The following is a 57,299-nucleotide window of genomic DNA, read 5'->3' on the forward strand; positions in this document are numbered from 1 at the left end:
TGCCAGGTATCAGCAATGATTCATACCAGCCTCCTAACCCGCTAGAGAACCTGATTGCTGCAATCAAATACTACGAGGAAACCACGCCCCCGCTACAACGTCGTATAGCGCAAGAGATACTGAAGATCAGCGAAGAGAACCACCAAGCAGGCATCGACTACATCAGCGATGCACAAGGGTTAGCACTCATCGAACGCGCACGACAGGCAGAGGCAGAAGCATGATACAGCAAGCCAATAAAGGTGAGTACATCATCCACCCTAGTATCAAAGACACCGCAGTCCTTGATGCAATCAATGCCCACGAGATAGCACATGCTACACAAGATGGGTATGCACAAGGCGGGCTATCAAGGTAGGCGACCCTATGCCAGCACGCACGTCAAACAAACACTGGCGCAAGTCACGCCACCAAGCAATCAAACAGGCAATACAAGAAGATAACTTCACCTGCCACTACTGCAACACATGGCTAAGGCAAGAACCAGGCTACCCCAACAGTGTCGAATACGACCACGTAACAGCATGGTCAAAAGTAGGCGACAACACAGACAAAGTCCTATCATGCCGAACCTGCAACCGATCCAAAGGAAACAGGACAGCACCAAAAGCCTACACAGTAGCAAAAATCAAACCACTCAAAGTCTCCCGACAATGGTAAACCCACACACAGCCATATAAGGGACTAAAAACCATCCAAGGCACAAACCACGACACAAGCAAAAACAAACGCCTTAGAACAACCCTGGGGAGCATACCCTGGGTGCATAACTGAACGGTTGCCTCCACCAGGTCTAGTTATCCCCCCCCTGAGGTTTAAATAATTTGAGCCGTATTTGTTTTGCCTAGTCAAACGCATATTTTAGTTTTTGGGGGTTCCTATGGGGTTCGTTGCTGGTCTTGGTGAGCGTGGGCAGGAGATTTGGGAATCTTTGGAGTCTAATGACCCAGTGCGTAACGCGCTTGCTTTGGAGCTGGCTAGAACTGCTGATCGTCTTGATGAGCTTGACAATATTATCCAGGGCAAGGGTGTCTTGGAGTTGATGCAGTTCCGTGTTGATGATTTGAAGCTCAACGATGAGGTTGAGACTGTCGTGATTAATTTGAAGTTTCAGAGTGTTTTATCTGAGGCGAGGCAACAGCAGGTTGCTATGACTCAGATTGTGCAGAAGTTGGCTGCTGGTGGGGAAGATGCGAGGCGTTCGCCTGGTTCTTTGCCGGAGAATGTCACCCCGCTGGCGCTGTTGCAGGAAAAGATGAGTAAGAGAGCTTAGGTGGTGGTTCGGTGCAGGGTAATCAGACTCCGCGTTTTAATACTGCGCCGGTTCCTGCTGGGTATTCGACTGAGGATGCTGATCTTGCTATCGAGTTCCTTCGCGGTCTTGAATATTTCCCTGATGAATGGCAGGAGACCGTTGTGCGGGCTTGGTTGCGTCGTGATCGTGAGGGCGCTTGGTGTGCTAATACATGGGGTGTGAGTGCTGCTCGTCAGAATGGCAAGAATGGCACTTTGGAAATCGTGGAAGTTTATCTTATGGTTGCGCTGGGGTTGAAGATTCTTCATACTGCCCAGTTGTTGCCTACTGCTAAGAAGTCTTTTAAGCGGTTGCTTAATTTTTTTGGGCAGAAGGTTGATGACCCTAATGCGCGGTTTCCTGAGTTGAACGCGATGGTCACTGAAGTTCGCCGCACGAATGGCCAGGAAGCCATTGTGTTGAATAATGGTGGTCTTATTGAGGTGTCGGCGCGTTCTGCCGCTGCTGGTCGTGGTGCTTCTTATGATGTTCTCGTTGTTGATGAGGCTCAGGAGTACGAGACGGAGCAGCAGGAGGCTCTAGAGCCAACTATTTCTGCTTCTCCATCTGGCGACCCTGTGACTATTTATTTGGGCACTCCTCCTGCTGAGGTGGGGGAGCGTGGCGCTCCATTTATGCGTATTCGTAATGCTGCGGTTACTGGTCAGGATAAGCATTCAGCTTGGGTTGAGTTTTCTGCTTCTGGTGACGTGGACAAGATGAGTGAGTCTGAGCTTACTGTTTTTGTGGCAGATCGTAAGAATTGGGCAGATGCTAATCCTGCTCTTGGTGGGCGTTTGAAGCTGAGGACGGTTGAGACTGAGCATTCGCGTTGGTCGGCTCGTTCTTTTGCTCGTGAGCGTTTGAACATGTTTCCTTCCCCTAAAGGAAACGTGACTGCGGCGTTTGATTTTGGGGCGTGGGAGTCTCGTGCTGTTGCTGATGCGCCTGATGGTGACCCGTTGTGTTTTGCGTTGGATATGAATCCTGAGCGTACGCGGGTTTCTATCGCGGTGTGTGTTGGTGACCCTGATGGGGTTAGGCATGTGGAGTTGGCGGCTGATTCTGCGTTTAGTGAGCAGGGTGTTTCTGCTCTTGTGGATTGGTTGTGGGAGCGTTGTAAGCGTCGTGTGCCTGTTGTGGTGGATGCTTTTTCTGGTGCTCGTGCGTTGCTGGAGGTTCCTTTGCGTAATCGTGGTGTGCAGGTGCATGTTCTTTCTTCTGCTGAGCTTGTTCAGGCTTATTCGATGATGAAGTTCGCTGTTGAGGTTGAGGGGAATATTTCGCATTTTGATCAGGAGCAGTTGAATCTTTCTGTTGAGGGCGCGGTGCGTGTTCCTTTGTCTCGTCATTCGTCTGAGTTTAAGGTGGGGCGTTCGTCGTCTGATGTTCAGCTTGCGCCTGTGTTGGCGGTGATGGGTGCTTTTTATGGTGGTTCTAAGTTTGGTCGGAGGCGGCGTTCTGGTGAGCGTCGTTCTCGTGGCGCGATTGTTGGGTAGAGGGGGTGCAGGGTGCAGAAATTGTCTGGCGATGAGTTGAAGATTTTTGAGGTTTTGAAGTCTCGTGTTCAGTCTCATCTTGGTGGTAATCGTCTGATTCGTGATTATCACAGTTCTAAGACGCGGCTCAATGAGATTGGGTTTTCGATTCCGCCTCACATGCGTGATTTTGAGACTTCTATCGGGTGGGCTGAGAAAGCTGTCTCTGTTCCTGCCGCTCGTGTCCGTGGGGACGGGTTCACCGCTGTTGATGGTGGGCGATTCCTTGATGGAGTGAGTAATCTTCTGGGTGAGGATGATTTCAGGGCTAAAGAAAGCTACGCCATTGAGTCGGCTATGCAGTATGGTTGCTCGTTTGTTTTTGTGACTCCTGCCCGGCGTGGGCCACAGTTGAATATTATTGTGCGTTCTGCTGAGGAGGCTTCTGCTGAGGTTGATCCGCGTACTGGTCTTGTGACTGCCGCGTTGGAGATGGTGAATGCGGATAAGTATTTCTTGTATCTTCCGGGTAAGTGTCTTGCGGTTGTGAATGATAAGGGGTCTTGGCGGGCTTCTGCTGAGTTTGTCCTTCCTTTTGATGAGTACGATACTGTGCCGTGTACGGTGTTTACGTGGCGGCCTGATTTGAATAATCCTTTTGGTCGTTCTCGGATTACTCGTCCGCTTCGTGGTTTGACTGATGTTGCGGTGCGTACTCTTTTGCGCCAGGAGACGACAGCTGAGTATTTTAGTGCTCCGCAGCGTGCTCTTTTAGGCGCGGATGAGATGCACTTTACGGATGGTAATGGTAATCGGGTTTCGCCTCTTGCTGCTATGACTGGTGGCGTGTGGGGTTTGCCTGATGTGTTTGATGAGGATGAGGGTAAGCTGGTTCGTCCTGAGCTGGTGCAGTTGTCTCAGGCTTCGATGACTCCTCATTCAGAGATGCTCCGTTCGATTGCTTGTATGGTTTCGTCTGAGACTACTATCCCGCTGGGTTATCTTGGTGTGGTTCATGATAATCCTTCGTCTGCTGAGGCTATTCTTGCTTCGGAGTCGGATATGGTGGCGATGGTTGAGTCGCAGTTGCCGAATATTGGGCGTGCTCGTTCTGATTTGTTGCGTAATATTGTGGCGGTTGCTTATGGTGGGCAGACTAGGGAGCAGGTGGCTTCTCTTGGTTCTGTTCGTGCTCATTTCCGTGATCCTGGGACTCCTACTGTGGCGGCTCGTGCTGATGCTGCGTTGAAGTTTCGGACTGCGTTTCCTGATGGTGATCCTCGTGTTGCTATGGAGATTGCTGGTTTGACGGCTCATCAGATTGACCGGAATCTTGCGTATGCGCGTAAGGTTTCGGCTTCTAGCGCGGTTGATTCGCTTATTGCTGGTCGTGCTCCCGTTTCTACTGTTGATTCAGTGGGGGGGGGGGCAGACGAATTGAAGAAGAAGTTTGATGCTTTAGGTGTGGCTATTCGTGCTGGCGTGAAACCGGAGGTGGCGGCGGCTAAGGTTGGTTTGTCTGGCCTTGCCTTTGTTGATGGTCGTCCTATCACTTTGAAATATGAGGGTGAGTAGGGATGTCTGACCCGGTGATTGATGCTTACCGTGCCAGGCAGGTAGCTCTTGATGAGAGTATCCGTTCCGCGTTGGTGAGGTATTTTGCTACGCAGGATTTCTCTGACCCTGAGCGTGTACGTGATGAGCTTCTTGTTTTTATTCCTAGCTTGGTTGATAGGTTCGGCCCGGTGTCTGCTGAGCTTGCGGTTGAGTATTACGAGGAAGCGCGGGCGGCGGCTGGTGCAGCGGGTAAGTTTGTTCCTGCCCCGGTTGATGCGCGTCTTTCTGACGAGCACATGGAGCAGTCTGTTCGTCGTCTTGCTGGCGGGTTGTGGTCTGATAACCCAGAGGGTATGGCTACGCTGGTTGGGTCTAAAGTGACTCGTTGGGTTCGGGCTTATGGGCGGCGCACAGTGGAGCATAATGTTCACCGTGAGGGGGCTGGGTTTGCCCGTGTCCCAAAGGGGAGTAAGACATGCTCTTTCTGTCTGATGCTTGCGTCCCGTGGTGTCTCGTATAAGAGCCGTGGTTCTGCTGGTGCTTCTCGTAAGTACCACGATGATTGTGACTGCGAGGTCGTGCGGGTTGAGCCGGGCGGTTCTTATCCTGCTGGATATTTACCAGATGATTTTCACTCTATGTATCGTGAGGCCGTGGAGGATTCAGGGAGTAATAAGTTGAAAGATATTGCTGCGTCGTTCCGTAGGCTTCACCCTGACGCTGTGACTGATGGTGTGACCGTCAAATAGTTTTCCCCCGCATCCGGTATGTGGGGTTCATTTATATTCGCCTCGTGTGGCGATCAAACCTAAAGGAGTCGGTAGATGTCTACTGAAAACGAAAACAAAGAAACCGTTGTTGAGGAAGAAGCGAAAGTTGAGTCCCCGGTGGACGAAACCGTAACTGATTCTGCCGGTGAGGTTTCTTCTCAGGAAGATGAAGAGCTAGGTGAGGGCGGTTTGAACGCCCTGAAAGCGGAGCGTAAAGAAAACGCTGACCTGCGTAAGACCGTGAAAGCTCTCAAAAGTGACTATTCGGCGTTGGCGGATAAGAACACTGAACTTCTTGAACAGCTAACCGAATTGCAGTCGGCGCGTGAAGCCGCTGAGAAGCGGGCGCTGGTTTCGGAGGCTGCTAGTCGGCATAAGCTCCCGGATGAGCTGCGCCGGTTCGTTGTTGGTGATACTGCTGATGAGATTGAAGAGTCCGCTGAGGTTCTTGGTAAGCATCTTTCTTCGCGTAACCCGTTGGGTCATGATTTCCTGCCGGGGGATCGTGATGATTCGGATGTGAAGATTGTTGCTGGCCGTGAGCGGGCTAATCGTGAATTTAAAAAATACTTGTAGAAAGGGTTGAGTTATGAACTTGACTGTTGAATACGCGGGTTATGGTCGCCAGAACGCTTGGCTTGGCTCCGCGCATGGTACTGATGCTACTCAGACCATTACCCTTGACCTGACTTCTGGTTTCAAGGCGGCTGACCACTTTGAAAATGGGATCGTGAAGTCTGGGCTTCCGCTCACTAAGCTTTCATCTGGTAAGTATGGTTTGCTCACTGGTGATGGTGAGCTTGCTGGTTTCTTGTACCAGCCTGTGAAGGCTCCTGCTGACCTTGCTAATGGTGTTGGTGCGGCGCTTCTTGAACATGGTCGTGTAAAGACCGCCAACCTACCTGTTACCGTGTCAGAGGCTTCTCAGAAGTCTGCTACCGGTCGAATCATCTTTGCGTAAGGGCGTGACACATGGAATTCAATAACTCCGATTTCGGTACTGCACGTGAGCTAACTGATTATGCTCGCACTATTCTGGAGAATGTTCGTAGCGCGCAGGACGCGGCTGGTCAGTTCACTTTGGCGAATGTTCTTCCTGACAACACTGTTGATGACATTGATTACGAAACCATTGTTGGTGGTAATCAGCTTGGTACTACTGCTGAGTACCGTGCTTACGATGCTGAGTCTCCCATTATGGAAGATGAGGGTCAGATCGTGATGCGTGGCCAGCTACCTCCCATCTCAATTAAGATTCCCAGCGGCGAGTACAAGCAGTTGAAGCAGCGTGACCAGGTTGTTGCCGGTCAGATGGATGACGCGGCGAAGCTCGCTAAGGCTATTGTGAATCGTGCTGAGTTCGCTCGTGCGCAGGTTCTCGAAGAGGGAAAGATTACTCTTCGTGAGAATGGCCTTTTCCTTGACGTTGATTACGGGCGTAAGGCTGAGCATACTCAGACTGCGGCTAATCTTTGGTCTACTGCTGAGGCTGACCCGTTCGCTGACCTTGTGAACTGGATGAACGTTTACAGTCAGACCAACGGCGTTTACGCTGGTGAGGTTCTGGTGTCGCAGAAGGTTCTGAACACTCTGCTGGCGAATGAGAAGTTCGCTACCGCTGTGTACGGTGCTAATGCTGGCCGCTCCTACGTTGCTATCGCGGATATGCAGTCTTACCTTGCGGCGCACGGTCTGCCGAATATTCGCGTGTATGGTGCTAACGCGCCTGTTGCGGGTAACCTGCGTAAGCCTTTCCTATCGGAGAACAAGATTACTTTTGTTCCTGGTGATAACGGTTTCGTCGGTCAGACTCTTTGGGGTACTACTGCTGAGGCTCGCCAGCCTAAGTACAACATTGATCGTACTGAACAGCCTGGCATCGTGGTTGGCTCTTACATCAAGGAAGATCCTTTGACTCTTTGGACAAAGGCTTCTGCGATTATGCTTCCGGTTGTTTCTAACCCGAATGCTACTTTCACTGCGACTGTTCTTTAGTCTCTGATTCTTCCCGTTTCACAGTCACCGCGATGGTGGCTGTTTTTGTTTAAGGAGTTGTTATGGCGGTTCTTGTCGCTAATACTACTGTGCGCGGTGAAGATGGGTTCCCTGTGGTTCTCACTGCTGGTTCTGAGGTTCCTTCGTGGGCTGGTGGGCTTGTTGGTGAGCATTTGCTTTCTGAACCTGTGAAGAAGCCAGTGACACGTGCAACTAAGGTTCCTGAGCCTGATAAGTCTGAGAGTGAACCTGATTTCACTCAGCCAGCTAAACGTGGTCGCCGTAAGTAAGGAGGTGTGGGCGTGATTCCTTTTTCTAGTGTGGAGAGTTTTCGCGCTCACGCACCTGAGATAGCCGCAGATGATTCGTTGGTGGAGCAGAGAATCTTTGAGGCTTCGGTCATGGTTCACGCTTCTTACCCCGATTTGCAGGGGCGGATTGATGCCGGTAACTATTCGGCGGATATTGCTGAGCTTGTGGTGAATCGTATGGTGCGCCGGTCTTTGGAATCTTCGGATGTGCCCTCTGGTATTGATTCTTTGCAGTCTACGGCTGGCCCGTTTGCGCAGACGGTTAGTTTCGCTTCTTCCCGCGATGGGAACGTGTTTTTGTCGTCTCAGGATAAGGCTCTTTTGCGTGGGCCTCGGCGTTCGGGGCGTGCTTTCACTGTGTTCCCTGCTGGGGGTGCGGTGTGAGTTTTCCTGAGCTGTTTGGGGCTTCTGTGCCTGTGACTGTTCGCCGTCGTGTTGATGGTGTGAAAGACCGTCATGGTAACGCCACGGTTTCCTGGGTTGATGAGGTGATCCATGTGTTTGGTGTAGCGCCTCGTCAACGTACTGAGAATGATGTGTTGGGGCGTGATTTTTCTACTCTTTCAGGGTGGGAGATTTACGCCCCTAAAGGCACTCAGATTAGCGCCTATGACCGTGTGGTTTTACCGGAGGGTGTGTGTGAGGTTGTTGGCGAGCCAGCTCGCTGGGACTTCACACCACCTTTGGGTAATCCTGTTGCGGGTGTGGTGTTCACTGTCCAGTTAGCTAAGGGGTGACAGTTTGGAGCTGAAACTAAACCGTAAGGGCGTAGGCGAAATTCTGCGTTCTCCTGAGCTTCGGAAGGTAGCTCTTGACCGGGCGCAAAAGATTGCTAACGCTTCCGGCGAGGGGTATGCCGCGACTTCGAGGATTGGCTCGAAACGTGCCCGTGCCTCTGTGTTCACTGAATCAAGAGAAGCACGCCTGGATAACGCGAAACGGCAAACAATCCTTAGAAATGTGGGAGCCGGTAGATGACAGAGATTCTAGTTCCGCGCGATGTGGAAGCTGATGTGCTGGGCGCGCTGTCACGATACGGGGTAGATGCTTCTACTATCGTTCCCGCTGATGCTGGGGCTGGTACGGTGCGTGTATCTCGTACTGGTGGGGATTTGGTGGCGAGTAACCAACGTGACCTTGCAGAGATGCTAGTTGAGGTGTGGGAGCAAGATTCTGTCTCTGCCTTCGATTCCGCTATCCGCATCTATGGTGCTCTTACTGATTGCGGCCTAAAAGGTCTCATCCTTCCTGGTGTGGCTGTCCATTCGATGGATATTGTGCCGCCGCGCTCTCTTGATGACCCGAATCGTCCTGACCTTTACCGGGTGACGATTCCTTTCACTTTTATTACTGATTTGACGACTTTGGAGGTCGAAAATGTCTAACACCAAGACGGGTATCGTTTATCACCCCGTTATTGCTGGCGTGACTCGTGAATACGAGAACGCAGATCACTTGAAAGCTTTCAAGGAGCAGGGCTGGCTTGAATCAGCCCCTAAGTCTGAGGTCGCTGCTGAGCCTGTTGTCCGCCAGGTTGACCCTGTGAAGTCGGAGACTTCTAAGAAGTAACTACTAAGTAGCCCCCACAAGCCCGTGCCGTTTTCTGGTGCGGGCTTCGCTATTTAAAAAAGATTTGGAGTCCATAAATATGGCTACTGTTACTAATAACACCGTCATTGGTGCACCTAGCTCAACCGGCGGATTGCGTGTTGGTGAAACTTCTGTCGCTCTTCCTACTGGCACTAAGGCGGCTATTGACCCTGCACTGAAGCTTGTAGGTCTTGTATCTGAGGATGGTCTGGAAGAGTCGCCTGAGCGCTCAACCGATGATATTCGCGCATGGGGCGGCGACATTGCCCGTACCGTGCAGTCCGAGTACGGTTTGAAGGTTACCTTCACCCTGATTTCCCGCACTGAGGTCACCTTGAAGGAGGTATTCGGGCAGGACAACGTAACTACTACCGTTGACCCTGACGATCCGGGTACCTCACTTCGTACGATTGTGAAGAACGAGAAGCAGCTTCCTTTCCGTGCTTGGGTTGCGGACATTATGGACGGCGACCGTCGCCTCCGCCTGGTGTACCCTAACGCTCAGATCACTGAGATTGGTTCAACCCAGTTCGTTCACTCTGACCTCATCAAGTACGAACTGACTCTTACTTGCTACAAGGATTCCTCCGGTAACAACGGCTACGAATACGAGTCCGTAAAGACTGCGTAGTCCCCCTTTTTCTTCCCTGGCGCGGTTTCATCCGTGGGGGCTTGCCGCGCCAGGGCTTCTTACTTTCTAGCCCCCATACTGATTCTTTTATCGAAAGGTTGCCCCCACTATGGCTACTTCCAAGAAAACCCATAAAGACCACCTCCCTGCTGATGGCGAGAACCTGGTTATCGAAACCGCTGCTGGGGATGTGAGTATCCCTCGTTTCAAGCCGAAGGCTGGTCTGATTCGCAAGAACCGCCATTTGTCTGAAATGGATTTGATGTTCACCATGTTAGAGCACTTCGCGGACGATGAAGCTCTTTCAGTGATTGATGAGCTTGGCCCGGAAGATTTGGCTGATTTCTTCAAGCAGTGGCAGGAACTTTCAGGCGCTAACCTGGGGGAATAATCACTCTAGTGGACATCATGGATAAGCATGGTGATTCACTAGAGTTCTGCCTGATTGAGCGCGGGTTGCGGCTACGTGATGTTGGTTCGGTTGAGTTCACTTGGCATGACCTGGCTGTAATTGTGAAAACCCTCGGCAACGGTTGGGGTAATGAACTGGCGGTGGCTTTGCACGGTGAGCGTGCCCGCTGGTCTGTGCAGGATCATATGTTTACCCGCATCATGAACACGGTTCAGTGGCTTGCGTGGACTAAGTCTAAGGGCGCTCAGAAGAACGGTAAACCTCCTGAGCCGGTTTATTTGCCGGGGTGTGAGCCTGAGAATGACTCGGATAAGCATTATGGTGTGGCGGCTTCTACTGAGGAAGTTATTGAGTTCCTTGGGGATGACGCTAGGGAGCTTTTCGGGTTGTGATGTGTTGGGGCTGTACAAGTTTTTGTGCAGCCCCTTTTCTATTTAAGGAGTGTGCAAGTGGCTATAGAAATCGCCGCTGCGTATTTACCTATTGTTCCTACCTTCCGCGGTATTAAGGGGGAGCTGGAAAAAGGTTTACTCCCGGTTGCTTCGCGGGTTGGTGTTTCTGCTGGTAAGAACATCAGTGATGGTGTTTCTAAAGGTATCGCTAAACCTGACCTTAGTAGGCTTGAAAATGAGGTTGTTCAGGCTCAGAAGCGCCTAGAGGATATTTCCGCTAAGTCAGCTTCATCTCAGGAAGCTTCTGCCCGTAAGGTTGAAGCGGCACAGCAACAGGTAGCTAAGGCGATGCGTGATTCTGAGCTTGCCGCTCAGAAGCTTGCGACGGCTGAGTCAGAAGCAGCTCGTTTGCAGGAGTCCGGTTCTGTTTCTGCAGGGAAGATGGAACGCGCGCAGCTTGCTATCCTAACTGCCCGTAATCGTCTTGCCGATCAGAACGCTTCTATGGTGAACGCTGAAAAGCGTCTTGCTGATGTGCAGTCTGCTCATGCGGATAGCGTGAAGCGTGGTAACGCTGAGTACATGGCTCAGGAGTCCGTGCTTAGAGGTGCCCGTGATGAGCTGGAAAAAACGCGCAACTCTATCAGTGAGATGGAGACCGCGGCGGAGCAGTCTTCTGGTGGTATTAAGGGAGCTTTTCAGCGGGCTTTTAGTGGTATCCGTGGGGGTGCTTCTAAAGCTGCTGATGATATTGATTCGGAGATGGGTGGCGCTGGTGAAAAAGGCGCATCTGGCATGGTCTCCGCTTTTGATGGTGCTTTCAAGAAGCTACCTGGATTATTCGCCGCTGTTGGTCTTGGCGCTACAATTTCGGCTTCTTTCACTGAGGCTATGGATCAGACGAACCTCAAAGGCAAGATAGCAGCTCAGCTAGACCTTGACCCGGCAACTGCTAAGAAAGCTGGTTCTGCCGCTTCACAGCTTTTCACTCAGGGCTATGGCGAGTCCATGGGTGACGTTTACGAGGCTACTAGCGCCGCGTTGAGTTCTATCAAAGGACTTTCTAGCCAGTCTGAGGGCGACATCGGGCGTATCACTGGGTACGCTATGAACCTTTCTGATGCGTTCGGTATTGACGTGGCTGATGCTGTTGGCTCTGTCGGCGTGATGATTAATAACGGTCTTGTCCCTGATGCGGATAAGGGTTTTGACCTCATGACGGGGGCTATGCAGAAAGTCCCTGCCGCTTTCCGCGGCGAAATGACCGATGCTATCACCGAGTATTCTAAACACTTCGCTGGCCTTGGTATCAGTGGTGAAGACGCCGTTGGGATGCTTGTCAAAGCGTCCGAAAACGGATCAATCGGTATCGACAAAATGGGCGACGCGGTCAAGGAATTCCAGATTCGCTCGACTGACATGTCTAAGTCAACTACTGGTGCTTATGAGGCTATTGGTCTTGATGCTGAGGAGATGACCGGAAAACTGCTTGCCGGTGGTGATACCGCGGAGGAAGCTTTCGGGCAGATTATTGGCGGCTTGATGGGCATGGATGACCCGACTGCTCAGTCCCAGGCGGCTCTAGCTCTGTTTGGTACTCAGATTGAGGATTTGGGTGTCGATAAGATACCGGAGTTTCTGGGGACTCTTGACCCTGCTGGGGATAAGTTTGATTCTCTTGATGGTGCCGCTTCGAAGATGGGGGATACCCTGCATGATACGGCGGCGAATAAGGTTGAGGCTTTTAAGCGGTCTATAGGTCAGGGGTTTGTTGATGTAGCTGCTAAGGCTATTGACCTGTTTGACGGTATCAAGGGCGCAGTTGCGCCTATTGGTGATTTCCTACGGGACACTGTCGATAAGTGGGGCCCATTCGCGGCTGGTTTGACTATTGCCTCGGCTGGTGCTGGTTTGTGGGCGGCTTCGTCGTCTATCGCTGCTGGTGCTACTGGTTTGTGGGCTGGCGCGATGACTTTGTTGCGTGGCGCGTTTACTTTCTTGACTGGCCCTATCGGTCTGACTATCACTATTGTTGGCGCTCTGATTGGTGCGGTTATCTATGCGTACCAGAATTTTGAGTGGTTCCGTAATGGTGTGAACTTCGTCTGGGACTGGATTAAGCAGGTCATTGCTGGGTTCGTTGATTGGTGGACTCAAGTCGCCTGGCCCGCGATTATGACCGGCTTGCAGTGGCTCGGAGACAAATTCGTCTGGCTGTACCAGAATGTGGTTCAGCCGGTGTGGGGTTTCATCACCGCTGTTATCTCTGGGTTCGTCACATGGCTGACTACTGTTGCCATCCCGTGGGTTTCTGGTGCGCTGCAGACCCTTGGTGGCTGGTTCTCGTGGTTGAATGACACGATTATTCAGCCGGTCTGGTACGCGATTCGTGTGGCTATAGCGGCTGCTGTAGCGGTCATTATGACGATTTTCCAGGGACTCTGGTGGGTCATATCGAATACTCTGGGGCCGATTTTCCTCTGGCTGTGGAACTCGATTATTAGCCCGGTTTTCACGTGGATAGCGGAGAAAATCGGCGGATTCGGAAGCTGGTTTAGCACAGTCGCTCTCCCGCTGATAACAGGCTCTCTGGATATTCTGAAAATCGCCTTCCAATGGCTGTGGGAAAAAGTCTCAGCTGTCTTCACCTGGATTTGGAATAAGGGGTACGCATTCGGGCAGTGGCTCGCAGTCACCCTGACTCCTTATATTCAGGCTTCACTAGATATATTGAAGCTTGCTTTTCATTGGCTTTGGGACAAAGTGAGCGCGGTATTCACGTGGAGCTGGAACAAAATCCAGGCTTTCGCGAACTGGTTTAATCAGACGATTCTTCCTTATATTCGTGCTGGCCTGGATGTTCTAAAGCAAGCCTTCCACTGGTTGTGGGAGAAAGTTTCGGCTGTATTCTCCTGGATTGGCGATAAGATAGCGCGAACTTGGGCTTGGATTCGTGACGCGATATTCAACCCGCTGATTTCTTTCTTGAAGCAGACTCTCGGCCCTGCTTGGCAGTGGCTTTCAGATAAAGTCGGTCAGGTCTGGGACTGGATTAGCGATAAGATTCGCCGTACTTGGAATTGGACTCGTGATAATGTCCTTTCGCCGTTGATGCGGTTTGTTGAGGATGATGTTGTTGGTGCGTTTACGCGCGCTAAGGATGGCATTGGCCGGGTCTGGGACAAAATTAAAGACAAGGTGAAAGAGCCTGTCCAGTTTGTCGTAGACACCGTTATCAATGGCGGGTTCATTAAGAACTACAACAAGGTAGCTGAAAAGTTCAAGGTAGATAAACTACCTGAGGTTCACCTTCCTAGCGGTTTCGCTACTGGTGGTATTATTCCCGGCTATGCTCGTGGCGGTATTCTGCCCGGCTACCAGTCGAAGAAAAAGGACGAGCTTCTTACCCCTATGCGTAAGGGTGAGGGTGTGCTTGTCCCTGAGGCTGTTCGTGCCTTGGGTGCTGATTTCATTCATGGTGTGAACGGTGCCGCCAACTCAGGCGGTGTCCGTGCGGCTGAGGAATGGAAGAAGAAGCACGGTGTAGCTTCTGGTGATGGACATGACCACGGTGCACCTGCTGGTGCGTATGGTTGGGCTGGTTCGTCTTTCCGTACCTCTGGGTCTATGCCTCCTTCTGGTGGTTCGGGTATTTGGGGTTCTTTCCAGGCTGCGGCTTCACGCGCCGGGGCTATGAACTTCCCAGATAAGTCTTTTCTGGGTGCTTCTACGAAGCGCGCGGCGCAGGCTTGGATGGGGCGTTCGGCGCTGAACGTGAACACTGATGGTAAAGGCCCGTCGGTGACTGTTGGTACTGGTAATGCTGGACCTTGGGGTTTCAATCAGGGTTCCTCGGTTCAGGTGAATCCTTCCGCGCCGTCGAATATGATCTTGTCGATTCTGATGCACGAGTTTGGGCACGCGCTTTCGCTTGACCACACGAATAATGGTGCGTCGGTTATGCATCCTGCTATTGCTGGTGTGAAGTCGCCTTCAGGTTCTGATTATGCTGCTCTGCGTAGCGCGTGGGGTAAGCCTGGTGAGGGTGTGAAGACCTACGACGTGAACGGCGGGGAATCAGGGTTCAATCTGAGGGACGTTCTGCAACCTATTTGGGATGCAACCGTCGGAAAGATGGTCAATGCGTCTATGGACGGTTTGGCAAAGATGTTCCCTGGTAACCATTTCGTGGGTATCGGTACTAACGCGGTGAAGCAACTGGTTCAGTCTGGTTTTGATTTCATCGTGGGTAATGGTGAAGGTGCTGATGACGGTGGTTCTTCTGGCGGTGATTGGACAGGCACGGTTAAGGACGCTTTGAAACGTACTGGTCTGCCTGTACGCGACGATTACGTGAATGCGTGGAAACGTCAGATTCAATCAGAGTCTGGTGGTAACCCGAAAGCAGTTCAGGGCGGATATACGGATATTAACTCAATCACTGGTGACTTGGCTAAGGGTCTTGTTCAGGTGATTGGGTCTACGTTCAACGCGTATCGTGACCCGTCTCTACCTAATGACCGTTTCAACCCGTTGGCTAACCTTGTTGCCGCGATGAACTACGCGAAAGCTCGCTATGGTACGTCTGGCATGTTAGGTGCTATTGGGCGCGGTCATGGGTATGCGCTGGGTGGCATCGTAGATTTTGCGCGGAGCGGGTTCCAAGCCCCTGGTCTTTACGACGACGGCGGCATGATTTCCGGTAAGGGTCTACGCCTTATCGACCATCAGCGCTCTACCCCTGACTACGTGCTGACATCGAAACAGTGGGACGCAATGTATCAAATTGCGGAGCGATCCGCTACGGACAATGGCACTAGCCAGCAGATCAACATTACTGTGCCTGAGCGTGAGGGTATTTCACCCGATACGTTTGGTGCTCGTATTGGTGAGGGTCTTGCATGGCAACTTTCTAAGATGGGAGTCTAAGTGGTTAAGGCGATTCGCGTCGCCACTCTTTCTGGTGCGGGGCTTGACTTGTCTTTCTCTAACGTGGAGGACGAGTCTGCCTCGTACCAGGCTTACCTTACTGACCTTGCTGGTTTTTACGGTGGGGTTGGTGTGAAAGATGACGGTTCACAGCGTACGCTGGGGCATGGCTTTTTTGCTGTGCCTTCTTTGCGTACTGGCCGGGAGCTTACTTTGAGTGGGACGCTTGTTTTTGATACTGAGCAGAACAGGTTGTTGGCTGACCGTTTCCTGTCTGGGGTTTTGTGGGATGGGGAGTTTGGGACTCTCACAGTCACTACGGATGATTTGACTCTTACGTCAACTGTGAAGCTTGGCGGGGAGATTAAGCATTCTTACCTGGGCATGACGGCGTTGGAGGTGCAGATTCCTCTTACCGCGCCTGACCCTTTCTTGTATGCCCCGGCTCGTGTGGCTCAGGTGTTCCCGGCTGGTTTTGGACAGGGTCTTGTGTACCCGCTTTTTACGACAAAAAGAAATCAAGACGGCGTTCCTGTCCTTGATTGGGGTAAGTCGGCTCCTATTGCTTCTGCGCTACCGAATGAGGGTAATGCTGATGCTTTTCCGGTTATCACGGTGCGCGGTGATTTCCCCGCTGGTTTTTCCCTGACCTGGAATGGTAGGTCAATCACTTACCCGTCCACGGTGGCAGCTTCAACGCCGGTGGTTGTGGATTCTAAGACCGGCTCTGTCCTGGTGGGTGGTATGGATCAGACATACAAATTGACATCCCGTGATTGGTTCACTGTTCCGGCTGGTTCTTCTTTCCAGCCCAGGATTACGGCTCTTGCGCCGTCTAATGGTTGGGCTGATGTTTCTCTTTCTTCAACGTATATGTAAGGAGTCTTTATGGCTACAGGTTTCGGCGTTGGGCCAGACCAAAACGGTAACGGTACGACCCCAGAGGATATTCAGGCGATTATCTCGGCTGAGTACATTTGGGCTGGCATTATCACAGGGTGCGATGTCAAAGGCACATCTGGTATGAACTATCAGGTGGTTGCTGGGGCTGTGGTTATCAAGCTTGATGATTTCCACAAAATCAAAGTGCCGGTGCTGGCGCAGACTGTCCCTACCGCTGCCGCTCCTGCAACGGGGTCGCGTACGGACATTATCTATGTGAAGCAGAATTTCCCCTCTACGGATGGCAATAACGGTGTGGTGGTTGGTGTAGGCGCATCTGTGCCAGCTAACGCCGTGGAAATTGGGCGAATGGTCATCCCCGCTGGCGCAACTTCAACCCGCCAGGGCACACCTACAGGCAACCGGGTTTTCACTCGCCCGGTCGGTGCTCAGTTCGGCGTGCTCTTTTCCTCGGTGGACACTGACACGACTGTGCATAAGCCAGGGGAGCAGCTCACTCGTGGCGCTGGCTCTTTCGGCCTGTGGACTGACTCAGACGTTGAGCTGAAGCTTTCCTCGTGCGTATCCTCCGAATTTGACACTAAAGAAGAGTACGGGTCAGTTATTTACCGTATCTATGTGGATGACATTCTTCAGTATTCATGGGAGCGTCGTTTTGACCGTTTCTATGAGTCGAAGGAGTTCTCCCGGCTGGTCACGCTCAAAGCAGGACGGCATACCGTGAAGTACACGGTTGAGCATCGTTTCAATCCTTCTGGCATGTCCGGTAATTGGCGTGTGCGCTATGGTGGTGTCGATAAGTTCTCTGGTGATGATTTCCGTGTGATCCATCGAGGGGTGGCTACACAATAATGACCGCTCACGAGAATGGCTGGAAAGTTTATTCGATTCGTACGACGACGGGTGAGGTTGGTTCTGAGCTTGACCCTGTATCAGGTTCTTGGTCTATTGAGTTGAATAAGACTGAGGATTTCTCAGTCACGGTGAAGAAAGCTGATCTGCTGCGTCGTGAGCGCCTGTGGTGGTTTCCTTGGTCAGGTGGGGTACTTTTCACGTATACAGGGCAGGACGGCTTAGAGTCCCCTATTGTGGCTGGACCTATTACTGATTATGGCACTGAGACTACAGATGAGCTTTCTTTCTCGTGTGGTGGTATCCGGAAGATTCTTGAACACCGAACGGTGTGGCAGTCTCTCGCGTACAAGGGGATGACGTATGGGGATATAGCCTGGGCGCTGGTTCAGCATGGGCTTGATCGTCCAGGTGGCGCGCTTCCTGTTGTCCGTGATTTCCCGGTTGAGAGTGGCAGGTATGAGCGTACTTATGAGGACTGGAATTTAGCTAATAACGGTATAGATAAGCGTCTCACCGAACTTTCCGAGGTTATCAACGGCCCGGATATTATGTTCCGTCCCCGGTGGGTAGAGGGCACGAATAAGCGGCGTATCGAATGGGTCATGGTGCATGGGACGGCGCTTTCTACGTCTATACCGCAGAATCGTACCCCTGATTTTGATATGACTTCGGCGGCTTCTGATGTGCTTGACCCGTCTATCAAGTCATCGGGCGCTAATATCCGTCACCGTGTTTGGTGTACTGGTGCGGGTGAGGGGGAGGGCGTGGCGCGTGCTTTCGCGCAAGACCTCTCCACCATCGAAAACCAGTATTCAATGCCGTTCCTTGAAGATGTCATGTCCGACTCTGACCAGGCTAAAGAGGACGTACTTAAGGTGAAAGCTGAAGGCGCGTTACGTGCCCAGTCTCAGATGGTTGACCAGCTCACTTTCAAGTATCACGGGCTTTCAACAAAGAATCCGCTGGGATCTTTCTACGTGGGTGACACTGCGAACGTGACGATGCGGGGCTGGATCAATATCCCAGACGGTACGCGGCCTATGAAGCTACTGAAGATGAACGGGAGCCTGGACAATATGGTGACTCTCGATTTTCAGGAAGGAGTCTGGTAGTGGCTAAGTACAATGATTTGCGTCCTACGCGCCCGGATGATTCTTTGAAGCGTCTGATGCGTCGTGTTGATAATCCGCAGACTGTGCCGCATGGTGTGAAGGTTGCCCAACCTGATGAGCGCGTGGTTTTCTATGATTCGTCTTATGTGGCGCGAACCTGGGATGGGGACGCTATCGCGGACTTCGACACTCGTATTAGCCAGGGCAAGGCGGCTATTGATGCGGCCACTGATTCTCTAAATCAAGCAGCGCAGGATATTTCCGCAGCACGTGATCGTATAGCTCAAGTAGAAGCTGATACGACAGAGGAAGCTATCGGGTCGACGGCGGCAAGTCAAATAAATTCGCGACGACTGATTGTGGGTCGGGATGCGATTCTGACGGGCACAGTGGATATTGCGCAGCTGAATGTCACTGGTGCTATGTCTGCTGAGCTGGTGAAATCTATGTCGTCTGAAACGAAAAAGCTGGTGGTCTCAGAGGATGCTATTTTGAATCGGGCGACAGTGGTGCAATCTCTTGTGACCCCTGAGCTGGTGGCTCAGAAGGTATCTTCGGCGCTGATTACTGGTTCAACGATTCAGACTTCTGCTAACGCTAATCAGGGTGTGAAGATTGATTCTACTGGGTATAAGGCTTATGACTCTGCGGGGAATCTTGCTGTGAATCTGGACGGTAAGAATAACCGGGTGGTGGGGTCTTTCGCTACTTCTTATGATGATTCTTCGGGTGTGAAGATTACTCAGAAGTCTACGGCGGCGGCGATTGACCTTTACACCCCTAATTGGGGCGGTAACGCTTCTTATCAGGACTCTCACGCGGGTATCTGGTTTGAGGTGCCTTCGAATTTAGCTAACCGGAAGCTGAACATTATTGCCACGGACAAAAAGGACGCTACTCGTGATGACCCGGGGATGCTTCTTTACCCTGGGGTTGGTATCGGTTTTCAGGGGCGTTTTGTTGCTGATTCACCGGCGTGGAAGATGGGGCGGGTGACTTCGGCTTCTCTTGCTCCGGGCGCGTCGGCGGATTGGGATATAACTTTTCCAACTGCTTTGACTGGCGATAATCCCGCCATTTTCCCTATGGTCACAAATGGTGCTAACGCGGTGGTGTCGTATGTGGTCACTAAGCAGTCCAATTCTGGTTTTCATCTTCGTGTGAAGAACACGGACACTTTCTCCACTGGGTCAGTTTTCGTGATTTGGTTGGCTATCGGTACTGGAATTTTGAACGGGTAGGAATTTATATGGCTGAAAAAATGACGTATGAGCAGCTGGAAGCTAAAGCGGCTTTCCTAACGCAGCAAGTTCATCAGTTGCAGGATGCGCTTCTGGATTATCAGATTCGTGCGGGGGATATTTCCCTTAAAGAGCAGGGGGAGTAAATGGAATTTATGAATGTGACGGGGGCGTTTTACGCCCCTGACGGTGAACCGCTTTCGGGGTCGATGACGTTGAAACCGTCCGTGCCGGTTATTCGGGTCTCGGATGGTGTGGTGGTGCAGTCTGAGGTGTCTTTCCCTGTGGTTGAGGGGAAGCTTTCGGGTCGTGTGGTTGCCCCGTCTGATGGTGTGAACCCTTCTGCCTGGTCGTATCGGGTTGTTTTCAAGTTGAAGCGTCCCCGCAATTTTAGTGTGAGTCTGCGTGGGTTTGATTTCCCGGCTCAGGCTGGGACGGTTGATTTGAACGCGGTTGCTCCTGTTCCGTCGCCGGTGGTGGGGGATTATGTGACCCGTGGTGAGCGTGGCGCGGATGGTGTGTCCGTTGTGTCGGTTGCCGCTGATGGGTCTGACCTTGTTTTCACTATGTCTAATGGTGAAACTTTCCGTACTGTTCTGCCGGTAGTCCCTGGTAAGGATGGTGTTGTTGGTCGAGACGGTAGGGACGGCGGGGAAGTTTCGGGGCAGTTGCACCGTTTCTTCTCACCTATCACTTACTTCTGGGCTGACTGGTACAACCGGGATAGCTCTAAGTGGCTCAGGGTCACTCGTGGGATGCCTCTTGGTTTCGTTATCCTGAATATCGGTAACGGTTCTGGGGTTTCTCTTGACCCTGATTTTTTGGAGCAGTCGAAGCGTGCCCGTAACGCGGGGGCTAAGCTGCTGGGTTATGTCCGTACTGATTATGGTAGGCGTGACCGTGCGGAGATTCTTGCGGAGATCCGTAACCACCGTGATTGGTATCAGGTTGATGGTGTTTTCCTCGATGAAGGGATCAACGGCTGGGGTGAGCAGGAGTCTCTTGTCCCGGCTTTTGTTGAACTGTACCAGGATATTAAGAGCGAGTTCGGGGATGAGTTCACGGTTGTCACTAACCCCGGCTCGAACACGGTTCAGGCTCTCGTTGATGCTTCTGATGTTCAGATGTGCTTCGAGAATAGTGCTGATAAGTATCTTGATGCCACGTTCCCTGATTTCTATCAGCAGTACCCGGCGGAGCGGTTCTGGCATGTTATCCATGATGCGACTGTGGAGAACGTTCACGCGGTTTTGGAGCGGGCGACGTATCTTCGTGCCGGTCACTTGTACGTGACTGATGATAAGTTCGTGCCTTCTGGTGACCCGCAATCCCCGGCATCTAACCCTTATGACGATGTGCCCTCTCAGCCTATCCTTGACGCTCAACGGTATTGGGTGACTGGGACTGACACGTTAGATTCTGCTCTTGCTGAGATTCCAGCAGGAGCAGACGGGCGCGGTATCCTGTCCATCACTTCTGATGGCGATATTGGCACGGTTACTTATTCTGATGGGTCTCAGAGTAGTTTTGTGTTACCGCGTGGGTTGCAGGGAGAACGTGGTGAGCGTGGAGAAACTGGCGCGCAAGGTGTTCCTGGTGCTTCTAATACGCTTTCTATTGGGACTGTCACAGGTGGGTCTACTGCCTCAGCCACGGTCACTGGGTCGTCTCCTAACCAGGTGTTGAACCTTGTTCTCCCTAAGGGGGATAAGGGAGATACCGGAGCTGTTGGCCCGCAAGGTCCAGCCGGTAACGTCACGGTGTCGCAGTCGGCTTCCACGATTCAGGGTAATGGTTATCCGGAGGGTGTTGTTTCTGCCCCGGTTGGTTCGCTTTATGTTGATTTGTTGGAGACGAACGGTGCGGTGATGTGGCGTAAGAAGTCTGGTACTGGCTCGACGGGTTGGGTTGTGTTGAAAGGTGACACAGGCTGGCGCAAGGTAAGCGCGGACACGTCTGTCATTGCCCCGTCTTATGCTGATGCGGCGATGGGTGGCTCTGGTCGAGGGTCACACGCTATCCGCCGTATCGACAATCAGATTCATTGGCTTACCTACTGGTATCAGAACTCTTCTACTAGCGGGAAGTTCGCTGAGTTGCCTAAAGGCTTTTGGGGGCAGAATACGGTTCCTGGCACCAACTATTATGGCACACAAGAGGTCGCTCGTCTGGGGAACACCACCATACAACAACAGAATGGGCAACGCCTTATGGTCACTTCGATGAATATCGGTGAGCTACGTTTTTATGCTCAGTGGAATACAGATGACCCGTACCCTAATACTTTGCCTGGTTCACCGGCATAAACAACATTTCAATTCACATGCACCCCTGCAGGGTGCTTTTTCTATATCAAGGAGAAAACAATAATGGCTTCATCAAAAGCTATCATCTCAGCCGCACGCGACAACGACCTCCGCGAACGCGCCATCGCACTAGCCGCGGAGGGACGATTCGACAAAAACCCACAGTACTTTGTGGAATCAAACCTTTTCCAACTCGCATCAGCACCTATCAACGGCAACGGCGACACCGTAGCATCCATGTACGAATATGCTCAGGTGCAATACGAAACCAAAAAGAAAGAACTCGCTCAAAAACTAGCAGAGTTGGAGGAAAAACGCCCTGGTGCTGACCCTGCTTCTGTGACCGATGAGCACTTGAAGTACGCTCTTGATTATTTGACGAAGCAAAACGCAACCGGAGAGGGCGAAACGGGCATCTAATGCGCGGCAAACACTTCTTCCAAGACTGGTGGGCGCACCTGCCAGTCCCTAAAGGCGCGTCCATTTTCATGGCAACCGCCTACCTCATGTTCATAGTGCAAGGAATCGTCAATTTCGCTTCCCCCGGTGAGAATGCCTGGCTCCTTATCGACTGGCAGAGGTTCGTGGTCAACATGGTGCTGGTGGTAGGCGGCGCTATCGGTGCTTTCTCTACCTTGCGCGGTCTGTGGCTGTTCGAGCGTCCAGCGATTATCCTTGTCGGCGGAATGTACGTTGTCCACGCTCTATGGGTCATCACCGACGCAGACGATGACGGTTCTGTGTACTGGCAGGTAGCTATCCGAATGACTATCATCATTCTTCTACTGTGCAAGCGGTACATGCAGATCAGGTGGGCGCTCCTTGACCCCCACACTGCTACTCATAAAAAGGTAGGGTGATGATGCATTTTGACGAATCGTCCCCCATCGTCCAAATAATCCTCTGGCTTTTTGTTGGAGGTGGCGGTGCGAAACTTTACACCGCTTGGCGTGACTATAAGTCAGGTAAAGCTAAGAGTGAGCTAGAGAAGAATCAGCTGCTACTTTCTGAGAAGAAGGAAGCGGAGGAAGCGCGCCGGTGTGAGCTGGAATCTGCTAAGGCTGAAGCTGAGGCAGAAGGCAAACGTGCTGATGATGAGGCGCGTAAACGCCGCCTGGTTGAGGAGGCTCTTGCTGATACGCGTCGAGTGTGTATCCAGCAGCATGGTGTGGAGCCTTCTTCACTTCCCCCGTGGCCCGAATATAACCGTGACCCTTCATAGGGTCTTTTTTGTTGCCCCGGCACGGGTTTGTGCCGGGGCTTTTCTATGAATGAATTGAGGTAGTTTGTGCGCAACGACGTACTAAACACAATCCCTAACTGGGTTGAAGATTTCGAGGGTAAAACCACCGTAGATGAAACCATCTTCACGGCTGACGGCAAACCCAAAGGCACTTACAACGGCGAGTCATACGTCTTAGAGGACTGGGGTGTCATCCGCGAAGACCAGGCTTGCATACGAGATAACCAGCTAGTTCTATCTATGACAAAACGTGATAACCCTAAAGTTTTCAAGAGTGACCCCGTCCAGAAGGAACGCTGGCATAACACCGCTTGGCTGCGTACCCGTGGCAAGGTGGAGTTAGTTCAGGGAGCGGTGGAGATGGTCGCCAAGTTCCCTTGCCCCCCTGGGTTTTGGGCTGGCGGTTGGGCACGCGCCACGGTGTCTCAGGGCGAGGTTGATTTCTTTGAGTCACCTGGGCGGCTAGGGAAAAACCCTAACCCGGCGGCGCATGATTTGAATAACCGCTATACGGCTACCGTGCATTACAAGCAGGACGGCACGGACAAGGTGGGCGTGGAGTCTCCTATTACGCCAGCTAATTTGGGCGGGGACTTCCACACTTACGGGTTTATCAAGACCTCGGAGGAGGTCATTATTTATTTTGAACGTGAAGAGATTCATCGTGTGAAGCGTTCTGATAACCCCACCAAGTTTGATGCGGCGTTCCCTCCTGGTGAGCCGTTGTACCTTCTGGCTACGACTCAGGCTGGTTCTAAGTGGTTTGGTCTACCGAATGATGACACGCCGGATCATTGTGAGCTGGTGATTGACCGGGTTACTGTTTGGGATTTCGATAATCCTGTTTCTGGCCAGGGGGAGTATTCGAGTACCCCGGTTTATGGCTCGTCTTCTAGCTAATCGTTCTGCCCCGGCAACAACCTCGCCGGGGCTTCTTATCTCCCCCCTGAAAGGAGGGAATCATGCTAAATGGTATCGATGTTTCCAACTATCAAGCTGGGCTGTCTCAGGACGTTATGGCGAAAGCGGATGTGATTATCTGCAAAGCTACTGAGGGCACGGGCTACCAAGACCCGCATTTACCTGACCTTTTTACGAAGGCAGTAAGCGCCGGCAAGAAAGTTGGTGCTTATCATTTCTGGCGTCCCGGTGCTTCTGGCACTGTGCAGGCTGACTACTTTGTGGACTACCTCCAGGCTACGCAGATGTCTCCTGATTTCGCTGTCCTCGACTTTGAGGATGAATCTGACCTAGCCAATGAGGCTGGCGCGGTGGAGTTTATGCGCCGCGTCCAAGAGCGCCTAGGAATCCCGGTATGGTTTTACGTCTATGTCGCCCCGCTAAAACAGTATGGGTACTGGAAGATCCGTAAAAACTTCAAGATTTGGTTGGCTGGCTACTACCTGGGCTATAACCAAATCAACGGTTTTGTGCCGCCGATGAGTCTGGACGAGTACATTCTGTTCAACCAGATTGATTCCACGGGTATTGATTTTGCGGGCTGGCAGTTCACCCCTGTGGGTAGGTTGCCTGGCTATGCGGGTGACCTTGATTTGAACGTCTTTTTTGAGGACGCTTTCACGGGCTCTACCGCCCCGGCTGTAGGTACTGCACAGACGGTTACTTTGGAGCCGGTGACGGGTTACCCGGTGACTCAAAATTTTGGTGACGGTGCAGGTCTCACTGTGAACGGTGTCAAGACGAATGTCGGTGGCGCTCATACCGGCATAGATTTCGCTACTCCGGTTGGCACGTCTGCGGTGGCACTGGAATCTGGCACGGTGCTTTGGGCTGATTGGGGTGCGAATCTTCCTCAGACGAACTGGGCTGACCGTTGGTATCTTGGCGGCGGTGGTTTCGGTGGTCTAGCTATCGACCCCGGCATCGTCGTGGTCATTCAGCATCCAGGTTATATTTCCACCTACTCTCACCTATCAGCGACCAGCCTCAATGTAGGTGATTCAGTTATTCAGGGTCAAGAGGTCGGTAAGACCGGGGCTACTGGTTTTGTAAGCGGAGCACACCTCCACTTCGAAGTGCTTCCCACTCCCACGAATTATCAGACTGACCACACCAATTTGAACATCATTTACGGGCGTGTAGATCCGCGCCCGTATTTTGTGCAGACCGTAGAGAATCAGCGAGTCGTAGATGGTGCAGCTACTTTGAGGGTTGCTTTAGAGAAGGAGAAAAAGGAATTGTCTATTCTGACGGAAAAGTTCAAGAATTTTAAGACTGGTGGGGAGACCGACGCGGCGACTGAGCTGGGTTGGTTGCCTCAGAATTTTCAGACGGTGTTCGAGTCTATTTCGAATATCCGTAAGGAGGTTCTGAATCAGAAGATTTTGAAGCAGGGTGGTACTCAGAAGAAGGGTGAGACTACTTCACTCGCTTTGGAGGTGTCGTACATGGCGGATAATTTCGCGCGTACTCACCAGGCGCTTGACCGTATCGAGAAGCGTATCGCTCAGATTGATGCGCGGCTAAATGAAATCGAGGGTAAGTAATGGCTAAGACCATTGGTACTACTACGCTAGCTTCTACCGGCGGCGGTATGGCTGGCTTTTTTATTGCCCAGACTGTGGTAGATATTTTCCACCTGGAATTATCTGACAATGGCCTCATGGGGCTAGGTTTCCTGCTGGTGGCTATTGGTTCGCTGATTGGTGGTTACTTGTCTCCGTCGAAGCGTGAAGAGCTGGCTAAGGTGATGGCTGAGGCTAATGTTCCTACCGCTCAGGAGATCGCGCAGGAGGTCGCTGTTGTTGCTCCTACGGCTGTTGTTCCTTCTGCTGGTGAGGTTGCTCAGGCTGTTGTTGCTGCGCAGTCTGATGTTTCCCCGGCCGTTTCGCCAACCATAAACATTTCGGCTCCTGATGGAGTTTCCCCTGATGTTTTTGGGAAGCGGTTTGCTTCTTCGGTGGCTGTTGATTCTGACGTGCTTGTTCCGTAAATAAAGGTTTGCCCCTCCTGGCTTCGGCTGGGAGGGGCTTATTTTTGTGCTCAAAAGTGGTGAGTTTATGGTGAGTATTGCCTATTAGGGGTATTTATAGGTTGTTATTTCAGGGGTTTGTTGTCATCACAATGATGACCGCCATCCTTGTGGCTGCCTTGTTGGTCGTTGCTCAGGATGCCCTGGTCAACATGTTCAATAACGCCATGTCTATGGTCAGCAAATAGATTCTTCTACGGGTTTTTAGCATGTATTCACCCCTTCAGAACGACACCAAAGAACGCGGTAATGTTACCGCCGAGTTCGTGATGGTCAGCGCTTTGGTGTTGATGCTCTTTGGCGTCGTTCTGCAAATTGCTTTTGCGCTCTATGCCCGCAATATCATGCTCGATGCGGCATCTGCCGGCGCACGCTATGGAACTCTGCTGGATAGAACAGAATCCGAGGGACGAACGCGTACGGAAGAAATCATTGCTGGTGGTCTACCGGATATCTATCAAACAACTGTTTCTAGCTCGGCCGTAACGGTAAACGGGGTCGATGCCATCGAGATAAGAGTCCACGGCACGTTACCTGTGGTTGGTCCTTTCGGATTCGATCAGGGGATTGAGGTGAGCGGACATGCAATCGTCCAAAAATAGAAATAGCTGGTACCAGACGCTTCGGCACAAAATTACCTCTATAGCTAGTGTCAATAACTCAGAAGAGGGCAACGCGATGGTGGAATTTATTGGTCTAGGTTTTATGCTCATGGTGCCCACCATTTACTTTTTGCTCTCCGTTTTCGCTGTGCAATCCGGTACCATGGCCGCCCACGCCGCTGCAGATCAAGCTGCTCAGACAATATCTAACCAGCCGCTAGATCAGATGAATTCTCAGACTGCGCAACAGGCAGCACAGTTTGCTGCTCGTGACTATGGGATTGAACCGGAGAACCTGCGCGTTGCTGTAAGTTGTGGAAATGACTGCTCCCAGTCTGACTCCATCCGTGTGAGCACAACTGTACAAGTCCAACTCCCTCTTATTCCTTGGGTCAGGGGAGCTTCCTTTGCAGAAGTCTCTTCCTCTTCATTCGTTTGGGGAGGCAGGTATCGATGAAAGCAGATTTTGCACGCGCAGCTGATGAAGAAGGTAGCATCATGCTTCTTCTGATTGGTTTAGGCGTTGTTCTGTTGATACTGGCGACTGTGGTAATAGGCATTACATCCGTCTATATACAGCAGCAACAACTTCAAAATCTTTCCGACCAGCTCAGCTCCGCTGCTGCCCAGCGAGTAACGGGGTTATCCAGCGGTTCAGATAAGCCTTATGTACGACTCACTAACGCAGCGGTTTCAGAAACAGTGAGCCAGACCCTTGAACAGACGGGGGCTGTACAGGAATTCGAAGCATTGAGAATCTCGAATCCTACGGGAGCACCCGATACAAACACCGCGCAAGTCACGCTCAGCGCCCGTGCGAGGATTCCGCTCGTCTCCATAGTTCTCCCAGAAGGTGTAGAAATTACAGCTACAAGCTCAGCGCGTAGTGAGCTGCAACAGTAACACCACACTAAAAATTCATATATCGGCTAGGCTTAAGAGTCATGGCTTCAATAGACTTTTCCTCAGAAATCAAGAATTTACGATTCACCTATGCATCCATCGCACAGGTGAGTGATATTGATGCGCTCAAAAAATCTATTGCAGAGCTTTCCGAAGAAGCTGGTGCTCCGAGCCTCTGGGACGATCCTGAGAAGGCGCAGAAGATAACTTCACAACTCTCACATCGCCAGTCCGAACTCGAAAGGCTTACCCAAACTGAAGAGAGCATTAACGATCTTGAAGCAATGGTCGAGTTAGCTGAGGAAGAAGACGAAGCTGATTTGCTGGCAGAAGCTGAGGAAGACCTCAAAGTTATTGCCAAAAAACTGGCTGAACTCGAAGTTGTTACCCTGCTATCGGGTGAATACGATCAGCGGGAAGCTGTAGTCACCATTCGTTCAGGTGCGGGAGGCGTGGACGCTGCAGATTTCGCTGAGATGCTTCAGCGGATGTATTTACGGTGGGCAGAATCTCATGGATTTACCACCCAGATTCTTGATACCTCCTTTGCCGAAGAAGCCGGCATCAAATCGACGACTTTCGAGGTTCAAGCACCGTACGCTTATGGACGTCTATCTATCGAAGCGGGAACCCATCGATTGGTGCGTATTTCTCCCTTTAACAGCCAGGGGAAACGCATGACGTCGTTCGCTGCGGTGGAGGTAATTCCACTGATCGAGCAAACGGAATTCATCGATATTCCAGACACCGAAATCAAAGTGGATGTATTCCGAAGTTCTGGTCCTGGAGGTCAGTCAGTGAACACTACTGACTCTGCGGTTCGACTGACCCATATACCCACGGGAATCGTGGTATCGATGCAGAATGAAAAATCGCAGATACAGAACCGCGCTGCTGCTCTTCGCGTTCTTCAATCCAGATTGCTCTTGCTCAAGAAAGAACAAGAGGATGCCAAAAAGAAGGAATTAGCAGGCGACGTCAAGGCATCCTGGGGTGATCAAATGCGCTCCTACGTGCTGAACCCTTACCAAATGGTTAAAGACCTCCGCACTAACCATGAAGAGGGAAACCCCTCTGCAGTATTTGATGGCAAAATTGATGATTTTATTGATGCTGGCATTCGCTGGAGAGCATCAATGCGAAACGAAAAAGAATAAGAAAATGATGGCAGCACAGAAGAAAAAAAAGACTGAAGACCCGAATAATAAAGTAGTTGCATCGAACAGAAAAGCTCGCCACAACTACAACATCGTAGATACCTACGAAGCTGGATTGCAGCTCATGGGTACCGAAGTAAAATCCCTGCGAGATGGGGGAGTTAACATTACTGAAGGCTTCTGCCAGATGTACGGTAACGAGCTTTGGCTGGAAGGCATAAATATCGCCGAATATGGGCGAGGTTCGTGGACCAACCACCAAGCAAGACGCCGTCGAAAACTGCTCTTGCACCGCTATGAAATTGATAAGATTGCGCAGAAACTCAACGAAACGGGTTACACGGCAGTTCCCCTGCGCATCTATTTCTCTAACGGTAAAGCGAAGGCTGAAATCGCGCTAGCTACCGGTAAACGAGAGTTCGACAAACGCCACGCGCTCCGTGAGCGCCAGGACAACTTGGAAGCCGCCCGCGCTATGCGGTATAAGAATCTTGGCTAGTGATAACGGCTACCTCTTATTGCTGGCTCTTGGCAAATAAGTTGTGTCGGTGTAGACTGAAGAGTCCTGCCCGGATTGGTCCTGTAGGTAAATTTAGGCTTTATCAAGCAGATAACTTTCTGGAATAGGTAAGCTCTTTGAAAAAAGAATATTGGGGATGATCGGTTTCGACGATGTGAGTTGAAACAGGTGAAGCGTGCCGAGGATGTAGAGGACACTCGTAAATACCCTCTGCAAAACAATAAGTGCAAAACAAAATCGCACTGACTTCGCACTCGCTGCCTAAGCGCGAGTCCAGTCTGTCGGCCTGAGTTCGCCTTTGACTCAGTACCCGGCATCAACTTAGAAGGCCACTGCTTTATGCCCTCGTCGTAGGGGCATAAGGGACTCTTATACGAATAGGTTCGGCGGCATATGTGTTTACGCAAGTGCCGGAGCCGAAAACACCACTACGTAAACTACGCACGTAGAAGCCCTGTTGAAAACACATCGGACCGGGGTTCGATTCCCCGCATCTCCACGATTAGCCCCCTTCTCTATGAGAAGGGGGCTTTTTTTGTGCCCTTTTTCTTCTATTCTCGCTCTTGAGCTATACATTTCGGGTGAGTGGCTGTGATTGAATAGAAATACATATTTTCTGCGGATAAGGTCTTTTGCTCTGATGCCATCATTTTCTGCTTCATCTCCCCAGCAGCCCGTACAGCCTTCTGCTTCTCATCAAAACCATGTGGAACCATGGCAGCCTGGTTCACTGGCCACACAGTCAGGAGTACCTGAGCAATTTGTGATCCCTGAGAATGTACGTCGCCCATTAGGCGCCCACCCCACTGATGTGAGGGGACGTGGTTATGTTTTGGCGTTTGGCGGACTCGTATCGGCAGTCTTTTCTATCGGTGCCGTCATTTTTTTGGCACTAGGTGCCGCCGGTCTGAGCTTGGTTCCTGCGGTCTTAGGAATCGTCCTGGGAATTATGGCACTACGACGTACTCGCCCTTCAGACCCTCAATTCTTTTACCGCCGGGCGCGCCTCATGGCAATTGGTGCAATCGTGGTGGGAGCCATAGGAACTATTCTGAGTATTGGTGCAATGATTCTCTCAGTATGGCTCTTTAGCGAGATTTCAGATTGTAGCGCCTATGAACCGGGTACAACGGAGTATCAAGAATGCCAAAATCCACCGTCGAATACTTCGATTTTCTAAAAGAATAGTTTTCTCATCAAAATACCCGCCCTGCTCAGGCGGGTATTTTTGTGAGATTCGGCTATTTAATCGCCTAATTTTCTGTCTGTGCCGAGGAAATCAAGGGCGTTTCGGTGTAAATGTCCGTTGCTGGCCAGCGCATTTCTGCCGTGAGGTCCGTTTTCGCCTGCTAACGACGTCAAGCGTCCGCCCGCTTCGGTCACGATGGGGACTAAAGCGGCAATATCGTAAAGATTCAGTTCAGGTTCGGCCGCAATATCGACCGCCCCTTCAGCCACCATGCAATAGGACCAAAAATCTCCATAAGCGCGCGTGCGCCACACATTATCAGTGAGGTCGATGAATCGATCTCGAATACCCAGTTCCTTCCACCCGCTCATCGAAGAATAAGAAAAAGAAGCGTCAGAGAGGTTTGAAACACCGGATACTGAAATGCGTGTTGCCTTGGCAATAGAACGCCCGGTATAGGCTCCGGTGCCTTGAGCAGCCCACCACCGGCGCTGCAAGGCAGGCGCTGAGACTACACCTAGTACCGGCTTCCCATGATCCATCAGAGAAATCAAAGTCGCCCATACCGGTACGCCACGTACAAAATTCTTGGTGCCGTCAATAGGATCAATGACCCACTGACGAGGGGACGAGCCGGTTTCCCCAAATTCCTCCCCTAAAACAGAATCTCTGGTGCGAACTCGCGAAAGCTGGCTACGGATGAGCTGTTCTGCCTCTTTGTCCGCGTCAGTCACTGGAGTCAAATCCGGCTTGGTCTCCACGGTGAAATCCTGATTCTGAAACCGCGATAGAGTGAGACGATCCACGCTGTCAGCAAGGATGTGGGCGAGCCGGAGGTCATCGGTATAGGTGTTTGCACTCATAAGAAATCATTTTCTCATAGAAATATAGGGGTTGACGGGGCAAAACAATTATTACTCGACTATACCGAGCTCTTTTTCAGACCCAACTTCGGGGTTTTCTTCAACGCCAAGTAATTTGCGCAACGAGTCTAAGCGAGCAGGGCCTGAAGCACCTGCCTTGCCCTCTGCCACAAATGCTGTAATACCGCAGCCCGCCGCAGTTCTTGAATGTGAACATCCCTTAGGGCAGCCAGCACTTGCGGGCGCGAGTTCTGTAAACGCACCCACTATATTTTCAGCGGGGATATGAGCCAATCCAAAGGAGCGGATACCCGGTGTATCGATAATCCAGGTATCGGCGGGGGCATCCTGAGGTTGCAATGCCAGCGCCGAAGACGACGTATGGCGGCCACGACCCGTGACCGCATTAACATGCCCGGTATCTCGGGTAGAGCCTGTCAAAGCGTTAACCAGCGTAGACTTGCCCACGCCTGAGTGGCCAAGAAGCACAGACACCTCTCCCTCCAACAGAGAAGAGATAGTTTCTACGAGGTTAGGGGAGAGACCTTGCGATCCTTCTTCGCTGGGCGCGCGCCCGTCCCTTGACTCAGAAAGCACGATGCGCACGTCCGCCTGCGCAAAGTAATCTAAGAGCTCCTGTGGGTGCTTGAGGTCAGTTTTAGTAATGCACAGAATGGGGCGGATTCCCGCGTCAAAGGCTGCGACCAGAGAACGGTCAATAAATCCTGTGCGCGGTTCGGGATTAGCAGCTGCCACTACAATCACAAGCTGAGTGGCGTTAGCAACCACTACGCGTTCGTAGGGGTCCGTATCATCTGCGCTACGACGAAGCACGGTATCGCGCTCTTCAATCCGTACCAGCCGCGCTAGTGAGCCTTCCTGGCCAGAGGTGTCTCCGACCAGCGCCACGCGGTCACCTACGACCACGGGGTTCCTTCGGAGTTCCTTGGCTCGGACTGCTGTGAGCGTGCGCTCAGTGGGACTACCTTCGTCTACCACTGCCGTGTATCGACCGCGATCTACGGTGATAATTCGACCGATTTCGGCGTCTTTATAGCTGGGCCGATCCTTAGTTCGAGGGCGGGACCCTTTTTTGTTGGGCCGTACGCGGATATTTGATTCGTCCCAGTTTCTACGCATGGTCACGAGCGCTTTCTGTCCATTGATTGATCATGTTTTCCCACATGAGGGGAAAATCGGGAAGGGTCTTAGCCACGGTGCCAATATTTTCGACGACGACGCCGGGCACAGCTAAGCCGATGATGGCAGCGGCAGTTGCCATGCGGTGGTCATCATAGGTATGAAATAGTTCACCGTGGGTGACGGGTTGTTCGATGCTCACACCATCTTCTGTTTCTTGAGCATGACCGCCTAATCGATTTACTTCTTCAACAAGGGCGGCTAAACGATCGGTTTCGTGTCCTCGCAGATGGGCAATCCCTGACAGAACACTGGGGGAGCGTGTGAGCGCGCAGAGGGCAGCCACAGTAGGTGCTAGTTCTCCAGATTCTGCTAGGTTGAGGTCTACCCCTGACTGATGAAATTTTTCCGCCTGCGTTGCACCTCTAACCTTCAAGCCGGTGGAATCGTGTTCCACTTTTGCGCCGAATAGAGGCAGGATGGTCTTCCAATGGTCCCCACCTTGGGTGGTGTGTGCTGGCCAGTCGGGTATCAAAATTTCTGCACCTAAGACGGTGGCTGCAGCGAGGAACGGACCGGAATTCGATAAATCAGGCTCGACCGTCACCTCGAAACCTGCATAGGAAGTAGATGGAACCACCCAGCGGTTTTCTTCCACCTGAACGTTGACTCCTACTTCTCGCAATACTTCCAGTGTCATTTCAACATGGGGCATCGACGGAATCGCTGAACCACGATGGTGAATAGTCAATCCCTGCTCAAAGGCGGGTGCGGATAGCAACAGGGCGGAGAGGAATTGGGAGGACCCAGAAGCGTCAATGGTGATTTCCGAAACTTCAATAGAACCGCGAGATTTCATCTCAAACGGCAAAGAATTCTGCTGGGAATCAATATCCACCCCAAGGTCTCGCAGCGCCTGAATTACAGGTTGCAAAGGGCGCTGGCGAGCATGAGAATCTCCATCGAAGCTGAACGTTCCAGGAACTAGTGCTGCAACCGGCGGCACAAAGCGCATGACTGTTCCTGCAAGACCGCAGTCAATGGACGCATGAAAGGGTTCTATTTCTCGTGGGAGGGGGAAAACTCGAAGATCTGGGCCAAAAGGGCTGTCAGTCTCTATTTCCTCTATTCGTACTCCTAAGGCCCGCAACGCTTCGACCATCAACGCAGAATCTCGTGAGTGAAGAGGAGCATGAATAACGGAAGGACTGTGAGCTAGAGCAGCAAGAATCAGATAACGGTTAGTCAAAGATTTAGAACCGGGGGTGCGCACCGTGGCGAACCCGCCCCGAGCAGAAAGTGGTGTTGGCGCTAACCAATCGCCGTCGGGAACCTGTACATCTGAATTTTGAGTTGAAATCACGTTGTCCTTCGCTAGATACGAGCTTGATATCGCACAGTACCTCCAGTTTACGCAATAAAAAGAAGCCTCGCCCAAGAAAGGACGAGGCTTCAAACGCTCACCTGCTATTAGTGGCTGAAGATGTCATCTGACTTATCTTTGAGGTCAGAGGTAATCTGACCGGACTTCTTAGCAATAGTGTTACCGAGCTTGTTGGCGCGCCAAACGAGTGAAGGATTGCCATCGGTATCCACTGCGGTGATCGCAATGGCACCCAGTAGAGAACCGTTGGTCAATGCAGAACGGGTGCGAGCTTTCTTATCTTCCTTGGTGTTTGCCTCGGTAGCAGCGTACTCAACATAGGCGTTGGTTGCGCCGGTAGCCAGAAGGACGACGGAAGAAAGGCGGGGGAGCTTACCTAGGGCAAACAAGCTACCAGCAGCTACCTGAGTAGCTGCAAGTCCCTGACCAAGGAGCTGCTCTTTACCCTTGAGGACGACCAACTGAGGAGCTGACTTAGAAGCGAGGCTTATAGCCTTCTCCAGGTGGCTGTAGTCGTTGGAGTTCTTCAGACGATCAACGCCTGAAAGTACAAAGCTTGATGCAAGTAGGGGGCGTGCTAGTTTACGTACCAGTGACATAATGTTCCTCCCAGCTGACTTTCGCCAGCTATCTCGTAGTTAATTTACTACCTATAATAGTAAGCACGCGAAGTGATTTTGTCATGCGATGACGCGCGAAGAGCATGACAAGGAATATTTTTGCAGACGGTTTGTTGATGTATTCAAGATATACCTATCATCAACTCAATAGCTTTCTCACCCCCAGCGGAAGCACTCCGCTTACTCAGATAAGGAACAGCTGAATGACAGCACAGCATCTCACTGAATCAGTGGGGAACGTGTCTGAAGGATCTGACGTTGATGTTGCACACGAAACGACGGAAGAACGCCGTGCGCGCTTCGAACGAGAAGCGATGCAATATGTGGATCAGCTGTATGCTGCTGCTTTACGCATGGCACGAAATCCTGCGGATGCAGAAGACCTGGTGCAAGAGGCATATACCAAAGCGTATTCTTCATTCCACCAGTACAGGCCAGGGACAAACCTCAAAGCGTGGCTGTACAGGATTTTAACGAATACCTACATCAACCTGTACCGCAAACGTCAACGTGAGCCTCACCAATCGCACACCGATACGGTGGAAGACTGGCAACTCGCGCAAGCGAGTTCCCATGACTCTAAGGGCCTCGAATCAGCAGAAGCTGAAGCACTCAGCCGATTGCCGGATGACGACGTTAAACGGGCGCTTCAATCTATCCCCGAAGAATTTCGAATGGCGGTCTACTATTCCGATGTCGAAGGATTCTCATATAAAGAAATCTCAGGCATCATGAACACGCCCATCGGCACCGTGATGTCACGCCTACACCGCGGGCGAAAGCTTCTCCGGGATTTACTGGCAGACTACGCCGAAGAACATGGCATCAAAAATCAAACAGCTCAGAAGGGAAAATAAGATGACAGAGAAGGAGCAACATCCTTGTTCAGAAAAGCTTGGTCATATTTATGAATACCTCGATGGCACACTCTCCTGCGAAGAATTGCAGGAAATGGACCACCATCTCAAGCACTGCGAACACTGCGCCAGTGAACATGACCTCGAATGCGTTATCCGTTCGGTCGTGAAACGCTCTTGTTGCGAACCTGCACCTGAGAATCTCAAAACTAAGATTTGGGAACGCATTTCAGCATTGCGCGAGAACCAGCATTCTGCCGCAGGGCATTAGCTGAAGTAGCGCTCACGGCAAACGAGGGAGCCCCGCAAAAAAAGAACAGGCCCTGAGCTCAAAAAGCTCAGGGCCTGAAAAGTATTCAAGGTACCTTAAGAATTAGGACGCTTACCGTGGTTAGCGCCATTCTTACGACGGTCCTTGCGCTTACGACCGCGCTTGCTCATCAGAGCCTCCTTATAAATTCAATGCCAACAGTGATACCGTTCGCACTATAAATGTTCTCGAAAATTTCAAGACACTGCCGTCCATTTTCGCACAGTCAGACAGAAATTTCATCTGAGACCGCACGAAACAGCTGAACAGTGAGCCGTTAGACAGGTTCTGGAAGGTTGAGCCAGCTGTACCAACCTCGATGCAGTACGAGCCAAGCCATCAAACCGTAGCCTGACTGACCTGGGCGCCCGTCGTTTGCCGCGAGATCATTACGCCACTGCTCATGGTGAAGAAGCGGATTAAAAGTATCTACGTAGACGTGATTTCGACGGGTCACTACATCCGCGTAGGCTGCGTTTAGATCTGCAATACGGCGGTTGCGTTCTGTATCGAGCGTGGGCGGAGGACCAACTACCAAAACCTTCACATTGTTCTGCGACGCCATGTCCACCATATTGGCGAGGTTCAGACGGCTCCGGGCGCTGGTGATATCCAAATCCACATCAAAAGTAGAAGGAGCAATAACCAAACGATTGTCTGCGCCTTGACCAAAACGACGGCTCGCTTCATCGAACCAACGAGCGTTAAGCAACTCGGTACCTTCGCCAGGTGCCGCCAAATTATAGGCTGCCACCGGAGCGGAATTCTGCGGAGTTCGTGCAAGCACCCGACCAAACCAGCCAAGCGCGCGGGGATCTCCAATACCCGCCAAAAGGTCATCGCCCACGGCAACTAGTCTAATATTTCGCTGATCCACTGAGAATCTTTCTGTCAAAAGTATGGAAAACGGGAAAACCGTTGATGTCCTCGTTTAAGAATAATCGTACTCCACGGGAGAAACCTCCACTTTAGGGTACAAATCCTAGAAAAGTATTTCCCTCATAAATGATGCTGTGCCGCTAAGACACTATTGGTCTCAACGGCACAGCGACCATCACCGAGAAAACTTAGCCTTCAAAAACGTCCGCAATCAAGCTTTCTAGCTCAGCTGCGTGGCGCTTGCCGGTACCCGCTGCAGGAGATGCTGCCGCGCGGCGTGAAGCCAGGCGAACCTTCACATCCAACTCAGGCACCAGATTGACGGCAATGAAAGGCCACTGACCCTGGTTAGCAGGTTCGTCCTGTGCCCAGACAATATCCTTGGCATTGGGATACTTAGCCAACTGTGCTTGAATCTCATCCACGGGAAGCGGATAGAGCTGCTCCACACGGATGATTGCAGTGGTCTTATCGCCGGACTTCTGGCGCTCTGCTTCCAAATCGTAGTAAAGACGACCGGAAACCATGACCAGGCGCTGAACCTCTTCAGCCTTCAGATTGCCGGTATCTTCGAGAACCGGCTTGAACTCACCCTGCGTGAAATCCTCAACTGAGGACGCCGCTGCCTTCAAACGCAAAAGCTGCTTGGGGGTAAAGACAACCAAAGGCTTATGAGGGCGAGAGTGCGCATGGAAGCGCAACAGGTGGAAGTACGACGCCGGGGTAGAAGGCACAGCAACGGTCATATTGTTCTCCGCGCAGAGCTGCAGATAACGTTCCTGACGTGCAGACGAGTGATCCGGTCCCTGACCTTCAAAACCGTGGGGCAAAAGCAGAACCAACGATGAACGCTGAGCCCACTTCTGTTCTGCCGAAGAAATAAATTCATCCACAATGGTTTGAGCGCCGTTGGCGAAGTCACCGAACTGAGCTTCCCACAGCACTAGCGAGTCAGGACGTTCTACGGAGTAACCGTATTCGAATCCCATCACGCCGTATTCAGAGAGGAACGAGTTATAGATATTGAACTGTCCCTGGTTCTCTGAAAGATGCTGCAAAGGATTCCACTCAGCGTCCGTATTCGCATCGTGCAAGACAGTGTGGCGCTGCACGAAGGTGCCGCGCTGAACGTCCTGACCGGACATACGCACGTTAATGCCTTCGAGAAGCAAAGAGCCAAAGGCAGCAAGCTCGCCAAAGCCCCAGTTGATGCCACCCTCAACAGCCATCTTCTCGCGCTGTTCCATGAGCTTCTTCAACTTCTTGTGGGGCTCAAAGCCTTCGGGGAAGTTGACGAAGGACTCACCAATGCTCTTGAGCGTTTCTGCAGAGATGCTGGTGGATTCAGGAACGTTGACAGCATCTTCACTCTGCTGAGCAGCGGGGCGCTCAATGTTAGAGACAGCCGCAGCATCTGCAGTCACGAGAGGCGCTTTGGAGGACTGTGCTTCGTGAGTCTCCGTGAAAATCTGCTCCAGGCGCTGCTGATAATCCTTAAGTGCTCTCTCAGCTTCTTCCTGAGTGATATCTCCGCGACCAACCAAAGATTCGGTGTAAATCTTGCGGGTCGAGTTCTGCGCGCCAATCATTTTGTACATCGAAGGCTGAGTCATCGAAGGATCATCGGCTTCGTTGTGTCCGCGACGGCGGTAGCACAGCAAGTCGATAACGACGTCCTTCTGGAACTTCTGGCGGTACTCAAATGAAAGCTGACCGGCGCGAACTACAGCTTCAGGATCATCTGCATTCACGTGGAAAACAGGTGACTGAATCATACGGGCGACGTCGGTTGCGTAGGTTGAAGAACGACCATCGGAGGGGGTAGTGGTAAAGCCCACTTGATTGTTGACGATAATGTGGACGGTACCACCCGTCTTGTATCCCTCAAGCTGGGACATCTGTAGGGTTTCCATCACAACGCCCTGACCTGCGAATGCGGCATCACCATGAACCAATATGGGAAGCACGGGGAAGGGGTCGGTGTTACCGGCCTCAGCCAAGCTATCTTGCTTAGCTCGCACAATACCTTCTAGAACGGTGTTAGCCGCTTCAAGGTGAGAGGGGTTAGCTGCAAGATAAACCTGAGTCTGGTTGCCGTTATCAGAGGTGAATTCACCTTCGGTACCCAGGTGGTACTTCACATCGCCTGAACCACCTGTGAGGCGGGGATCCATTTCACCTTCGAATTCACGGAAAATCTGAGCGTAAGACTTACCTGCTATGTTGGTCAAAACATTCAGGCGTCCACGGTGAGCCATGCCGATACCTACGCCGTAGAGACCAGCATCAGCTGCTTCAGAGATAACCGAGTCCAACAACGGAATCAGTGATTCGCCGCCTTCGAGCGAGAAACGCTTCTGTCCGAGGTACTTCGTCTGCAAGAAAGTTTCAAAAGCTTCAGCAGCATTCAGCTTGCCTAGAACACGGAACTGCTCTTCGCGGGTGGGCTTGGTGTACCCATTTTCCAGTTTGGTCTGGAACCACTGACGTTCTTCAGGGTTCTCAATGTGCATATATTCCACGCCAATGGTGCGGCAGTATGCCTCGCGCAACAAGTCCAAGATCGTGCGCAATGAGAGGAAATCCTTGCCTCCAAAACCACCGGTGGGCCAGAAACGGTCAAGATCCCACAGGGTTAGACCATAGTTTTCCAACTGCAAATCCGGGTGCGAGAGCATCTCATAACCCAGTGGATTGGTCTGAGCTATCAAGTGACCACGCACGCGGTAGGCGTGGATGAGCTGCTGGATACGAGCAACCTTAGAAACTTCTGATTCAGGATTGACTTGGTTGTCTACTGCCCAGCGGACGGGCTCAAAAGGAATACGAAGGTCTTCAAAAATCTGGTCGTAGAAACCATCTCCACCGAGCAAGAAGTGCTCAATCTGGCGGAGGAATTCACCGGAACCTGCGCCCTGAATAACCCGGTGATCGTAGGTGGAAGTCAAGGTCAGAATCTTTGAAACGCCCTGGCGAGCAAGAGTCTTTTCTGAGGCTCCGCGGAATTCAGCGGGGTAGTTGAGTGCACCAACACCCACGATGCATGCCTGACCCTTTGAAAGGCGAGGCACCGAATGGACGGTGCCAATGCCTCCGGGGTTAGTCAACGAAATGGTCGTTCCACGGAAATCTTCAATGCCCAACTCGCCCTTGCGACCGCGCTGTACGATGTCGTCGTATTCTTTCCAGAACTGAGAGAAACTCAGCTCTTCAGCACCCTTGACGTTGGGTACGACGAGGTTGCGCGAGCCGTCGGGGCGGGGGATGTCGATAGCCAACCCGAAATTGATATGCGCGGGGTGAATGGCAACAGGCTTACCCTTGTCATTGGTTCCATACAGAACGTTCATGGACGGAATGGCTGCTGCCGCACGAATTACAGCGTAACCAATAATGTGGGTGAACGAAATCTTTCCACCGCGGGTGCGCTTGAGGTACTCGTTGATGGCTACACGGTTATCGATAAGTAGCTTGGCAGGTACAGCGCGAACCGTAGTTGCAGTAGGGACCTCAAGGGATTCCTCCATGGTGGTAACAACCGCTTTAGCAGGACCGCGCAGTGGAACTTCTTTGTCCTCGGCAGGTTCTTGGTTCTTGGATTCCTCAGAGGCAGGCTTGGGCTCAGTAGCTTTGCGAGGGGCAGGAACCGTTCCGGTCTTGGACGGGCTAGCCTTCTCAACCGTCGGAGAAGCGGACTGGGTAGCTGACGCCGCGGGCGCAGTTTTCTTCGCCGGTGAAGACTCTGCGAACTCCTGAGAAGCTTGAGACTCGGAGGAGGAAGACTTCTCACCCTGCATCTGCTCGAAAATGGGCCACCACTTCTTTTCTACTGAGTTCTTGTCTTGCTGAAATTTTTCAAAAAGCTCTTCAACGAGCCATTCGTTACCAGCGAATTCTTCGGGCACCTGGTGCTCTGAAATATTGGGCACAGTTGCTACGCCTCTTCCATTGTGATGATGAAGTATTTCCAGAACCACACGACTCCGCCGTATAGAGGGGAGCTCGATCTGAAATTATTTTTTATGCGAAGACCTCTGTTCGGTTCCTCGCATACTTATTTTCAGTTTAGTAACTTTTTACCCTAACTTTCTACTCTCTCGCTTCGTTAACGAAAGATGAATTCCCCAGAGAGCTGAATATTAGTGATGAAGCTCCGTCTTGTTGTCTAAACAGGAATTTTCTAGCGCTCGGAGAAATCATAGATGTAGCTTTTTGAGCGCTGGTAATATTTCATGGCATGGAATGGATTCTGCTTGTCGTTGGTATGTTACTGATTCTTGGAACCGGATTTTTTGTGGCAGTGGAATTTTCCATGGTTGCGCTGGATCAGAGTTCTGTTCAGCAAGAGATTAATAAGGGTGATAAAGCTGGCGAAAAAGTACTTGCGTGTCTGAAATCCCTGTCTACGCAGCTCTCGAGTTGCCAGATTGGTATTACTATCACCACGTTGCTTACAGGCTATACCCTGGACTTTGCGATTCAGGATTTAGCGGTAGACGCTATCTCAAGCTGGGGCTTGCCGGAAAATATCGCTCGTATCATGACCCTTATTTTGGCTATGGGCATTGCAACGCTGCTGTCCATGCTTCTAGGCGAGCTCATTCCTAAAAATTTGGCAATCGCTGAGCCCTATCGGGTGGCACGTCAGCTAGCTCCCTGGCAACTAATGTTCACCAAGGTGATGCACCCGATTGTGCATGTATTGAATGGTTCAGCGAATAAGATTCTGCATCTCTTTGGGATGGAAGCTAAGGAAGAACTTTCCGGTGCTCGCTCTCCAGAAGAGTTGTCATCGATGATTAAGCGATCTGCAGAGCAGGGCACGCTTGATCAGGATACAGCTCGATTTGTGGATAAGACTTTGTCTTTTGCTGAGCTTACGGCAGCGGATGTGATGACTCCGCGCCGTAAAGTCACCATGTTGGAAGATACTGTTCCCGTTTCCGAAATTATTGAGGCTGCTAAGGCTACCGGCTACTCTCGTTTCCCCCTCTATCGGGAGGACCAGGACAACGTGGTCGGAGCAGTACACGTGAAGAAGGCTGTCAGCGTTCCAGCCGATGTGCGTGAAACGCTTGAGGCAGGCACGCTGATGGAAGAAGTCATCAAAGTCCCCGAAACCCTGCACCTTGATGCGCTACTTCTTCAGTTGCGCGAAGGTGCGTTGCAACTCGCCATCGTCCTTGACGAGTACGGCGGAACCGCTGGCATGACCACACTCGAAGACCTAGTAGAGGAAATCGTGGGTGAAGTCTCTGACGAGCACGAACTCGCTGGAGTGGAAGAACGCCCGCTCATGCTGGGCTCAGGAGATTGGCTATTTTCTGGTCTCTTGCGCCCCGATGAAGTCAACGAATATATCGATGTTCTTGAAATCGAAGACGATCCCGCTTATGAAACCGTAGGCGGATTCCTCATGGACCGGTTGGGGCGAATTCCCGAAACAGGGGATGACCTTCCCCTTGAAAATGGCATTCTCAAAGTTGAAGCCATGGAACATTGGAGAGTGGACCGCATCCGCTATATTCCCCATAAACCTGAAATTCTTGAAGCCGCACGTGGAGGTGCACAGTAATGAGTGACTGGACAGCCCTAGGACTTCTGGTATTGCTCCTTGCCGGTAACGCCTTCTTTGTGGCGGGGGAGTTCGCCATCATGTCGACTCGCCGCTCCCAAATGGAACCGCTTGCCGACTCAGGCAACAAAAGGGCGCAGACCGTTCTGTATGCCCTAGAACATGTATCGCTCATGCTCGCTACCTGCCAGCTGGGTATTACCGTTTGTTCTTTGTTAATTCTCAATGTCTCCGAACCAGCTCTGCACCATCTGGTGGCCGGGCCCCTAGAGCATCTGGGCATTCCTCTCGCTGTAGCAGATATTGCTGCTTTCTTGATTGCACTGATTATCGTCACCTTCTTGCACGTTATTTTGGGGGAGATGGTTCCCAAGAACGCTGCTGTGTCCTTGGCATCTGAAGGTGTTGCACTATGGATTGCTCCGCCTTTGGTTCTGCTCTCGCGTATCTTCCGTCCCATTGTCGGATTCCTCAACTGGGTAGCTGACCACACGTTGCGCTTGATGAAGGTGGAGCCCAAATCTGAGGTATCCTCCACTTTTACCTTGGATGAGCTTCAAAATATCGTGGCGGAATCAACTGCTGAGGGAACGGTGGACGACGGATCCGGCGTCCTCTCTGGCGCATTGGAGTTTTCCGAAAAGAACGTTGAAGAAATTATGGTTCCTCGCGAGAAGCTAGTGACTTTGAAGTTCCCCTGCTCGCCTATGGATCTTGAGAGCCTGGTGGCTCATACCGGATTCTCTCGATACATCATCGAGGATGCCAACGACGGCACCTACATGGGCTATGTCCACATCAAGGATGTGCTGGGGATACCCAAGGAGCGTTCGTCGCGGACTATTCCTTGGTCCAAGATCCGTCAGATGTCGATTGTTCAGCCAGGGGTAGATATCGATGATGCTCTGGCTATCATGCAGCGAAACCGCGCCCATATCTCCCACGTAGTAAGTCAACAAGGGGAGTCGCTAGGCGTGCTATTTCTTGAAGACATTTTGGAAGAGCTAGTAGGTGAAATCAAGGACACTACACAGGAGCATGTGCGCCGTCGTGAGGCAGCTTCTGTTCGGGCAGGAAGTTCGGCTGCCGATTAGAGCTAACTCTCGTTGATTTTCGGTTTCGTAATTTATTTTATTTTATGATGGTGCCCCGCAAGAAGCGGGGCACCACTATTTTGGTGGAAGATTCACTCAGGGAATTGCGAACCATTCGCTCTAAGGAGTATGTTAGTTGAGAATCGTTTTCAAAAATAGTCTGGAGAATATCCGTGAAACTCGTCCTTCGCAGCGTAGCTCTCGCCTCTGCAGGTGCCTTAGCACTCACGGGATGCGGCGCTCAGAATTCCGCCTCTGACTCGAAAGACGACGTCGTGAAAGTAGTAACAACTACCGACGTTTACGCCGATGTCGTACGGCAGATAGCAGGGGACAAAGTCGAAGTTACTTCCCTCATCTCATCCACCAGCCAGGATCCCCACTCCTATGAAGCAACCGCTTCAGACCGCTTGAAAGTCAAAGATGCGGATCTTGTGGTGCTCAACGGCGGCGGTTACGATCAATTCCTCGAAGACATGGCAGGCACCGATAACCCAGACCAAAAAGTTGTCAATGCAGTAGAGGAATCAGGACTATTCTCCGAAGAAGAGATAAAGGAACTCACTGAGGGCCATCAGCATTCTGAGGGGGAAGAACATACTCACGATCATGGCTCCCTCAACGAACACGTTTGGTACAGCCTGGATGCCATGAAAAAGGCATCTGAAGCAGTAGCAACAGAACTTAAAGCTGTGGATTCTACAGATGCGGATACTTTTGCGAAAAATAGCGAAAGCTTTGAAGCTAAGCTCGACACCTTAAAGAAAGACGCCGAAAGTCTAAATGCAAAAGGTAAACACTTTATTGCTACGGAGCCCGTACCTAATTACCTCTTGCAGACAACCGGCATGGAAGATGTCACCCCAGCAGATTTCACCGCAGCGATAGAGGACGGCTCAGATGTAGCTCCACTAACATTGCAGGAAATCAAAGACCAACTCGCTAACGGTTCTGTTAACTTTCTGGGTTACAACGAACAAACCTCATCCAACCAGACCAATGAAGTGCTCAAAACCGCTCAGGAACACCATGTAGCCAACGCATCATTTTATGAAACCCTCCCTGAAGGCAAGAGCTACGTAGACTGGATGAACGATAATATTTCCAACATCAAACAGGCTGTTGATCAATAAGTATGAACCCACAACACCCCCGGATTTCCCAGGCATCTATCGCTGTCCACAACGGTGAACTCTCCTTTGGCTCCCGCAAACTATGGAGTGAACTGGATTTGACGATCCAGCAAGGGGAGTACTTTGCAGTGCTTGGGCCCAATGGCTCTGGCAAATCCACTTTTTTGAAAGTGGTGCTAGGGCTAACCCAACTCAACAGCGGTAGCATTTCCGTTCTGGGTTCACCTGCTAAGACTGGCAATCCAGGAGTTGGCTACATTCCTCAGCAACGTCCGCTACCTACTAATGCGCCTCTGCGTGCTCGCGATTTTGTGGGCTTGGGAATCGACGGGCACAAATGGGGGATTCGTGTAGGGAACAAGAAGCAAAACGCTGTGATTGACCAGCTTCTAGAAGCTGTAGGCGCAACCGAATACGCCAAGGTTCCCATTGGATTACTCTCTGGTGGGGAGCAACAAAGGCTGCGTATCGCGCAGGCCCTAGCCAATGATCCTCAGATTTTGTTGGCAGATGAAGCGTTATTATCTCTGGATTTAAATCACCAGTACGCGGTCTCTGATTTGATACACCGCTATAACAAAGAGAAAAATGCCACCGTGGTGTTCGTGACCCACGAAATCAACCCTATTATTGATCATGTCGATCGGGTGCTCTATCTAGCCAACGGTCGCTTCACCGTGGGAACGGTTGAAGAGGTCATGCGAAGTGAAGTGCTCTCGGATCTTTACCAGACCCAAGTTACCGTGATTCGAACCAACGGCCGCTACGTCGTCGTGGGAGGTGACGCCAATGCTCCTCTGGATATCAGCGCAGGCGACATTACGCACCCCCATTGCAGCGACCACGGGCTTGGTTCAACCTACGCAGAGCGGGAGATTCGCGCATGATTCATCTAATAGTTGCACTCACTGCCTCTGAATTTTGGTCCAAAATTTTTGTTTTCGACCGTTACGGAGAATTGGTTCAGCTACTGAGCCAGTCAATATTGGCTGGTGCGGTACTGGGGGTTATCGGTGGCTTTGTGGGGATGTTTGTGATGATGCGCGACCATGCCTTTGCGGTGCATGGTATCGCTGAAATGTCTTTTGCCGGTGCTGCCCTCTTCTTGTTACTAGGATTTGACGTAGTCACGGGATCGCTGGTGGGTTCTATTGCTTCGGCTATTCTCATTGGGTTGTTGGGTGTCAAGCGTAGCGAATCTAACTCTGTCATTGGTGCCCTGATGCCCTTTGGCCTCGGGCTGGGCATTCTGTTTCTATCGATGTATGAAGGACGAGCAAACAACAAGTTTTCGCTGTTGACTGGGCAGATTGTATCGGTGGACGATTCACAGCTTCTGGAAATGATCATCGGCGCCGTCATCGTAGTGGCGGCTCTGACTCTAGTTTGGCGACCGCTAACTTTCGCTTCTCTTGACCCTGAGGTGGCACGTGCCAAAGGAGTTCCGCTTCGCGCACTGTCGTTGCTGTTTATGGTGATTTTGGGTATCGCTGTTGCGCTGTCTGTTCAGGTAGTGGGTTCTTTGCTCGTGCTAGCCCTACTGATCACGCCCTCTGCGGCGGCTCTGCAAGTAACGTCGTCACCGCTGAAGGCTTTGATATTTTCGGTGCTATTTGCAGAGATTTCCATGGTGGGCGGCATGCTGTTGGCTCTGGCAGGATCCCTTCCTATTAGCCCCTACGTTACGACCATCTCGTTCATCATTTACGTGCTGTGCAGGATTGTAGCCGGAGTACGAGGACGTCATAGCGCTTCTGGACGAGGCGAGACGCAACCTCAGAAGATTGCTGCTTAAAGTGTTATTTGGGGGTGCTCGAAAGATAAAAACCGAGCAAGCACCCAACGCTGAATGAACCTTCTAGCATGCCTGGCTAGAGCTCGCAAATGCAATTCAGACCAGTCCAAGCTTGTTCACCGTACCGGTGTGCTTGGTCAGTTTCTTACCGATTGTTTGCATAAAATCTCTAGTGAGTAGTCTTAGCTCTCTTTTGACAGTCTGCGCATATTCCAGTGACTTCAATGACGTGATTGATATCCGCAAAACCAAATTTCTCACCGATTTCGTGCGCCCACGATTCTAAGTCCGGAACTTCTAGCTCTTCCGCTGCTCCGCAATTTCTGCACAATAGGTGGTGGTGATGGTGCTCCACAGCGCACTGGCGATAGATAGCCTCGCCGTCTTCTGTTTTGAGCACATCCACCTCGCCCTGCTCCGCCATCGACTGCAGAATTCTGTAAGTAGTCGCTAATGATACCGATTCGCCGCGGTTCACCATCAACAGATGAAGATCCTGCGCAGAGATGAAATCTTCAAGACCTTCTATGGTTGATTTCACTGTGCGACGTTGCTTTGTATTACGAATCTCGGGTTTAGGAGATGAACCTTGTGTTGAAGCCACGAAAGAATCCTTTGGTACAACGTACATAAATCGTCCCTAACCTTACACCAGCGCTCCAGCATATGGCGGGGTGTTTCTTGAAAGAGCAAATATCGTCTCAGGCATCAAGTACCTAGGCAGCAAACTGGAATTCCTGTTGTGCCCGCCACTAGGCTAGAGATATGAAACTTATTAAATATTCTCATTCATGTATTCGCCTCCAAAACAACAACAAAACGCTGGTGCTGGATCCGGGGAATTTCTCTGAGGTCGAAGAAGCTCTTGAAGGCGCTGACTTCATTCTCATCACCCACGCTCACCCTGACCACTTTGAAGCAGAGAAAGTGGCCGCTTTTCTAGAAGCTCACCCTGAAACTGAGCTCTATGCTCCACAGGCAGTGATTGACGACCTGAAAGACAAAGCCAAGGACGCCAAGCTCCATAACGCTGAAGCGGAGGAATCTTTCTCTCTGGAAGGATTCGACATCAAGACGTTCGGCGGACAGCACGCGTTGATTCACCCGTTGATTCGCACTATTGATAACGTCGGCTACCTCATCAATGATGAGCTGTTCCACCCCGGTGATTCGCTGGTCGTGCCTCACCAGCTCAAGGTAAAAACCTTGCTCGTACCTATCCATGCTCCCTGGAATAAGATTCAAGAAGTTATCGATTACATCATCGCTGTGGGAGCTGAGAAGGCATACCCCATTCACAATGCCCTCCTTTCGGAGAACGGGCACGGCATTATTGAAGGACAGCTGAAAAACTTCGGGGAAAAATACGGTACCGAGTACGTTCACCTGGAGCCCCGCGATGAGGTAGAGATCTAAGGAGAGACATGGCTACCGTTTTCACCCAAATTATTAACGGCGACATTCCCGGACGCTTCATTTGGAAAGACGAGAAAGCTGTGGCTTTCTTAACCATCGAACCCATGGGGGAGGGGCATACGCTCGTCGTCCCTCGTGAAGAAATCGATCACTGGATTGATTTACCTGCTGACTTGAACGCCCATCTTTTCGACGTGGCTCAGAAAATTGGTCAGGCACAGTCGCACCTCTTTACCGCAACTAAAATTGGTTTGATGATTGCAGGGTTAGAAGTGCCTCATACTCATCTGCATGTCTACCCGGTTAATGGATTAGCTGACTTTGGGCCAGAAGCTGTAGACCGTAACGTCGATGGCGCAACCCTGGACGCACACGCTGAGAAACTTCGTGCAGCTTTGCGCGAGGCGGGCTGGGAAGAGTTTGTACCTGAGTCCTAAGGCGTGCTCACTTTGATGTAATATGCATTTTCGGATGTTTTAGCCCCGGTTCTTCATCAGAAGAACCGGGGCTAAATTATTTCAGCATTTTGACAGATTGCTATGAATTTTTCAGATTCTCTAGAGCATCTCGTAGCGCTTTGCGAATCCGCTTTTCGGAAACGGTATAGGCTGTACCCAGTTCTTGAGCAAAGAAGCTTACGCGTAGCTCCTCAATCATCCAACCCACGTGTTCTAATTCATCAGAAACTTCGGTCCCTTGGGGCAAAGATTTCAGGGCTGAATCATATTCGTCTTCTAGTTCCTGTACCGCAATCATGAGCTGATTGTCGCGGTGCACCTGGGGTCCCAGCTTCTCAATGCGCTGAGTGATTGCTTTCAGGTAGCGGGGGAGATGAACCAGCTGAGAATACCCCGTCTGGGCTACGAATCCGGGATATATCAGGTGATCCAACTGAGCTTTCATATCTTGCATCGCGTGAATGACGCTCAACGAGGTGCTCTTTTTTATTTTCTTCTGCACAGCCGAAGCTTCTGCCAGGATATCCGCCACTAACTTGGTGACTTGGAAAACCGATTCAATGAGTTCTGCACGAACCTGCTGAAAAACTTTTTCAAATTCGTCGTGGGTAAAGGGCGCCTGCGCCGGTGTCAACATATCTACCGCTGCCACTGTGCAGTCACTAATGAGCGAATCAATAGAACCGTGCGGATTCTGAGTGAAGACGATTTTCTCTCGGTTCGACAGATGGTCACTCACATAGCGGATAGGCGAGGGCACCTTGAGATGAAGCAGACGAATGACGCCGCGACGTTGTGAACGCGCTGCTTCCGCTTCGGTGGGGAAGATTCTAATCCCCACGGTTTTTCCTTCGTCGAAGAGCGCCGGAAAACCGGCGACTTTTTGGGTAGCGATTACTCGTTCAATTTTGCGCGGAAGCTCTTGTGCGGGCCAGTCGGTCAAACCACTTTGCTCGCGAACGCCATGGGCAGCTGCGGACGCGTGTCCTGCTGTAACCGTCTTTCCCGCCAGTGCCAGGCGCTGACCCTTGGACTGGTCTCCACCTCGCTGCGCAGAGGATTGCTGCCTCTGAGCCATCTTGTTCATAGCAGCAAAAGTATCGGGTGAAGCCCCCAGCGATGCTGCCAGAGCAGAACGAATATGGGAGTGTAACTGGGTCTTGAGTAACTCGATATCGCGACCTTCACCCAAAATTTTATTGTGAGGGTTGCGCACCTGGAACGTGAAGCGAAGATACTCTGGTACCTGATCCCAGTTAAAGGCGGCAGGGTCAACTACAATTCCTCGAAGACGACGGAGCACCAGTGCCAAAGATTCGAGGAGGTTGTCCTCGGCAGGGGAGAACTCAGCGTTGAGTTTTGCCACTGCAGCTTGGGCGACGTCGGGCGCCGGCACAAAATTCTTCCTCAGCTGCTTAGGCAAGGACTTGATAAGTGCCGTGATGAGTTCAGTGCGTAGACCGGGAATCATCCACTCAAAGGGAGCTTGCTCCAGTTGATTGAGGAATAGGATAGGTACCTGCACGGCAATTCCGTCTGCCTTAGTCTCTGAACTGCGGACTCCCCCGATAGAAACCGATGGAGCAAATTCATAGCGCAGATCGAGGGTGAGTTCGCCTGATCCGGTATGAATCGTCCAGGTTCGGGGAAAGAGCGATTCGTCGTAGTCTGCAGCTTCTTCATCGATGAGATGATCGGGGTTGAAATCCAACAGATGCTCGTTCTTTGTCCGCTCCTCTTTCCACCAGCGATCAAAATGACGTTCGGAGTAGATATTCTCTGGCAACCGGGCATCGTAAAAATCAAAGAGCGTCTGATCGTCTACGCGCAGATCACGACGGCGCAGGCGAGCTTCGAGTTCCTCGATCTCAGCCAACGCGCGCTGATTTCGCTCAAAGAACTTGTGATGGGTTCGCCAGTCGCCTTCAACGAGGGCGGAGCGAATGAACATTTCCCGTGCTGCCTGAGGGTCAATACGCCAGTATTGCACTCTGCGATCCGCAATCACGGGCACTCCAAAGAGTGTGACCTTTTCATGTGCCATGACCGACCCTTGAGCCGATGACCAATGAGGATCAGAGTACTGTTTTTTTACCAGGTGAGAGCCGACTTCTTCAATCCACTCGGGCTTGACCTCTGCATTGACTCGTGCCCACAGGCGGGATGTCTCTACTAATTCAGCCGAAACAATCCACTCGGGATTTTTCTTGAACAATCCAGAACCTGGGAAGATTTGGAAACGGGTACCCCGAGCGCCCATGTACTCGTGGCGGGCTCGTTCATCTTTGAGGCCAATATGAGAGAGCAAGCCCGAAAGTAGCGACTTATGAAGATCGACCTCGTGGGCTGCGGGATTGATATCTCTGCCGCGGCTCACTGAGATGCGGGCTGACCGTCCAATCTCAGCCAGCTGTGCATAAAGATCCTGCCATTCACGCACTCGCAAGAAATTCAGGAATTCTCGATGACACAACTTGCGGAACTGACTGGAAGAGAGCTCCTGCTGCTTTTCGTTGATGAAATTCCACAGCAAGAGATAGCTGGAGAAGTCAGATTTTTCGTCTTTGAAGCGTGCATGCTGAGTATCAGCTTCTGCCCGACGCTCGGTGGGCCGTTCTCGCGGGTCTTGCACAGTCAATGCCGCGGCGAGAACCATCATTTCTTTGGCACAACCGCGCTGATCTGCCTCGACAATCATGCGCGCCAAACGGGGATCAACGGGTAGCGCTGCCATCTTGCGCCCCACACCGGTCAGTGGCGTAGCGGGCGAACGGCGTCCACGCGTAGCCTGCTGGAAGTTCTTCTGGCGCAGAGCGCCCAGCTCCCGCAGGAGGTTGACGCCATCGTTGATAGCGCGGGTCTCTGGCGGCTGCACAAAGGGAAAGCGCTCAATATCGGAGATAGCTTTTACCACTCCAATAGAGGTCATCTGCAAAATCACCGCAGCCAGGTTGGTACGCAAAATCTCAGGGTCGGTAAATTCTGGGCGGGAAAGGAAATCTTCTTCAGAATAGAGACGAATAGCAATACCATCTGACACGCGCCCACAGCGGCCCGACCGTTGGTTAGCGCTCGCCTGGGAAATACGCTCAATGGGAAGGCGCTGAACTTTGGTACGCGAAGAATAACGTGAAATGCGGGCGGTGCCTGTATCAATCACATACTTGATACCAGGTACTGTCAGTGAGGTTTCTGCAACGTTGGTTGCCAACACGATGCGCGGGCGTGAACCGGGGCGGAACACCTGAGTTTGCTCTTGCATCGAGAGGCGGCCGAACAGGGGTAATACCTCATAGTGGGGTAGCCTCCGAGTGGAGCGAATCATGTCCTCAATGGCATCTTGAGCATCGCGGATTTCTCGCTCCCCCGAGAAGAAGATGAGGATATCGCCGGGATCTTCTGCCGCCAATTCGCGAATCGCGTCCAAGATACCCTCGATGGGATCACGATCTTCGTCCTCTAAACCGTCGTCGGCGTCGTTGTCTTCGCCCTCGGTTGGCACATTCAGCGGACGGTAGCGGATTTCAACGGGATAGGTTCTGCCTGACACCTCGATGATGGGAGGTGCGTCATCTGGCAGCGTTGCCTCAGCAATTTCCTTTTCTTCAGCGCTCAGAGAGTCATCGACAATTCCGACCCCAGGCACAAAGCTGGGCGAAAAATGGCGAGCAAAACGCTCGGGGTCAATGGTGGCAGAAGTAATGATGATTTTAAGATCGGAGCGCTGACCCATAATGCGTTTGAGATAACCAAGAATGAAGTCAATATTGAGGCTTCGTTCGTGCGCTTCATCAATAATGATGGTCGAATACTTTTTCAGTAGCGGGTCATTTTGAATCTCTGCTAGCAAGATGCCGTCGGTCATCAATTTGATCGCCGAATGCTCGCCCACCTCGGAGGTGAAGCGAACCTGATACCCCACTGTCTGACCAATGTTCTGACCGAGTTCTTCAGCAATACGTTCAGCAACAGATCGAGCAGCCAGACGGCGGGGCTGAGTATGCCCGATCAGCCCGGTTTCGCCCAGACCAAGTTCTAAACACATTTTAGGAATCTGGGTAGTCTTACCTGAGCCCGTTTCACCGGCGATAATAACAACCTGGTTCTCAGCAATTGCTTTTTTGATATCTTCCCGGCGTTCGGAGACCGGAAGTGCAGGAGGAAAGCTGATGGTGCTGGGAATAAAAGGCTTGTACTCCCGAGAGGTTATTTTGCGCTCGCCTCTGTTACGGTTCTGATTCTGCTGAGAAGAGCGAGCTGACCCGCGTTTCTTACGCTGAGTTGCCCCGGAGCTTTTCTGCCTTGCAGAGTTATTTTTCTGCACAGGATGTGCAACATCTGCTTGCGGTGCAGGGGTCGACGCGCGGGTATTCGCCGCATGCATAGTGGCGGCAATGTGGGAAAGTGAGGGTGAGGCGGAGCCTGAATGATTCTTAGACATACTGAAAAATCATTGTAGAACAGCCACAGCGTAGGGGAAAGAAGTTTGCCGCAGGCGTAGCGAGCGCTGGGTAGATAGTTAAGGGGTGGAAAAGCCCTTTGAGTCTAGTTGCTGCTGCACCCAGCGCACCATTGAGTGCAAAGATTCATCGGTGTAGCACCGTAAATCGGCATGCTCAGCATCGGGGATTAGATATAGCTCCGTCTCGATACCGCGCTGTTGCAACGTTTCATAGACCCTGCTGGATTGGAGGTGAGGCACGCACGTATCACCTAATCCATGAAGAAGATAAAGCGGTGCGCAGCGGCGCGCACCGGCAGGGCTTGCGTGGGAAATAATATCGAGCGGTTGAGCCTTGGACCAGTTCAATTCTGCCTGCGAACCCGCCGGCGCAGGAAAGTTACTGCCCAGAAGAAGGCATTCGGCGTCGTCGTCTTCAGGGTGCACGCGGGGAAAACCGCAGATTTCGCGGTCATCGTAGATGGTTCGAAGATCGGAAACCCCGTAAATACTCACTGCGCACGTGACTTCTGCAGAACCGGAGGTCAGCGCACCATCATAATAAGAATCGCCTAAAGTACCTGTAGCCGCAGCCAGCATGGTGAGGTGACCACCAGCAGAACCACCGACTAACACAATCTTGCGAGGGTCAATCTGAAATGATGTGGCGTGTTTGCGAAAGTGCGCAATGGCAGCTTTGACATCATGAATCTGGGCAGGAAATTGCGCCTGGGACGAGAGTCTGTAATTGATGGAGGCACAGGCGAAGCCCGCAGCTGAGAAGAATTCGCGAAGGCGGTGCACACCATTTTCGCTGGATTCAAGAGAATCTTTAGAGCCATAGCGCCACGCGCCACCGTGGACATAGACCACCAGGGGAGCCGGATCTGAAGAATTTGCCGGATAGAACGTATAACTTTGCGCATCAAGGTGTCCGCGGGTATAAAAACCGGTTGTGCTCTTCATAGTCTTCTCTCTAGTTCAAAAGAAAAAGGTTAAAAAGAAAAGTGCCCCTGAAAGGATTCGAACCTTCGACAACCAGTACCGGAAACTGGTGCTCTATCCACTGAGCTACAGAGGCACGTGCTTCAGCGTTAGCTAAAACAGCACGTCACTACCTTACCAGATTCTTAGGCATCTCTTTCATTTCCGTCGTATGGAATCACCTTGCGATTCACATCGCAAGATGGGCTTCTTCGTCTGCACCTGCGCTTTGGGTAGACTTATTCCCATGACACCCGAAGAACTCTCAGATGCAATCTCAACTGCCCTTGCAACCACTCTAGAATCTGGCGAACTGACTCTTGTCGATGGCGCCGAACTGCCCGAAATTAGGGTTGAACGGCCAAAGAACCGCGATCACGGCGATTGGGCAACAAACGTTGCATTGCAGATTTCTAAAAAGGTGGGCAAGAATCCCCGCGAGGTAGCTACTATTTTGAGCGAAAAAATTGCTCAGATTGACGGCGTCGCCCAGGTCGATATCGCTGGTCCAGGCTTCCTCAATATCATTCTGGACGCCGGTGCCGCCGGGGAAATTGCCCGCACGATTGTCGAGGCAGGGGAGAAGTTTGGTACTAATTCAGAGCTAGCCGGCCAAACCATCAACCTGGAGTTCGTTTCCGCGAACCCCACTGGTCCCATTCACTTGGGTGGAACCCGCTGGGCTGCGGTGGGTGATTCACTGGCGCGTATTTTGCAGGCTGAAGGTGCACATGTGGTGCGCGAATACTACTTTAACGATCACGGTACACAGATTGACCGTTTTGCTCGTTCACTTCTAGCGCGTGCTCAGGGCAATGCTGCCCCTGAGGATGGCTACGGTGGCGAGTACATCACCGACATCGCCAATCGCGTCATGGCTGAGCATCCTGAGGCGCTGACTTCAGAGGATCCTCAAGAAGTGTTCCGTGCTGCTGGCGTGAAATTTATGTTTGAGGACATCAAAAAGACCCTGCATGATTTCAAGGTAGATTTTGATGTTTTCTTTCACGAGAACTCCCTCTTTGAAGAGGGCAAAGTAGATGAACTCCTCGAGAAACTCAAGACCAGCGAGCACCTCTACTTCAAGGACGGTGCATGGTGGCTGAAATCAACTGATTTTGGTGATGACAAAGACCGCGTAGTGATTAAATCAGACGGAAACGCCGCTTATATCGCTGGCGATATCGCCTATTTCCAAGACAAGATTAATCGCCCCGAGAACCCCGCTGACATCGCCATCTATATGCTCGGTGCAGACCACCACGGCTACGTCGCGCGCCTTAAAGCAGCTGCAGCAGCGCTGGGAGATAACCCCGACCGTGTTGAAGTGATGATTGGTCAAATGGTGAACTTGGTACGCGATGGCAAGCCCGTTCGGATGTCCAAACGTGCCGGCACCATCGTCATTCTTGAAGATTTGGTAGAAGCTGTGGGCGTTGACGCCGCACGTTATACCTTGACTCGTTACTCTGTAGATTCAAACATTGATATTGATCTTGATTTGCTGACCAAGCAGTCTAATGAAAACCCTGTCTTCTATGTGCAGTATGCTCACGCTCGTACCTGCAACGTGGCTCGTAACGCAGAAAAAGCTGGGGTTGATACTTCCAGCTTTGATGCGTCCCAGCTCAACACAGAAGCTGACAACGAACTCATCGCCGTCCTCAGCCAGTTTCCACAGGCAGTCAAAGAGGCAGCGACCTTCCGCGAACCCCACCGCATCGCCCGCTACATCGAAACACTGGCAGGCTCTTACCATCGCTGGTACGGAAACTCCCACGTGGCACCTAAGGGCGAGGAAGAAATCACGGACCTGCACCGCGCACGTCTCATGCTCAACAACGCAGCCGGTCAGGTTCTCTCTAACGGATTGAACATGCTTGGCGTAACAGCACCGGAGAAGATGTAAATGAGTGATTCCTCAACTCTTTTCAAACCAGATTGGTTGGAAGTACCAGCGCATCCCGCAGACCTCAACCGCACCATATGGACCGATAGCTTCAGCCGTAATGATTCCGGTGAACTCGAAGTAGACGGCGTAGCGGTCAGCGCTTTGCGTGAGCAATTTGGCACCCCCGAATACATCTTCTCAGAGACGACTTTCCGTGCTCGCGTTGCAGAGTTCAAAAATGCATTCACCTCTGCATTTGCTGAGCACGGTGCCGAGGTCTCGGTTTACTATGCCGCCAAATCATTTTTGACGACGGCGGTGGCGCGGTGGGCTCTTGAAGAAGGGCTCAACCTCGATACCGCTTCAGGCGGCGAGTTAGCCCTTGCTCTGCGTGCTGAAGTTCCCGGGCAACAGATTGCTTTACACGGAAACAATAAATCGGATGCGGAAATTCGCCGCGCTCTGGAGAATCAGGTAGGCCGCATCGTCGCCGATTCTGTCTATGAGGTTCAGCAGATCGCGCGCATAGCCAGCGATATGGGAGTAGTAGCACCTCTGATGCTGCGTGTTACCCCCGGTGTTCACGCTTCTACCCATGACTACATTGCCACCGCGCACGAAGACCAGAAGTTTGGTCAGTCGATGGTCGCTGGAACTGCGATGCTGGCAGGATTTACCACCGAACAAATCAACGCCTTAGGTTTGAGCGACGAGGATTCTTACGCAACCGTTGCTGCCGCTGTAGCTTTAGGCGAGGATTCTATAAACCTTCGTGGTCTGCACTGCCATATTGGGTCTCAGATTTTTGAGGCAGAAGGATTCTCCAAAGCCGCCGAAAAAGTTTTGGGCTTTATGAACGAGTTGAACCACCGTTTCGACGTCACCCTAGCTGAAATTGATTTGGGCGGCGGTTACGGCATCGGGTATATCGAGGGGGAGTCCCCTCGCCCTGCGTTAGATGTCGCCACAGAACTTGCTGATTCGGTGTCCAAAACATGCGCTGATTTAGGAATGGAAATTCCACATTTGTCCTTTGAACCCGGGCGTTCTATCTCGGGTCCATCAGGTATCACCCTCTATACGGTGGGCACTATCAAAGACGTAGCAATCGAAGACGAAGCGGGAGCGTCTCGCGTTCGTCGATATGTATCAGTAGATGGCGGAATGAGCGATAATGCTCGTCCGGTTCTTTACGACGCCGATTACACGGCGGTGCTAGCAAATCGTGAGCCGAGGGGAATTCAGGTTCTTTCTCGTGTGGTAGGTAAACACTGCGAATCGGGCGATATTGTGGTGCGCTTTTGCTACTTACCTGCAGATTTGATGGCGGGGGACATCCTGGCAGTTCCAGCAACAGGCGCCTACTGCTATGCACTCAGTTCCAATTACAACTACCTCACTAAACCGCCAGTAGTGGCAACAGCCCAGGATAGCGTTCCTCGTCTGATGGTTCGGGGGGAGACTGAAGAAGAAATGCTGAGCCGGGATTTAGGGCTCGTCTAATCTGGCAGGTCTTCGATGCTGAGCATCGGAAGATTCCCCTAACATTTCTAAGCAGGAGTATAAAAACATGTCACAGCCTGAAAAAATCAAGGTCGCTTTGCTCGGTGCGGGCAACGTAGGTTCACAGGTCGCTCGTATTTTGCTGGAAGACAGCGATCTTATTCGCCAGCGCATTGGGGTTCCTGCTGAACTCATCGGTATTGCCGTACGTGATACTGAAGCGCCCCGGCAGGTACCTCTGGCTGCAGCTTTGCTGACAGATGATGCTGAGGTCTTGATTGATCAGGCAGATGTGGTGATTGAGCTAACCGGCGGAATTGAGCCTGCTCGTACTCGCATCTTGAGGGCGCTTCATGCTGGCAAACCTGTAGTTTCTGGAAATAAGGCTCTGCTGGCAAAGCATGGTCAGGAACTCCAAGCAGCGGCGAATCAGAACGGTGTACAGCTCTCCTTTGAGGCAGCAGTCGCCGGGGCCATCCCCATCTTGCGCCCCCTCCGCGATTCTCTAGCAGGCGATAAAATTACGCGTGTTTTGGGCATTATGAACGGCACCACCAATTTTATCCTCGACCAA

At 51.7% G+C, this 57,299-nt stretch carries 59 protein-coding genes, 1 tRNA gene and 1 other RNA gene (2 of these 61 cut by a window edge); 50 read left to right on the forward strand and 11 right to left on the reverse strand.

The window, feature by feature from the left end; all coding sequences use genetic code 11:
* From IDM48_RS04435 to IDM48_RS04620, 38 genes are all read left to right on the forward strand, one after another.
* Positions 1–224: the 3' portion of a hypothetical protein gene (locus IDM48_RS04435; RefSeq protein WP_190618239.1), read on the forward strand. The gene continues 1 nt to the left of window position 1, outside the view; only the last 224 of its 225 coding nucleotides appear in the window; its start codon straddles the left edge of the window (only 2 of its three bases are visible, at positions 1–2); it ends in the stop codon at positions 222–224.
* A gap of 142 nt (positions 225–366) precedes the next feature.
* Entirely contained in the window at positions 367–660 is a 294-nt protein-coding gene (locus IDM48_RS11855) for an HNH endonuclease (protein WP_190618241.1), read from the forward strand.
* Between the two features lie 220 nt (positions 661–880).
* Positions 881–1,273, forward strand: a complete 393-nt coding sequence (locus tag IDM48_RS04445; RefSeq protein WP_190618243.1) for a hypothetical protein — start codon at positions 881–883, stop codon at positions 1,271–1,273.
* 11 nt (positions 1,274–1,284) lie between these two features.
* The gene (locus IDM48_RS04450; protein ID WP_190618245.1) at positions 1,285–2,793 is read left to right on the forward strand and encodes a hypothetical protein; all 1,509 of its coding nucleotides are present in this window, start codon (positions 1,285–1,287) and stop codon (positions 2,791–2,793) included.
* A gap of 12 nt (positions 2,794–2,805) precedes the next feature.
* Positions 2,806–4,347 (forward strand): phage portal protein, encoded by a 1,542-nt coding sequence (locus IDM48_RS04455; RefSeq protein WP_190618246.1) that lies wholly within the window; start codon positions 2,806–2,808, stop codon positions 4,345–4,347.
* Between the two features lie 2 nt (positions 4,348–4,349).
* Entirely contained in the window at positions 4,350–5,078 is a 729-nt protein-coding gene (locus IDM48_RS04460; protein ID WP_190618248.1) for a VG15 protein, read from the forward strand.
* 75 nt (positions 5,079–5,153) lie between these two features.
* Complete coding sequence (locus tag IDM48_RS04465; protein WP_190618249.1) at positions 5,154–5,675, forward strand: hypothetical protein; 522 nt, start codon at positions 5,154–5,156, stop codon at positions 5,673–5,675.
* A gap of 13 nt (positions 5,676–5,688) precedes the next feature.
* Positions 5,689–6,060 (forward strand): head decoration protein, encoded by a 372-nt coding sequence (locus IDM48_RS04470; RefSeq protein WP_190618251.1) that lies wholly within the window; start codon positions 5,689–5,691, stop codon positions 6,058–6,060.
* An 11-nt stretch (positions 6,061–6,071) separates the two neighbouring features.
* The gene (locus tag IDM48_RS04475; RefSeq protein WP_145176251.1) at positions 6,072–7,094 is read left to right on the forward strand and encodes a major capsid protein; all 1,023 of its coding nucleotides are present in this window, start codon (positions 6,072–6,074) and stop codon (positions 7,092–7,094) included.
* A gap of 62 nt (positions 7,095–7,156) precedes the next feature.
* Positions 7,157–7,384 (forward strand): hypothetical protein, encoded by a 228-nt coding sequence (locus IDM48_RS04480; protein WP_145176248.1) that lies wholly within the window; start codon positions 7,157–7,159, stop codon positions 7,382–7,384.
* Between the two features lie 12 nt (positions 7,385–7,396).
* Positions 7,397–7,789, forward strand: coding sequence for a hypothetical protein (locus IDM48_RS04485; RefSeq protein WP_145176245.1), 393 nt, complete (start codon positions 7,397–7,399; stop codon positions 7,787–7,789).
* Positions 7,786–8,142: a hypothetical protein gene (locus IDM48_RS04490; protein ID WP_145176242.1), complete on the forward strand. Its 357-nt coding sequence runs from the start codon at positions 7,786–7,788 to the stop codon at positions 8,140–8,142. Before IDM48_RS04485 ends, IDM48_RS04490 begins: the two co-directional genes overlap by 4 nt.
* Before the next feature lie 4 nt (positions 8,143–8,146).
* The gene (locus IDM48_RS04495) at positions 8,147–8,383 is read left to right on the forward strand and encodes a hypothetical protein (protein ID WP_145176239.1); all 237 of its coding nucleotides are present in this window, start codon (positions 8,147–8,149) and stop codon (positions 8,381–8,383) included.
* Positions 8,380–8,790 carry a hypothetical protein gene (locus IDM48_RS04500; protein ID WP_145176236.1) on the forward strand — a complete coding sequence of 137 codons (411 nt, stop codon included), beginning with the start codon at positions 8,380–8,382 and terminating at the stop codon, positions 8,788–8,790. The genes IDM48_RS04495 and IDM48_RS04500 overlap by 4 nt, the downstream gene beginning before the upstream one ends.
* Positions 8,783–8,974 carry a hypothetical protein gene (locus IDM48_RS04505; protein WP_145176233.1) on the forward strand — a complete coding sequence of 64 codons (192 nt, stop codon included), beginning with the start codon at positions 8,783–8,785 and terminating at the stop codon, positions 8,972–8,974. Before IDM48_RS04500 ends, IDM48_RS04505 begins: the two co-directional genes overlap by 8 nt.
* A 79-nt stretch (positions 8,975–9,053) precedes the next feature.
* Complete coding sequence (locus tag IDM48_RS04510; protein ID WP_145176230.1) at positions 9,054–9,626, forward strand: phage tail tube protein; 573 nt, start codon at positions 9,054–9,056, stop codon at positions 9,624–9,626.
* Between the two features lie 109 nt (positions 9,627–9,735).
* Positions 9,736–10,017, forward strand: coding sequence for a hypothetical protein (locus tag IDM48_RS04515; protein WP_190618253.1), 282 nt, complete (start codon positions 9,736–9,738; stop codon positions 10,015–10,017).
* Positions 10,018–10,034: 17 nt separating this feature from the next.
* The gene (locus IDM48_RS04520) at positions 10,035–10,430 is read left to right on the forward strand and encodes a DUF5361 domain-containing protein (RefSeq protein WP_145176224.1); all 396 of its coding nucleotides are present in this window, start codon (positions 10,035–10,037) and stop codon (positions 10,428–10,430) included.
* A 57-nt stretch (positions 10,431–10,487) separates the two neighbouring features.
* Complete coding sequence (locus IDM48_RS04525; RefSeq protein ID WP_190618260.1) at positions 10,488–15,359, forward strand: phage tail tape measure protein; 4,872 nt, start codon at positions 10,488–10,490, stop codon at positions 15,357–15,359.
* Entirely contained in the window at positions 15,360–16,238 is an 879-nt protein-coding gene (locus IDM48_RS04530) for a phage tail family protein (RefSeq protein WP_145176221.1), read from the forward strand.
* Positions 16,239–16,247: 9 nt separating this feature from the next.
* Positions 16,248–17,114, forward strand: a complete 867-nt coding sequence (locus IDM48_RS04535; protein ID WP_145176218.1) for a hypothetical protein — start codon at positions 16,248–16,250, stop codon at positions 17,112–17,114.
* Positions 17,114–18,229: a hypothetical protein gene (locus IDM48_RS04540; protein ID WP_145176215.1), complete on the forward strand. Its 1,116-nt coding sequence runs from the start codon at positions 17,114–17,116 to the stop codon at positions 18,227–18,229. Before IDM48_RS04535 ends, IDM48_RS04540 begins: the two co-directional genes overlap by 1 nt.
* The gene (locus tag IDM48_RS04545; protein ID WP_190618264.1) at positions 18,229–19,470 is read left to right on the forward strand and encodes a hypothetical protein; all 1,242 of its coding nucleotides are present in this window, start codon (positions 18,229–18,231) and stop codon (positions 19,468–19,470) included. The genes IDM48_RS04540 and IDM48_RS04545 overlap by 1 nt, the downstream gene beginning before the upstream one ends.
* 8 nt (positions 19,471–19,478) lie before the next feature.
* Positions 19,479–19,616 (forward strand): hypothetical protein, encoded by a 138-nt coding sequence (locus tag IDM48_RS04550; RefSeq protein WP_186303205.1) that lies wholly within the window; start codon positions 19,479–19,481, stop codon positions 19,614–19,616.
* Complete coding sequence (locus IDM48_RS04555; protein ID WP_190618266.1) at positions 19,617–21,776, forward strand: spherulation-specific family 4 protein; 2,160 nt, start codon at positions 19,617–19,619, stop codon at positions 21,774–21,776. It abuts the gene before it with no gap.
* Positions 21,777–21,839: 63 nt separating this feature from the next.
* On the forward strand, positions 21,840–22,196 hold the full coding sequence (locus IDM48_RS04560; RefSeq protein WP_190618268.1) for a hypothetical protein: 357 nt from the start codon (positions 21,840–21,842) through the stop codon (positions 22,194–22,196).
* Complete coding sequence (locus IDM48_RS04565; RefSeq protein ID WP_190618270.1) at positions 22,196–22,636, forward strand: hypothetical protein; 441 nt, start codon at positions 22,196–22,198, stop codon at positions 22,634–22,636. The genes IDM48_RS04560 and IDM48_RS04565 overlap by 1 nt, the downstream gene beginning before the upstream one ends.
* Positions 22,636–22,998 carry a hypothetical protein gene (locus tag IDM48_RS04570; RefSeq protein ID WP_190618272.1) on the forward strand — a complete coding sequence of 121 codons (363 nt, stop codon included), beginning with the start codon at positions 22,636–22,638 and terminating at the stop codon, positions 22,996–22,998. The genes IDM48_RS04565 and IDM48_RS04570 overlap by 1 nt, the downstream gene beginning before the upstream one ends.
* A gap of 66 nt (positions 22,999–23,064) precedes the next feature.
* Positions 23,065–23,919 carry a glycoside hydrolase family 16 protein gene (locus IDM48_RS04575; RefSeq protein ID WP_190618274.1) on the forward strand — a complete coding sequence of 285 codons (855 nt, stop codon included), beginning with the start codon at positions 23,065–23,067 and terminating at the stop codon, positions 23,917–23,919.
* 62 nt (positions 23,920–23,981) lie between these two features.
* On the forward strand, positions 23,982–25,526 hold the full coding sequence (locus IDM48_RS04580; protein ID WP_190618276.1) for a GH25 family lysozyme: 1,545 nt from the start codon (positions 23,982–23,984) through the stop codon (positions 25,524–25,526).
* Positions 25,526–25,972 (forward strand): hypothetical protein, encoded by a 447-nt coding sequence (locus IDM48_RS04585; protein ID WP_190618278.1) that lies wholly within the window; start codon positions 25,526–25,528, stop codon positions 25,970–25,972. Before IDM48_RS04580 ends, IDM48_RS04585 begins: the two co-directional genes overlap by 1 nt.
* Before the next feature lie 248 nt (positions 25,973–26,220).
* Entirely contained in the window at positions 26,221–26,613 is a 393-nt protein-coding gene (locus tag IDM48_RS04590) for a TadE/TadG family type IV pilus assembly protein (protein WP_068171625.1), read from the forward strand.
* Complete coding sequence (locus IDM48_RS04595) at positions 26,594–27,070, forward strand: pilus assembly protein TadE (protein ID WP_141669413.1); 477 nt, start codon at positions 26,594–26,596, stop codon at positions 27,068–27,070. Before IDM48_RS04590 ends, IDM48_RS04595 begins: the two co-directional genes overlap by 20 nt.
* Positions 27,067–27,516, forward strand: a complete 450-nt coding sequence (locus tag IDM48_RS04600; RefSeq protein ID WP_190618280.1) for a pilus assembly protein TadG-related protein — start codon at positions 27,067–27,069, stop codon at positions 27,514–27,516. The genes IDM48_RS04595 and IDM48_RS04600 overlap by 4 nt, the downstream gene beginning before the upstream one ends.
* A 41-nt stretch (positions 27,517–27,557) precedes the next feature.
* Positions 27,558–28,673: a peptide chain release factor 2 gene (gene prfB / locus IDM48_RS04605; protein WP_068171615.1), complete on the forward strand. Its 1,116-nt coding sequence runs from the start codon at positions 27,558–27,560 to the stop codon at positions 28,671–28,673.
* A gap of 7 nt (positions 28,674–28,680) precedes the next feature.
* Positions 28,681–29,172, forward strand: coding sequence for an SsrA-binding protein SmpB (gene smpB, locus IDM48_RS04610; RefSeq protein ID WP_068171662.1), 492 nt, complete (start codon positions 28,681–28,683; stop codon positions 29,170–29,172).
* A 153-nt stretch (positions 29,173–29,325) separates the two neighbouring features.
* Positions 29,326–29,695, forward strand: a transfer-messenger RNA (tmRNA) gene (ssrA, locus tag IDM48_RS04615).
* 138 nt (positions 29,696–29,833) lie between these two features.
* Complete coding sequence (locus IDM48_RS04620) at positions 29,834–30,373, forward strand: DUF4190 domain-containing protein (RefSeq protein WP_141669412.1); 540 nt, start codon at positions 29,834–29,836, stop codon at positions 30,371–30,373.
* A 65-nt stretch (positions 30,374–30,438) separates the two neighbouring features.
* Here the strand turns inward: IDM48_RS04620 and hisN are convergent, their stop codons facing one another.
* The 4 genes from hisN to IDM48_RS04640 form a co-directional block, all read right to left on the reverse strand.
* The gene (hisN, locus tag IDM48_RS04625; RefSeq protein ID WP_190618282.1) at positions 30,439–31,245 is read right to left on the reverse strand and encodes a histidinol-phosphatase; all 807 of its coding nucleotides are present in this window, start codon (positions 31,243–31,245) and stop codon (positions 30,439–30,441) included.
* A gap of 51 nt (positions 31,246–31,296) precedes the next feature.
* Positions 31,297–32,385: a ribosome small subunit-dependent GTPase A gene (rsgA, locus tag IDM48_RS04630; protein ID WP_190618644.1), complete on the reverse strand. Its 1,089-nt coding sequence runs from the start codon at positions 32,383–32,385 to the stop codon at positions 31,297–31,299.
* On the reverse strand, positions 32,378–33,748 hold the full coding sequence (aroA, locus tag IDM48_RS04635) for a 3-phosphoshikimate 1-carboxyvinyltransferase (protein ID WP_238398047.1): 1,371 nt from the start codon (positions 33,746–33,748) through the stop codon (positions 32,378–32,380). The genes rsgA and aroA overlap by 8 nt, the downstream gene beginning before the upstream one ends.
* Before the next feature lie 107 nt (positions 33,749–33,855).
* On the reverse strand, positions 33,856–34,368 hold the full coding sequence (locus IDM48_RS04640; protein WP_190618285.1) for a DoxX family membrane protein: 513 nt from the start codon (positions 34,366–34,368) through the stop codon (positions 33,856–33,858).
* Positions 34,369–34,592: 224 nt separating this feature from the next.
* Between IDM48_RS04640 and IDM48_RS04645 the strand changes: the two genes are divergently transcribed.
* A complete protein-coding gene (locus IDM48_RS04645) occupies positions 34,593–35,246 on the forward strand; it encodes a sigma-70 family RNA polymerase sigma factor (RefSeq protein ID WP_190618287.1) in 654 nt (217 codons plus the stop codon).
* A gap of 1 nt (position 35,247) precedes the next feature.
* The gene (rsrA, locus tag IDM48_RS04650; protein WP_145173369.1) at positions 35,248–35,517 is read left to right on the forward strand and encodes a mycothiol system anti-sigma-R factor; all 270 of its coding nucleotides are present in this window, start codon (positions 35,248–35,250) and stop codon (positions 35,515–35,517) included.
* Positions 35,518–35,612: 95 nt separating this feature from the next.
* On the opposite strand, the gene IDM48_RS11860 is transcribed toward rsrA, so the two are convergent.
* The 3 genes from IDM48_RS11860 to IDM48_RS04660 all read right to left on the reverse strand — a co-directional run bounded on the left by IDM48_RS11860 (position 35,613) and on the right by IDM48_RS04660 (position 40,364).
* Entirely contained in the window at positions 35,613–35,687 is a 75-nt protein-coding gene (locus IDM48_RS11860; protein WP_369796768.1) for a 50S ribosomal protein bL37, read from the reverse strand.
* Between the two features lie 146 nt (positions 35,688–35,833).
* Positions 35,834–36,433, reverse strand: coding sequence for a GDSL-type esterase/lipase family protein (locus IDM48_RS04655; RefSeq protein ID WP_145173366.1), 600 nt, complete (start codon positions 36,431–36,433; stop codon positions 35,834–35,836).
* Between the two features lie 190 nt (positions 36,434–36,623).
* Complete coding sequence (locus IDM48_RS04660) at positions 36,624–40,364, reverse strand: multifunctional oxoglutarate decarboxylase/oxoglutarate dehydrogenase thiamine pyrophosphate-binding subunit/dihydrolipoyllysine-residue succinyltransferase subunit (protein ID WP_190618288.1); 3,741 nt, start codon at positions 40,362–40,364, stop codon at positions 36,624–36,626.
* Positions 40,365–40,672: 308 nt separating this feature from the next.
* Here IDM48_RS04660 and IDM48_RS04665 point away from each other — a divergent pair, with 308 nt between their 5' ends.
* From IDM48_RS04665 to IDM48_RS04685, 5 genes are all read left to right on the forward strand, one after another.
* Positions 40,673–42,010 carry a hemolysin family protein gene (locus tag IDM48_RS04665; protein ID WP_190618290.1) on the forward strand — a complete coding sequence of 446 codons (1,338 nt, stop codon included), beginning with the start codon at positions 40,673–40,675 and terminating at the stop codon, positions 42,008–42,010.
* A complete protein-coding gene (locus IDM48_RS04670; RefSeq protein ID WP_068171590.1) occupies positions 42,010–43,104 on the forward strand; it encodes a hemolysin family protein in 1,095 nt (364 codons plus the stop codon). The genes IDM48_RS04665 and IDM48_RS04670 overlap by 1 nt, the downstream gene beginning before the upstream one ends.
* A gap of 173 nt (positions 43,105–43,277) precedes the next feature.
* Positions 43,278–44,237, forward strand: a complete 960-nt coding sequence (locus IDM48_RS04675) for a metal ABC transporter solute-binding protein, Zn/Mn family (protein WP_190618292.1) — start codon at positions 43,278–43,280, stop codon at positions 44,235–44,237.
* 2 nt (positions 44,238–44,239) lie between these two features.
* On the forward strand, positions 44,240–45,124 hold the full coding sequence (locus IDM48_RS04680; RefSeq protein ID WP_190618294.1) for a metal ABC transporter ATP-binding protein: 885 nt from the start codon (positions 44,240–44,242) through the stop codon (positions 45,122–45,124).
* The gene (locus IDM48_RS04685) at positions 45,121–46,032 is read left to right on the forward strand and encodes a metal ABC transporter permease (RefSeq protein ID WP_190618296.1); all 912 of its coding nucleotides are present in this window, start codon (positions 45,121–45,123) and stop codon (positions 46,030–46,032) included. The genes IDM48_RS04680 and IDM48_RS04685 overlap by 4 nt, the downstream gene beginning before the upstream one ends.
* 169 nt (positions 46,033–46,201) lie before the next feature.
* Here the strand turns inward: IDM48_RS04685 and IDM48_RS04690 are convergent, their stop codons facing one another.
* The gene (locus tag IDM48_RS04690) at positions 46,202–46,636 is read right to left on the reverse strand and encodes a Fur family transcriptional regulator (RefSeq protein ID WP_238398048.1); all 435 of its coding nucleotides are present in this window, start codon (positions 46,634–46,636) and stop codon (positions 46,202–46,204) included.
* A gap of 161 nt (positions 46,637–46,797) precedes the next feature.
* On the opposite strand from IDM48_RS04690, the gene IDM48_RS04695 reads away from it, so the two are divergent.
* Positions 46,798–47,448 (forward strand): MBL fold metallo-hydrolase, encoded by a 651-nt coding sequence (locus IDM48_RS04695; protein ID WP_190618298.1) that lies wholly within the window; start codon positions 46,798–46,800, stop codon positions 47,446–47,448.
* Between the two features lie 8 nt (positions 47,449–47,456).
* A complete protein-coding gene (locus IDM48_RS04700) occupies positions 47,457–47,885 on the forward strand; it encodes an HIT family protein (protein ID WP_151144440.1) in 429 nt (142 codons plus the stop codon).
* 100 nt (positions 47,886–47,985) lie between these two features.
* On the opposite strand, the gene hrpA is transcribed toward IDM48_RS04700, so the two are convergent.
* From hrpA to IDM48_RS04715, 3 genes are all read right to left on the reverse strand, one after another.
* Entirely contained in the window at positions 47,986–52,347 is a 4,362-nt protein-coding gene (hrpA, locus tag IDM48_RS04705; protein ID WP_190618300.1) for an ATP-dependent RNA helicase HrpA, read from the reverse strand.
* A 78-nt stretch (positions 52,348–52,425) separates the two neighbouring features.
* The gene (locus tag IDM48_RS04710) at positions 52,426–53,313 is read right to left on the reverse strand and encodes an alpha/beta hydrolase (protein ID WP_190618302.1); all 888 of its coding nucleotides are present in this window, start codon (positions 53,311–53,313) and stop codon (positions 52,426–52,428) included.
* A 42-nt stretch (positions 53,314–53,355) separates the two neighbouring features.
* Positions 53,356–53,428 (reverse strand) — tRNA-Arg (locus tag IDM48_RS04715).
* A 150-nt stretch (positions 53,429–53,578) separates the two neighbouring features.
* Here IDM48_RS04715 and argS point away from each other — a divergent pair.
* The 3 genes from argS to IDM48_RS04730 all read left to right on the forward strand — a co-directional run.
* Positions 53,579–55,240: an arginine--tRNA ligase gene (argS, locus tag IDM48_RS04720; RefSeq protein ID WP_190618305.1), complete on the forward strand. Its 1,662-nt coding sequence runs from the start codon at positions 53,579–53,581 to the stop codon at positions 55,238–55,240.
* Positions 55,241–56,725, forward strand: coding sequence for a diaminopimelate decarboxylase family protein (locus IDM48_RS04725; protein WP_190618307.1), 1,485 nt, complete (start codon positions 55,241–55,243; stop codon positions 56,723–56,725).
* A 67-nt stretch (positions 56,726–56,792) separates the two neighbouring features.
* A protein-coding gene (locus tag IDM48_RS04730) for a homoserine dehydrogenase (RefSeq protein WP_190618309.1) crosses the window boundary here: on the forward strand, positions 56,793–57,299 show its 5' portion. The gene runs 789 nt beyond the window's last position; only the first 507 of its 1,296 coding nucleotides appear in the window; it begins with the start codon at positions 56,793–56,795; the stop codon falls past the right edge of the window.

The organism is Rothia amarae (genome assembly GCF_014705945.2).
GTDB lineage: Bacteria > Actinomycetota > Actinomycetes > Actinomycetales > Micrococcaceae > Rothia > Rothia amarae.

Bases quoted from the DNA above. Each gene is read 5' to 3' on its own strand.
- IDM48_RS11855 (WP_190618241.1), top strand. From the start codon at position 367: ATGCCAGCACGCACGTCAAACAAACACTGGCGCAAGTCACGCCACCAA.
- IDM48_RS04445 (WP_190618243.1), top strand. From the start codon at position 881: ATGGGGTTCGTTGCTGGTCTTGGTGAGCGTGGGCAGGAGATTTGGGAA.
- IDM48_RS04460 (WP_190618248.1), top strand. From the start codon at position 4,350: ATGTCTGACCCGGTGATTGATGCTTACCGTGCCAGGCAGGTAGCTCTT.
- IDM48_RS04465 (WP_190618249.1), top strand. From the start codon at position 5,154: ATGTCTACTGAAAACGAAAACAAAGAAACCGTTGTTGAGGAAGAAGCG.
- IDM48_RS04470 (WP_190618251.1), top strand. From the start codon at position 5,689: ATGAACTTGACTGTTGAATACGCGGGTTATGGTCGCCAGAACGCTTGG.
- IDM48_RS04475 (WP_145176251.1), top strand. From the start codon at position 6,072: ATGGAATTCAATAACTCCGATTTCGGTACTGCACGTGAGCTAACTGAT.
- IDM48_RS04480 (WP_145176248.1), top strand. From the start codon at position 7,157: ATGGCGGTTCTTGTCGCTAATACTACTGTGCGCGGTGAAGATGGGTTC.
- IDM48_RS04500 (WP_145176236.1), top strand. From the start codon at position 8,380: ATGACAGAGATTCTAGTTCCGCGCGATGTGGAAGCTGATGTGCTGGGC.
- IDM48_RS04505 (WP_145176233.1), top strand. From the start codon at position 8,783: ATGTCTAACACCAAGACGGGTATCGTTTATCACCCCGTTATTGCTGGC.
- IDM48_RS04510 (WP_145176230.1), top strand. From the start codon at position 9,054: ATGGCTACTGTTACTAATAACACCGTCATTGGTGCACCTAGCTCAACC.
- IDM48_RS04515 (WP_190618253.1), top strand. From the start codon at position 9,736: ATGGCTACTTCCAAGAAAACCCATAAAGACCACCTCCCTGCTGATGGC.
- IDM48_RS04520 (WP_145176224.1), top strand. From the start codon at position 10,035: ATGGATAAGCATGGTGATTCACTAGAGTTCTGCCTGATTGAGCGCGGG.
- IDM48_RS04535 (WP_145176218.1), top strand. From the start codon at position 16,248: ATGGCTACAGGTTTCGGCGTTGGGCCAGACCAAAACGGTAACGGTACG.
- IDM48_RS04540 (WP_145176215.1), top strand. From the start codon at position 17,114: ATGACCGCTCACGAGAATGGCTGGAAAGTTTATTCGATTCGTACGACG.
- IDM48_RS04550 (WP_186303205.1), top strand. From the start codon at position 19,479: ATGGCTGAAAAAATGACGTATGAGCAGCTGGAAGCTAAAGCGGCTTTC.
- IDM48_RS04555 (WP_190618266.1), top strand. From the start codon at position 19,617: ATGGAATTTATGAATGTGACGGGGGCGTTTTACGCCCCTGACGGTGAA.
- IDM48_RS04560 (WP_190618268.1), top strand. From the start codon at position 21,840: ATGGCTTCATCAAAAGCTATCATCTCAGCCGCACGCGACAACGACCTC.
- IDM48_RS04565 (WP_190618270.1), top strand. From the start codon at position 22,196: ATGCGCGGCAAACACTTCTTCCAAGACTGGTGGGCGCACCTGCCAGTC.
- IDM48_RS04570 (WP_190618272.1), top strand. From the start codon at position 22,636: ATGATGCATTTTGACGAATCGTCCCCCATCGTCCAAATAATCCTCTGG.
- IDM48_RS04580 (WP_190618276.1), top strand. From the start codon at position 23,982: ATGCTAAATGGTATCGATGTTTCCAACTATCAAGCTGGGCTGTCTCAG.
- IDM48_RS04585 (WP_190618278.1), top strand. From the start codon at position 25,526: ATGGCTAAGACCATTGGTACTACTACGCTAGCTTCTACCGGCGGCGGT.
- IDM48_RS04590 (WP_068171625.1), top strand. From the start codon at position 26,221: ATGTATTCACCCCTTCAGAACGACACCAAAGAACGCGGTAATGTTACC.
- IDM48_RS04595 (WP_141669413.1), top strand. From the start codon at position 26,594: ATGCAATCGTCCAAAAATAGAAATAGCTGGTACCAGACGCTTCGGCAC.
- IDM48_RS04600 (WP_190618280.1), top strand. From the start codon at position 27,067: ATGAAAGCAGATTTTGCACGCGCAGCTGATGAAGAAGGTAGCATCATG.
- prfB (WP_068171615.1), top strand. From the start codon at position 27,558: ATGGCTTCAATAGACTTTTCCTCAGAAATCAAGAATTTACGATTCACC.
- smpB (WP_068171662.1), top strand. From the start codon at position 28,681: ATGGCAGCACAGAAGAAAAAAAAGACTGAAGACCCGAATAATAAAGTA.
- IDM48_RS04620 (WP_141669412.1), top strand. From the start codon at position 29,834: ATGCCATCATTTTCTGCTTCATCTCCCCAGCAGCCCGTACAGCCTTCT.
- hisN (WP_190618282.1), bottom strand. From the start codon at position 31,245: ATGAGTGCAAACACCTATACCGATGACCTCCGGCTCGCCCACATCCTT.
- rsgA (WP_190618644.1), bottom strand. From the start codon at position 32,385: ATGCGTAGAAACTGGGACGAATCAAATATCCGCGTACGGCCCAACAAA.
- IDM48_RS04640 (WP_190618285.1), bottom strand. From the start codon at position 34,368: ATGTCACTGGTACGTAAACTAGCACGCCCCCTACTTGCATCAAGCTTT.
- IDM48_RS04645 (WP_190618287.1), top strand. From the start codon at position 34,593: ATGACAGCACAGCATCTCACTGAATCAGTGGGGAACGTGTCTGAAGGA.
- rsrA (WP_145173369.1), top strand. From the start codon at position 35,248: ATGACAGAGAAGGAGCAACATCCTTGTTCAGAAAAGCTTGGTCATATT.
- IDM48_RS04665 (WP_190618290.1), top strand. From the start codon at position 40,673: ATGGAATGGATTCTGCTTGTCGTTGGTATGTTACTGATTCTTGGAACC.
- IDM48_RS04670 (WP_068171590.1), top strand. From the start codon at position 42,010: ATGAGTGACTGGACAGCCCTAGGACTTCTGGTATTGCTCCTTGCCGGT.
- IDM48_RS04680 (WP_190618294.1), top strand. From the start codon at position 44,240: ATGAACCCACAACACCCCCGGATTTCCCAGGCATCTATCGCTGTCCAC.
- IDM48_RS04685 (WP_190618296.1), top strand. From the start codon at position 45,121: ATGATTCATCTAATAGTTGCACTCACTGCCTCTGAATTTTGGTCCAAA.
- IDM48_RS04695 (WP_190618298.1), top strand. From the start codon at position 46,798: ATGAAACTTATTAAATATTCTCATTCATGTATTCGCCTCCAAAACAAC.
- IDM48_RS04700 (WP_151144440.1), top strand. From the start codon at position 47,457: ATGGCTACCGTTTTCACCCAAATTATTAACGGCGACATTCCCGGACGC.
- hrpA (WP_190618300.1), bottom strand. From the start codon at position 52,347: ATGTCTAAGAATCATTCAGGCTCCGCCTCACCCTCACTTTCCCACATT.
- IDM48_RS04710 (WP_190618302.1), bottom strand. From the start codon at position 53,313: ATGAAGAGCACAACCGGTTTTTATACCCGCGGACACCTTGATGCGCAA.
- argS (WP_190618305.1), top strand. From the start codon at position 53,579: ATGACACCCGAAGAACTCTCAGATGCAATCTCAACTGCCCTTGCAACC.
- IDM48_RS04725 (WP_190618307.1), top strand. From the start codon at position 55,241: ATGAGTGATTCCTCAACTCTTTTCAAACCAGATTGGTTGGAAGTACCA.